Source organism: Streptomyces sp. NPDC053755 (assembly GCF_040677675.1).
GTDB lineage: Bacteria > Actinomycetota > Actinomycetes > Streptomycetales > Streptomycetaceae > Streptomyces.
On the sequence record NZ_JBFASK010000003.1, the window covers coordinates 174,607 to 232,277 of the forward strand.

48 protein-coding genes (1 of these 48 running past the window's edge) are annotated in these 57,671 nt (G+C 71.7%); 31 read left to right on the plus strand and 17 right to left on the minus strand.

All coding sequences use genetic code 11. The annotated features are described in order from the left end of the window. Positions 1-193: 193 nt before the first annotated feature. From AB0K65_RS05415 to AB0K65_RS05440, 6 genes are all read right to left on the minus strand, one after another. Positions 194-1,576: a nitrate/nitrite transporter gene (locus AB0K65_RS05415; protein WP_365714395.1), complete on the minus strand. Its 1,383-nt coding sequence runs from the start codon at positions 1,574-1,576 to the stop codon at positions 194-196. Between the two features lie 127 nt (positions 1,577-1,703). Further along, a complete protein-coding gene (locus AB0K65_RS05420) occupies positions 1,704-3,278 on the minus strand; it encodes an AMP-binding protein (RefSeq protein ID WP_365714396.1) in 1,575 nt (524 codons plus the stop codon). A 61-nt stretch (positions 3,279-3,339) separates the two neighbouring features. Continuing rightward, positions 3,340-3,882 carry an SRPBCC family protein gene (locus AB0K65_RS05425; RefSeq protein WP_365714397.1) on the minus strand — a complete coding sequence of 181 codons (543 nt, stop codon included), beginning with the start codon at positions 3,880-3,882 and terminating at the stop codon, positions 3,340-3,342. 404 nt (positions 3,883-4,286) lie between these two features. Further along, positions 4,287-5,273, minus strand: a complete 987-nt coding sequence (locus AB0K65_RS05430) for an NADPH:quinone reductase (protein ID WP_365714398.1) — start codon at positions 5,271-5,273, stop codon at positions 4,287-4,289. Positions 5,274-5,429: 156 nt separating this feature from the next. Beyond that, positions 5,430-6,707, minus strand: a complete 1,278-nt coding sequence (locus AB0K65_RS05435) for a serine hydrolase domain-containing protein (protein ID WP_365714399.1) — start codon at positions 6,705-6,707, stop codon at positions 5,430-5,432. A gap of 108 nt (positions 6,708-6,815) precedes the next feature. Beyond that, positions 6,816-7,244: a nuclear transport factor 2 family protein gene (locus AB0K65_RS05440; protein WP_365714400.1), complete on the minus strand. Its 429-nt coding sequence runs from the start codon at positions 7,242-7,244 to the stop codon at positions 6,816-6,818. 197 nt (positions 7,245-7,441) lie between these two features. On the opposite strand from AB0K65_RS05440, the gene AB0K65_RS05445 reads away from it, so the two are divergent. Continuing rightward, positions 7,442-7,924 carry a cupin domain-containing protein gene (locus tag AB0K65_RS05445; RefSeq protein WP_365714401.1) on the plus strand — a complete coding sequence of 161 codons (483 nt, stop codon included), beginning with the start codon at positions 7,442-7,444 and terminating at the stop codon, positions 7,922-7,924. Between the two features lie 183 nt (positions 7,925-8,107). On the opposite strand, the gene AB0K65_RS05450 is transcribed toward AB0K65_RS05445, so the two are convergent. Then, complete coding sequence (locus AB0K65_RS05450; RefSeq protein WP_365714402.1) at positions 8,108-9,241, minus strand: threonine synthase; 1,134 nt, start codon at positions 9,239-9,241, stop codon at positions 8,108-8,110. A 202-nt stretch (positions 9,242-9,443) separates the two neighbouring features. Here AB0K65_RS05450 and AB0K65_RS05455 point away from each other — a divergent pair, with 202 nt between their 5' ends. Next, entirely contained in the window at positions 9,444-11,018 is a 1,575-nt protein-coding gene (locus AB0K65_RS05455) for a S8 family peptidase (RefSeq protein WP_365714403.1), read from the plus strand. 249 nt (positions 11,019-11,267) lie between these two features. Beyond that, positions 11,268-12,482 carry a DUF4190 domain-containing protein gene (locus AB0K65_RS05460; RefSeq protein ID WP_365714404.1) on the plus strand — a complete coding sequence of 405 codons (1,215 nt, stop codon included), beginning with the start codon at positions 11,268-11,270 and terminating at the stop codon, positions 12,480-12,482. Positions 12,483-12,560: 78 nt separating this feature from the next. Here AB0K65_RS05460 and AB0K65_RS05465 read toward each other — a convergent pair whose 3' ends face one another. Beyond that, positions 12,561-13,970, minus strand: coding sequence for a glycoside hydrolase family 18 protein (locus tag AB0K65_RS05465; protein WP_365714405.1), 1,410 nt, complete (start codon positions 13,968-13,970; stop codon positions 12,561-12,563). A gap of 223 nt (positions 13,971-14,193) precedes the next feature. Here AB0K65_RS05465 and AB0K65_RS05470 point away from each other — a divergent pair, with 223 nt between their 5' ends. The 5 genes from AB0K65_RS05470 (at position 14,194) to AB0K65_RS05490 (ending at position 19,737) form a co-directional block, all read left to right on the plus strand. Next, positions 14,194-14,946 carry a GntR family transcriptional regulator gene (locus AB0K65_RS05470; protein ID WP_365714406.1) on the plus strand — a complete coding sequence of 251 codons (753 nt, stop codon included), beginning with the start codon at positions 14,194-14,196 and terminating at the stop codon, positions 14,944-14,946. A gap of 728 nt (positions 14,947-15,674) precedes the next feature. Further along, on the plus strand, positions 15,675-15,854 hold the full coding sequence (locus AB0K65_RS05475) for an SPOR domain-containing protein (protein WP_365714407.1): 180 nt from the start codon (positions 15,675-15,677) through the stop codon (positions 15,852-15,854). A 23-nt stretch (positions 15,855-15,877) separates the two neighbouring features. Then, positions 15,878-16,378 (plus strand): (deoxy)nucleoside triphosphate pyrophosphohydrolase, encoded by a 501-nt coding sequence (locus tag AB0K65_RS05480; protein WP_365714408.1) that lies wholly within the window; start codon positions 15,878-15,880, stop codon positions 16,376-16,378. A 224-nt stretch (positions 16,379-16,602) separates the two neighbouring features. Continuing rightward, positions 16,603-17,022, plus strand: coding sequence for an ATP-binding protein (locus tag AB0K65_RS05485; protein ID WP_365714409.1), 420 nt, complete (start codon positions 16,603-16,605; stop codon positions 17,020-17,022). A 147-nt stretch (positions 17,023-17,169) separates the two neighbouring features. After that, on the plus strand, positions 17,170-19,737 hold the full coding sequence (locus AB0K65_RS05490) for a SpoIIE family protein phosphatase (protein ID WP_365714410.1): 2,568 nt from the start codon (positions 17,170-17,172) through the stop codon (positions 19,735-19,737). A 195-nt stretch (positions 19,738-19,932) separates the two neighbouring features. On the opposite strand, the gene AB0K65_RS05495 is transcribed toward AB0K65_RS05490, so the two are convergent. Both AB0K65_RS05495 and AB0K65_RS05500 read right to left on the minus strand, forming a co-directional pair. Further along, entirely contained in the window at positions 19,933-20,640 is a 708-nt protein-coding gene (locus tag AB0K65_RS05495) for a PspA/IM30 family protein (protein ID WP_365714411.1), read from the minus strand. A 32-nt stretch (positions 20,641-20,672) separates the two neighbouring features. Then, positions 20,673-22,835: a TPM domain-containing protein gene (locus AB0K65_RS05500; protein WP_365714412.1), complete on the minus strand. Its 2,163-nt coding sequence runs from the start codon at positions 22,833-22,835 to the stop codon at positions 20,673-20,675. A gap of 135 nt (positions 22,836-22,970) precedes the next feature. On the opposite strand from AB0K65_RS05500, the gene AB0K65_RS05505 reads away from it, so the two are divergent. From AB0K65_RS05505 to AB0K65_RS05570, 14 genes are all read left to right on the plus strand, one after another. Then, positions 22,971-23,990, plus strand: a complete 1,020-nt coding sequence (locus AB0K65_RS05505; RefSeq protein ID WP_365714413.1) for a hypothetical protein — start codon at positions 22,971-22,973, stop codon at positions 23,988-23,990. Positions 23,991-24,147: 157 nt separating this feature from the next. Beyond that, on the plus strand, positions 24,148-26,664 hold the full coding sequence (locus tag AB0K65_RS05510) for an ABC transporter substrate-binding protein (RefSeq protein WP_365714414.1): 2,517 nt from the start codon (positions 24,148-24,150) through the stop codon (positions 26,662-26,664). 358 nt (positions 26,665-27,022) lie between these two features. Further along, a complete protein-coding gene (typA, locus tag AB0K65_RS05515) occupies positions 27,023-28,924 on the plus strand; it encodes a translational GTPase TypA (protein WP_365714415.1) in 1,902 nt (633 codons plus the stop codon). Between the two features lie 435 nt (positions 28,925-29,359). Beyond that, positions 29,360-31,000 carry an ABC transporter substrate-binding protein gene (locus AB0K65_RS05520; protein ID WP_365714416.1) on the plus strand — a complete coding sequence of 547 codons (1,641 nt, stop codon included), beginning with the start codon at positions 29,360-29,362 and terminating at the stop codon, positions 30,998-31,000. A gap of 171 nt (positions 31,001-31,171) precedes the next feature. Further along, the gene (locus tag AB0K65_RS05525; protein ID WP_365714527.1) at positions 31,172-32,104 is read left to right on the plus strand and encodes an ABC transporter permease; all 933 of its coding nucleotides are present in this window, start codon (positions 31,172-31,174) and stop codon (positions 32,102-32,104) included. Beyond that, positions 32,097-33,050, plus strand: a complete 954-nt coding sequence (locus AB0K65_RS05530; RefSeq protein ID WP_365714417.1) for an ABC transporter permease — start codon at positions 32,097-32,099, stop codon at positions 33,048-33,050. The genes AB0K65_RS05525 and AB0K65_RS05530 overlap by 8 nt, the downstream gene beginning before the upstream one ends. Positions 33,051-33,064: 14 nt before the next feature. Continuing rightward, complete coding sequence (locus tag AB0K65_RS05535; protein WP_365714418.1) at positions 33,065-34,123, plus strand: ABC transporter ATP-binding protein; 1,059 nt, start codon at positions 33,065-33,067, stop codon at positions 34,121-34,123. Continuing rightward, positions 34,116-35,261: a dipeptide ABC transporter ATP-binding protein gene (locus tag AB0K65_RS05540; RefSeq protein WP_365714419.1), complete on the plus strand. Its 1,146-nt coding sequence runs from the start codon at positions 34,116-34,118 to the stop codon at positions 35,259-35,261. Before AB0K65_RS05535 ends, AB0K65_RS05540 begins: the two co-directional genes overlap by 8 nt. 159 nt (positions 35,262-35,420) lie before the next feature. After that, positions 35,421-37,046, plus strand: coding sequence for an ABC transporter substrate-binding protein (locus tag AB0K65_RS05545; RefSeq protein ID WP_365714420.1), 1,626 nt, complete (start codon positions 35,421-35,423; stop codon positions 37,044-37,046). Positions 37,047-37,125: 79 nt separating this feature from the next. After that, complete coding sequence (locus AB0K65_RS05550; RefSeq protein WP_365714421.1) at positions 37,126-38,049, plus strand: ABC transporter permease; 924 nt, start codon at positions 37,126-37,128, stop codon at positions 38,047-38,049. Then, positions 38,042-39,058: an ABC transporter permease gene (locus AB0K65_RS05555; protein ID WP_365714422.1), complete on the plus strand. Its 1,017-nt coding sequence runs from the start codon at positions 38,042-38,044 to the stop codon at positions 39,056-39,058. Before AB0K65_RS05550 ends, AB0K65_RS05555 begins: the two co-directional genes overlap by 8 nt. Positions 39,059-39,064: 6 nt before the next feature. Continuing rightward, positions 39,065-40,048: an ABC transporter ATP-binding protein gene (locus AB0K65_RS05560; RefSeq protein WP_365714423.1), complete on the plus strand. Its 984-nt coding sequence runs from the start codon at positions 39,065-39,067 to the stop codon at positions 40,046-40,048. Beyond that, positions 40,041-41,093: a dipeptide ABC transporter ATP-binding protein gene (locus tag AB0K65_RS05565; protein WP_365714424.1), complete on the plus strand. Its 1,053-nt coding sequence runs from the start codon at positions 40,041-40,043 to the stop codon at positions 41,091-41,093. Before AB0K65_RS05560 ends, AB0K65_RS05565 begins: the two co-directional genes overlap by 8 nt. A 389-nt stretch (positions 41,094-41,482) precedes the next feature. Continuing rightward, positions 41,483-42,418: a hypothetical protein gene (locus AB0K65_RS05570; protein ID WP_365714425.1), complete on the plus strand. Its 936-nt coding sequence runs from the start codon at positions 41,483-41,485 to the stop codon at positions 42,416-42,418. A 13-nt stretch (positions 42,419-42,431) separates the two neighbouring features. On the opposite strand, the gene AB0K65_RS05575 is transcribed toward AB0K65_RS05570, so the two are convergent. Then, positions 42,432-44,603 (minus strand): prolyl oligopeptidase family serine peptidase, encoded by a 2,172-nt coding sequence (locus AB0K65_RS05575; RefSeq protein ID WP_365714426.1) that lies wholly within the window; start codon positions 44,601-44,603, stop codon positions 42,432-42,434. A 166-nt stretch (positions 44,604-44,769) separates the two neighbouring features. On the opposite strand from AB0K65_RS05575, the gene AB0K65_RS05580 reads away from it, so the two are divergent. The 4 genes from AB0K65_RS05580 to AB0K65_RS05595 all read left to right on the plus strand — a co-directional run bounded on the left by AB0K65_RS05580 (position 44,770) and on the right by AB0K65_RS05595 (position 48,588). Next, a complete protein-coding gene (locus AB0K65_RS05580) occupies positions 44,770-44,964 on the plus strand; it encodes a hypothetical protein (RefSeq protein WP_137993529.1) in 195 nt (64 codons plus the stop codon). Positions 44,965-45,005: 41 nt separating this feature from the next. Beyond that, on the plus strand, positions 45,006-45,899 hold the full coding sequence (gene mshB / locus AB0K65_RS05585; protein ID WP_365714427.1) for an N-acetyl-1-D-myo-inositol-2-amino-2-deoxy-alpha-D-glucopyranoside deacetylase: 894 nt from the start codon (positions 45,006-45,008) through the stop codon (positions 45,897-45,899). A gap of 8 nt (positions 45,900-45,907) precedes the next feature. Continuing rightward, positions 45,908-46,252 carry a DUF6113 family protein gene (locus tag AB0K65_RS05590; RefSeq protein WP_365714528.1) on the plus strand — a complete coding sequence of 115 codons (345 nt, stop codon included), beginning with the start codon at positions 45,908-45,910 and terminating at the stop codon, positions 46,250-46,252. Positions 46,253-46,344: 92 nt separating this feature from the next. Beyond that, complete coding sequence (locus AB0K65_RS05595; protein ID WP_365714529.1) at positions 46,345-48,588, plus strand: hypothetical protein; 2,244 nt, start codon at positions 46,345-46,347, stop codon at positions 48,586-48,588. Positions 48,589-48,688: 100 nt separating this feature from the next. Here AB0K65_RS05595 and AB0K65_RS05600 read toward each other — a convergent pair whose 3' ends face one another. From AB0K65_RS05600 to AB0K65_RS05610, 3 genes are all read right to left on the minus strand, one after another. Further along, on the minus strand, positions 48,689-48,913 hold the full coding sequence (locus tag AB0K65_RS05600; RefSeq protein ID WP_365714428.1) for a hypothetical protein: 225 nt from the start codon (positions 48,911-48,913) through the stop codon (positions 48,689-48,691). Between the two features lie 195 nt (positions 48,914-49,108). Beyond that, positions 49,109-49,942: a transglutaminase-like domain-containing protein gene (locus tag AB0K65_RS05605; RefSeq protein WP_365714429.1), complete on the minus strand. Its 834-nt coding sequence runs from the start codon at positions 49,940-49,942 to the stop codon at positions 49,109-49,111. Then, a complete protein-coding gene (locus tag AB0K65_RS05610) occupies positions 49,939-50,940 on the minus strand; it encodes a GNAT family N-acetyltransferase (protein WP_365714430.1) in 1,002 nt (333 codons plus the stop codon). Before AB0K65_RS05610 ends, AB0K65_RS05605 begins: the two co-directional genes overlap by 4 nt. A gap of 112 nt (positions 50,941-51,052) precedes the next feature. On the opposite strand from AB0K65_RS05610, the gene fdxA reads away from it, so the two are divergent. Next, a complete protein-coding gene (gene fdxA, locus AB0K65_RS05615; RefSeq protein WP_003985062.1) occupies positions 51,053-51,373 on the plus strand; it encodes a ferredoxin in 321 nt (106 codons plus the stop codon). Positions 51,374-51,457: 84 nt separating this feature from the next. Further along, positions 51,458-52,564 carry a succinyldiaminopimelate transaminase gene (gene dapC, locus AB0K65_RS05620; protein WP_365714431.1) on the plus strand — a complete coding sequence of 369 codons (1,107 nt, stop codon included), beginning with the start codon at positions 51,458-51,460 and terminating at the stop codon, positions 52,562-52,564. Positions 52,565-52,670: 106 nt separating this feature from the next. Here the strand turns inward: dapC and AB0K65_RS05625 are convergent, their stop codons facing one another. After that, positions 52,671-53,108, minus strand: coding sequence for an ATP-binding protein (locus AB0K65_RS05625; RefSeq protein ID WP_365714432.1), 438 nt, complete (start codon positions 53,106-53,108; stop codon positions 52,671-52,673). A 311-nt stretch (positions 53,109-53,419) separates the two neighbouring features. Further along, positions 53,420-54,385, minus strand: coding sequence for a hypothetical protein (locus tag AB0K65_RS05630; protein WP_365714433.1), 966 nt, complete (start codon positions 54,383-54,385; stop codon positions 53,420-53,422). Between the two features lie 38 nt (positions 54,386-54,423). On the opposite strand from AB0K65_RS05630, the gene dapE reads away from it, so the two are divergent. Together dapE and AB0K65_RS05640 are read left to right on the plus strand one after the other, a co-directional pair. After that, entirely contained in the window at positions 54,424-55,515 is a 1,092-nt protein-coding gene (gene dapE / locus AB0K65_RS05635; protein ID WP_365714434.1) for a succinyl-diaminopimelate desuccinylase, read from the plus strand. Between the two features lie 75 nt (positions 55,516-55,590). Then, entirely contained in the window at positions 55,591-56,340 is a 750-nt protein-coding gene (locus AB0K65_RS05640; RefSeq protein ID WP_365714435.1) for a TIGR00730 family Rossman fold protein, read from the plus strand. A 136-nt stretch (positions 56,341-56,476) separates the two neighbouring features. On the opposite strand, the gene folP is transcribed toward AB0K65_RS05640, so the two are convergent. Further along, a complete protein-coding gene (folP, locus tag AB0K65_RS05645) occupies positions 56,477-57,337 on the minus strand; it encodes a dihydropteroate synthase (protein ID WP_365714436.1) in 861 nt (286 codons plus the stop codon). Positions 57,338-57,441: 104 nt separating this feature from the next. Here folP and AB0K65_RS05650 point away from each other — a divergent pair, with 104 nt between their 5' ends. Further along, positions 57,442-57,671: the 5' portion of a hypothetical protein gene (locus AB0K65_RS05650; protein WP_365714437.1), read on the plus strand. It continues 91 nt past the right edge of the window; the window shows 230 of its 321 coding nt (coding positions 1-230); the start codon lies at positions 57,442-57,444; its stop codon lies off the right edge, out of view.

Below are 57,671 nucleotides of genomic sequence, written 5' to 3' on the forward strand. Positions count from 1 at the left end.
GCCGGCCACTCCGGCGCGCGGGCGCGGAGCCGTCCGCCGGGCCGCCGGCCGGCCACGCCGTGGCCTGCGCCGACCGGGGCGGCGGACCGGTTCTCGCGCGGGAACGAGAACGTGCGCCGGGGCGGCGCCCCGCCCCCAGGGCAGGGGGGCGGGTGCCGTCCCGGCGCACGCGCGGCCGCGAGGTGGGGCGTGCTCAGCGCACGTGGGTGGCACGCGGCCGGGCCGTACGGGCCGTGGCTTCCTCGGCGCGCCCCCGCCGTCCGTACACCGTGAGCAGCACGAGCACGCACAGGGCGTAGAAGCCGAGGAAGCAGAGGAACGCGATCTCGGCGTTCCCCGAGGCCCCTTGGTACGACGAGCGGAAGGCGAGGTTGATGGCGACTCCGCCGAGTCCGCCGACGGCGCCCGCGATGCCGATCACCGCGCCCGAGACGCGGCGCGCGCGGGCGAAGGCCGGCTGGGCGTCGGCGCCGGAGGTGATGGCGTCCTCCGCCTCCCGGGCGAACACGGCGGGGATCATCTTGTACGTCGAGCCGTTGCCCATGCCGCTGAGGACGAACAGGGCGGTGAACCCGGCGACGAACAGACCGGCGGACCCGGAGCGGGAGGCGACCAGCAGCACGAGCGTGCCGGCGGCGAGTCCCAGGAAGTTCCAGAGCGTGACGCGGGCGCCTCCCCAGCGGTCGGCCATGCGGCCGCCGAGCGGGCGGGCGAAGGAGCCGAGCAGCGGGCCGAGGAAGGTGACGGAAGCGGCCTGCTGGGGCGTGGTCCCGAACTCGTTCTGGAGGACGAGCCCGAAGGCGAAGCCGTACCCGATGAAGGAACCGAAGGTGCCGACGTACAGCAGGGAGATCCACCAGGTGTGACGGTGTGCCGCGGCCTCCTTCAGGGCGCCGGGTCGGGCGCGGACGGCGTCGACGTTGTCCATCCTCACGGCGGCGAGCAGGGCCACGAGGACGATGAGCGGCAGATAGGTGCCCACCACGTACGACGGGTGGGTGTCGCCGACGGTGACGATGACCAGCAGGCCGAGCAGCTGGACCGCGGCGACGCCGAGGTTGCCGCCGCCCGCGTTGATCCCGAGGGCCCAGCCCTGGTGCCGCTGGGGGTAGAAGATGGTGATGTTGGTCATCGAGGAGGCGAAGTTGGCCCCGCCCACGCCGGCCGTGGCGCCGATGAGCAGGAAGACCCACAGGGGCGTGCCCGGGCGCTGGATGAAGACGAACGCGAGGCCGGCCGGCACCAGCAGCACGGCGGAGGCGAAGACGGTCCAGTTGCGGCCGCCGAACCGGGTCACCGCGTAGCTGTACGGCAGTCGCAGCAGGGCGCCGACGAGGGTGGGCACCACCACGAGGAGGAACTTCTCGCCGGGGGCGAAGTCCATGCCGATGTCGGGCGACATGAAGAGGACGAGGACCGACCACAGGCTCCACACGGAGAAGCCGATGTGCTCGGAGAGGACGGACATCAGCAGGTTGCGGCGGGCGATCTTCTTGCCGGTGCTCTCCCAGAACTCCGTGTTCTCCGGGTCCCAGCCCTCGATCCACCGCCCGGAAACGGACAGTCGGGTCGTCATGTCTGATCGGTCTCCTCGGGGTCGGCGGCGCGGTGAGTCCGCGGGTTCCGGTGCGCCGCCGGGGAAGGGGGGTGCGGCGGCCGACCGGGCGGCGGCGGTCGCCGCCGCTCCGGTGCGGTCCGTCGCCCTACTGCGCGGCGGGTCCCTCGGCGGTGAGGAGACGGGCCAGCTCAAGGCGCTTGATCTTGGTCGTGGCGGTCTGGGGCAGGTCCTCCAGGCGCCACTGCACGGGGTCGCCCATCGGGGGCAGGCCGGCCACGGCCGACTTCCAGGTGACCTGGTCCAGCGGCTTGTTGTCGCGGGTGCACACCACGGGGACAGGAGTGCCGTCCGCGCCGGGGATGATGATGACCTCGACGAGGTCCGGCAGCCGGGTGAAGAGCTTGTCCTCGATCTCGAGGGTGCTCTGCACACCGGGGATCTCGTCGACCTCGCGGTCGAGCAGGTGCAGGCAGCCGTACTTGGTGCGGTAGCCGACGTCGCCCATGCGCCACCAGCCGTTGTTGACCTGCTTCTCCCAGCGGTGGTGCTCGCCGAGGTAGGTGACGATCCGGCCGTCGCTCCTGACCTCGATGAAGCCGGGGTTCTCCTTGGTGGGCTGGTTGCCGTCGCGGCTGACGACCCGCACTCCGGTCATGCCGGGGAAGGGCATGCCCACACAGCGCCCGTTGAAGTCGGCGCCGTCCTTGAGGGAGTACGTACGGGCCGCGATCGGGCCGACCTCGCTCTGCCCGTACGCCTGCGCGAAGCGGCGGCCCGAGCGGCGGGACCCCTGGAGCAGCCGGTTGACGGTCCGGGGGTGGATGGCGTCGAAGGTGCTGGAGAAGTACTTGACGTTGGCGAGCGGTCCGCGCGGGTCGTCGGCGAGGACCTCCCAGCGCAGGAAGGTGTTCGGGTGGGCCTCGATGAAGCCGGGCGGCACCTGCGAGAAGAGATCGCCGACCGTCTCGGGGTCGTCCTCGCGGAGCACGATCAGGGGGTGGCCCTGGAGGATCGAGATCGGCATCGCGGTGAACATCCGCGAGTGCACGAACGAGACGTGGACCGCGACGGGTTCGCTGCGGCGGACGCCGGCGGCGACGATGGTGGCCTGCGGGCGGTAGCGGGCCTGGAAGCTCTTGCCGGTGTGCACGGCCAGCTTCGGGGTGCCGGTGGTGCCCGAGGTGTGCGTGATCAGCGTGGGGTGGTCGGCGGGCATGGAGACCGCCGGCACGCGCGGGACTCCGGCCAGCGAGGCGAACGTCGTGGTGCCGGCGTACTCGCCGGAGGCCAGCAGCACCTGCCGGGAGAGCTCGTGCACCTCGGCCGGCAGGGACGTGTCCAGCTTCTCCTGGTCGGTCACCAGGAAGGGACGGCCCACCCGGCGCAGCAGCTCGGCGACGGTCTCGCCGTCGAGCTTCGGCGACAGCAGGACCGGGATGGCGCCGATCCGCGCCACGGCGCAGGCGAGGAGGGAGATGTCGAAGTTGTCGCTCTTGTGCACGACGACGTGGTCGCCCGGGCGGACCTGCACCGACCACAGCCGGGAGGCGAAGTCGTCGATCAGGCCCGCGATCTCGGTCAGCGAGGCGCGACGGCCGAGGCCGGGCGCGATGTCGAGGTCGTGGTCGAGGATCACGAAGTTCGCCGGGTGCCTGGCGGCCGCACGGTCGAACAGCGTGCCCAGGCGAATTCCCTTGTTTCCTATGCGCTGGAGAAACATCTACCCGCTCTCTCGTCCTGGAGTGGAAGGAGTGGGGGCCGATATTCCGGCCCCGCTTACTTCACTGCTTTTCGATGATGTTCTTGATCAGGCCGAGGGTCACGGCGAGGTCCTGCTCCAGCTTGGCGCCCCACTCGATGATGAACTTCTCGCGCCCGGCTTCGTCGAGATCGGCGACGATCTTGTGAATTCCGGCGGTGGCCTTGCCCATCCGGAAATGGTGGGTGAGCACGGAACCGGCGCCGTCGGCGGCGATGTCGAAGCCCCAGATCGACTCCTGGTCCTCACGGGCGTGCGTGAGCATCATCCAGCGGAAGGTCCGCCCGGGCTCCGCAGCGGTGATCCGGGCCTCCGTGTACCAGGTGCCGCGGATCAGCGGGGCCCAGGCCACGACTTCCTCGGCGCGCAGGTTCTCGCCGCGGAAGATCGCGCCGACCGTGGACGGCTCCCCGGAGACCCACTCGCCGCCCTTGCACTCGGGGCTCCACTCGGCGCTGCGGGGCAGATCGCTGACGACCGCGTACACCTGCTCGGGGGTCGCGGAAATCCCGATGTCGGCGCGCAGCTCGAAGAGGGGGGACTTTTCGATGATGGAATTCGTCATGCCGAATATCCTGACCGGTTGCCGCAGACGTGGTCAACGACGGGAAAATGATCCGTCAAGTCCTGTGGATAGCGGCAATCGATTCTCGCCGACGTGAATGCGGGGCCTGCTTTCGGCGGCTGGATAGCGGAAATTCCCGCCGGAGCTCCTCCGTCGAGGAATTACTCCGGCGGGCCCGTCTCGCGCGCGGACAGCCGCTTCTGCCGGCCGGACGGACGCTTGTGTCCGGGGCCGTTGTCCGAGTCCGGCCGGTGCTGCCGTCCGGGCCGTGGTCCGCACAGGGGCGGCGCGTGGGTGCTTCCGTGAGCCGTGAGCCGTGAGCCGTGAGCCGTCAGCCGTGGGCCGTGAGGCAGTCCGGGGGCGTCACGCCGTCAGGCGGTCACATGGTCAGGGTCGTCACGTGGTCACACCGCCGGGTCCGCGACGCGCAGCACCAGCTTTCCGTGGACCTTGCCCTCCTCGAGCCGGCGGTGGGCCTCGGCGGCGGCCTCCAGGGGCAGGACCTCCACGGCGCGGGGCCGCAGCAGCCCGTCGGCGAGCAGGCGGCCGATGTGGGTGGCCGCCTCGGTGAGTTCACCGGCACGGGCGTGCGAGATGGCGAAGCCGTGGACCGAGCGGTCCATCAGGTACAGGGGCCCCGCGGGCAGGACGGGCCGGGTCCGCAGCCCGGCGAGGACGACGATCCGGCCGCGCGAGGCGAGCAGGTCCACCGCCGTCTCCAGGTCGTTGCGGCCGGAGGTGTCGATGGACAGGTCGACGCCGTGCGGGGCCGCCTCCCGGATCCGGCCGGGCACGTCGGGGTCCCGGTAGTCGATGACGTGCCGTGCCCCGAGGTCGCGGCAGTACTCCGCGTCCCGGGCCGAGGCGACGGCGACGACCCGGGCACCGGCCTGCGCCGCCATCACCACGGCGGCGCTGCCGACGTTCCCGGCGGCGCCCAGCACGAGGACGGTCTCGCCGGCCCGGACCCGGCCGTGGGTGAACACGGCCAGGTAGGCCGTGGAGGCGGGATGGGAGAGGGCCACGGCGTCGACCGGGTCGACGCCGTCGGGCAGGTGGTAGAGCCGGTCCGCCGGGACCACGACCTGCTCGGCGGCGGCGCCCTGGCGCCCGGCGTGGCCGAGACTGCTGCACCAGACCCGGTCGCCGGGCCGGAATCCGGGCGCGCCGGGCCCGGCCGCGGCGACCCTGCCGACGGCGTCGCGGCCCACCACGAACGGGAAGGTCAGGGGCGTACGCCAGGCTCCTGACCGTACGAAGGTGTCCACGTGGTTGACGGCGGTCACCTCGACGTCGACGAGCACGTCACCGGGACCGGGCTGAGGCGGGGGCAGTTCACCGAGCTTGATGAGATCCGGTGAACCGAGCTCTTCGATGTGGGCGGCACGCATGCTCCGGATTCTCGCCGTGCTCCGCCGCCTCGCCCACGGTCCCGCCCTCGCCCGGTCCAGGGTCCGTCACCTCCTCGCCCCGCTTCCGTCAAGTCGCGCGGTGCCGAAGGCCGCGGGGGAGGAGCGACCTGGGGCGCCGGGGGTGAGGGCCGCCGGTCAGCCGGTCGTCATCGGGGTGCCCGGGGCGAGGGCCGCGGCCAGCCGCTGGGCGATGATCTCGGCCTTGTTCCCGTCGGGGGTGGTGGCCGTCTTGGTGACGGACACCGCGATCGCGAGACGCTTCGACGGGAGGTAGGCCTGGATGGCCGCGTAGCCCGAGAAGGAGGGGTTCTGGATGATCCAGCCGTTGATCACCAGGACGCCGAGGCCGAAGTGCGCGGCCGGTGTCTGCGGCAGGCAGACCGTGGCCGGGCAGGTGGGCGTCGTGTGGCCGAGGCCCACCGTGCCCGGGTCGAGCAGCGTGCGGTAGGAGCGGGGAGAGAGGAGCTCGCCGCTGCCGACGGCCTGCGCCGAGCGGGCCAGGTCGCAGATGTGGGTGGTGATGACCGCCCCCGGAGCCGTGGTCCACGACGGGTTCCAGAAGGTGGACTCCTCGTAGAGGCCGCGCTCGGCGGTGAAGGCGTGCAGCGCCGGCCGCGGGATCTCGGGGGTGAAGCTGTTCCGGGTGTCGCGCAGACCGAGCGGGCCGGTGACCCGCTGCTTCATGAGGAGGTCGAAGCGGGTGCCGGTGATCTTCTCGAGCGCGTCGACCAGCAGCACGTAGTTGGCGTGCGAGTAGCTCCAGTTGGTGCCCGGCTCGTACCAGAAGGGATGGCCGAGGGAGTAGCCGACCAGCTCCTTCGGGGTCCACTGGCGGAAGGGGTGCGCCTCCAGCTCGGCCGTGAACGCCGGGTCGGTGACGTAGTCGTGGAGGCCGCTGGTGTTGGTGGCCAGCATCCGCAGGGTGATCCGGTCGGCCTTGGGGAGATCGGGCAGCCAGCGCTCGACCGTGTCGTCGAGACCGACCTTCCCCTCCTCGACCAGCTGGAGCAGGATCGCGCCGACGTACGAGAAGGCGACCGAACCGGCGCGGAAGTGCATGTCGGGCTCCGCCGGCACGCCGGTCATGGACTCGCCGAGCGCGTCGGTGACCACCTCGCGCCCGTCGACGGTGACCCTCAGTTCCACGGCCTTCAGCCGGAACTCGTCCTTGGCCCGGCGGGTGATGTCCAGGATCTCGCGGGCCTCGGGGCCGAGGGGGCCCTTGGTCCGCACGCAGTCACGGCCGCCGCCGCGACCGCCGTCCGTATCGCCGCTTCCGGCGGACGCGGGCGCGGCCGAGGTGGCCTGGAGCGTGACGGCGAGGACCGAGAGGAGAGCGGCGGAGAGCAGCGTCCTGCGGGCGCGCGCGCCCGGCCGCGTGCGCGGGCGTGCTCGGAGGGGGGTGCGTGTCATGCCTCGCACTATGGAGGGAAGAGTGTCGCGAACACGGGCAAAACGCTTCTCCACCCCCCGGCCCCGCCCATGTGGGGCAAGCGGAGGGCCGCTGCCGCGGCGAGGTCGTCAGGTCTCCGGCAGCAGGCCGAGCTGGTCCATGAACTCCATCTGGTCGAAGTAGAGCCGGTAGCTCACGATGCGGCCGTCCTTGACGGTGGCCAGGTCGACGCCGCGCAGGGTGACGTGCTTGTCCGTCGCCGGCAGGGTCTCTCCCGTGGGGAGCGCGATGGGGCCGGTGTTCCGGCCGCTGAAGATGCCCTCGTCGATGGCGGTGTCGCCGGACTCGAAGACGTGCAGGGGCGTGAACGTCGCCTCCGGCATGGCGTCCGTCACCGTGCGCCAGTACGCGACGATGGCCTCGCGTCCCCGCATCTCGCCGCCGTCCGGCGTGTACGCCACGGCGTCCTCGGCGAAGAGGTCGGCGAGGGCGTCCAGGTCCGGCTTGGTGGTGATGGCGTCGGTGAGGCGCTCCATCAGGGTGCGTGCCTCTCCCATGATCCACCTCCCTGGTGGGGATGCTGGTGGTCCGTCCTCCCATTTTCCCACCGAAAGCCGGGTGCCGTGGGGTGGAGGCGGAGGCATTCTGGATCTTGAAGGCGTCGCGGCGGCCCGGTCACGTCCGACACGGCCTCGCGACGGCGTGCCGCACGGCGACGACCCGACCGCGCCGCGACGACGAACGGAGACCACCCATGTCGTACCCCGAGCCCCGCTACCACGGCGAGAAGGGGGAGGTCAGCGCCTCCTTCCGCCCGGCCGGCACCCCGGCCGAACTCACCGTCGCCAACGGCACGGAGACCCGCTATCTGGCCACCACCGCCTCCACCGGAGGGGAGTTCGGCCTCTACCGCGTCGACATGACACCCAAGGCCGGCGGGCCCGGCACCCACTTCCACAAGACGATCTCCGAGAGCTTCTTCATCCTGGACGGGACCGTCCGCCTCTTCGACGGCGACCGGTGGGTGGACGCGCGGAAGGGCGACTTCCTCTATGTGCCGACCGGCGGGCTGCACGCCTTCCGCAACGAGTCCGACGACCCCGCCTCCTTCCTGATCCTCTTCGCGCCGGGCGCGCCCCGCGAGGAGTACTTCGAGAAGGTCGGGACGGTCGCGCACATGACGGACGAGGAGCGGGCGGAGTTCTTCGCCAAGCACGACACCTACTGGACCGACTGAGCCGGCAGGCCGGCCGACCGTCCGGGCCGGTCCAGCAGGGTGCACCCGCCGGACCGTGCGGCCCGTCCGGGCCGGTGCACCCTTCAGGCCGATCGAGCCGGTGCCCCTCCCGGACCGGGTGAGTCGGTGCACCTCCCGGACCGGCTCGGTCGGCGAGCCCGCCGGACCGACGGGGCCGGCCGCCTACCGGACCGGCGGAGGCGGGGCGCCCGCCGCGAGGCCCGTCTTGGCGCCCGCCCCGCACAGCGGCACGACGCTCTCCCCCTCTCGCGGCGCAGCCCGTACGGCCGCCCAGCAGGCGACTCCGGTGGCCTCGACGAAGAGCCCGCGCCGCGCCAGGTCCCGCTGTGCCGAACGGATCTGCTCCTCCGTCACGGTCAGGAAGGTCCCGCCCGACGCGCGTACCGCCCGCAGGACGGCGTGGCCGCGGGGCGGGGCGGTGATGGCGATCCCCTCCGCGACGGTGGGCCGGGCGGGCGCGGGGGCGGCCGGCTCCTCGTCGCCCGCGTGGAAGGCCGCGGCGAGCGGGCGGACCGCCTCGGCCTGGACGGCGACCAGGGCCGGGCGCCGGTCGACGAGACCGTGCCCGTGCAGTTCGTCCACCGCGAGCGCGGCGCCCAGGAGGAGGGTGCCGTTGCCGACCGGGAGGACGAGCGTGTCCGGGAGCCTGCCGCCGAGGTCCTCCCAGAGCTCGTACACGTACGTCTTGGTGCCGTGCAGGAAGTGCGGGTTGTACACGTGCGAGGCGTAGAAGGCGCCGGGCTCGTCCGCCGCCGCGCGGGCGGCCCGCGCCGTGGCCTCGCGGTCTCCGGGCACCAGCGTCAGGCGCGCCCCGTGGGCCCGGATCTGCTCCAGCTTCTTGGGCGACGTGCCCTGCGGCACGAGGACGAGGCAGTCGAGCCCGGCCCGCGCGCAGTACGCGGCGATGGCCGTGCCCGCGTTCCCGCTGCTGTCCGCCACGACGTGGCCGAGACCGCCGCCCCCGGCGAGACGGAGGGCGAGCTCGGCGAGCATGACCGCGCCGCGGTCCTTGAAGGAGAGCGTCGGCATGAGGAAGTCGACCTTGGCCGAAACGCCGTCGGTGATCGGGACGAGGGGGGTGCGGCCCTCGCCGAGGGTGACGGCGGGCGCGTGCGTCGCGAGCGGCAGTGCCTCTTCGTAACGCCACAGTGAATTCACGCGTGACGCCAGGGACGTGAGTGAAACCGGCCCGCTCGTGAACTCGAGGTCCCAGGGGCCGCGGCACCGCGGACAACACCAGGTGAGGGCGTCGGCGGGGGCGTGAACACGGCAGCGGGGGCACACATAGGCCGTCATGGGCGCAGCATGACAGCCGCGTGATCCCTGTGTGACGGGGCGCTCGGAGGCCTTGTGGGATTCCTATGGATCCGTCAATCTTTCGCTCGGCAGCCGGATGTACGACACGGCGAGGACACGTCCCGGTGTCCCCGCATGCCGTGTTGTCATGCACCTGCCGTACCCCCACAGCAGCGCACCACCAATGAGGAGGACCCCTCACATGTCCGTGATGCGTGACTCGCGGCGCAGACTCGCCGCCGCCAGCGCCATAGCCGTCGCCGCTCTGGCCCTCGGCACCGCCTCCGCCCTCCCGGCCTCCGCGGCCGAGGCCGCCCCGGAAGGTGTCATCCAGAACGCCGGAGCTCCCGGCACGGTGACCGGCAGCTACATCGTCACCCTCGACGAGTCCGCGCAGGCGGAGACGGCGAAGGGCCGCGCGGTCGCGGCCGAGTACGGTGCCACGATCAAGAAGACGTACACCTCGGCGCTGAACGGCTACCACGTCGAACTCTCCGAGGCCCAGGCGAAGAAGCTCGCCGCGGACCCGGCGGTGAGGTCCGTCGTCCAGAACCGTGTCTTCACGGTCAGCGGTACGCAGCCGTCCCCGCCGTCCTGGGGTCTGGACCGGGTCGACCAGCGGGCCCTCCCGCTGAACCAGAGCTACACCTACCCGGACACCGCGGGCCAGGGCGTGACGGCGTACATCATCGACACCGGCGTCCGCATCTCGCACAGCGACTTCGGCGGCCGTGCCGCCAACGGCTACGACGCCATCGACAACGACAACGTCGCCCAGGACGGCCACGGCCACGGCACGCACGTCGCCGGCACCGTCGCGGGCAACGCCTACGGCGTGGCCAAGAAGGCGAAGATCGTCGGCGTCCGCGTGCTCGACAACCAGGGCTCCGGCACGACCGCGCAGGTCGTCGCCGGCATCGACTGGGTGACCCGGAACGCCGTGAAGCCGGCCGTCGCCAACATGAGCCTCGGCGGTGGCATCGACTCGGCCCTCGACACGGCCGTGCGCAACTCGATCGCCTCGGGCGTCACGTACGCGGTCGCGGCGGGCAACGACAGCTCCAACGCGTCCAACTACTCCCCGGCGCGTGTCGCGGAGGCGATCACCGTCGGCTCCACGACCAACACCGACGCCCGCTCCAGCTTCTCCAACTACGGCACCGTGCTCGACCTCTTCGCCCCGGGCTCCTCCATCACCTCGGCCTGGAACAGCAGCGACAGCGCCACCAACACCATCTCCGGTACGTCGATGGCGACGCCGCACGTGGCCGGCGCCGCCGCCGTCTACCTGGCGGACAACCCGACGGCGACCCCGGCGCAGGTCTCGACCGCGCTGACCGGCGCCGCCACCCCGAACGTGGTGACCAACCCCGGCACCGGTTCGCCGAACAGGCTGCTCTTCGTCGGAGGCGGCGGCACCACCCCGCCCCCCGGCAAGAGGTTCGAGAACACCGCGGACTACGCCATCGCCGACAACGCGACCGTCGAGTCCCCCGTCACCGTCAGCGGTGTCACCGGCAACGCGCCGGCCGCCCTCCAGGTGCCGGTGAACATCGTCCACACCTACATCGGTGACCTCCAGGTCCAGCTGATCGCCCCCGACGGCACGGCGTACACCCTCAAGGGCTACGGCACCGGCGGCAGCGCGGACAACATCAACACCACCTACACCGTCAACGCCTCCTCCGAGGTCGCCAACGGCACATGGAAGCTGCGGGTCAGCGACAACGCGAACTACGACACCGGGAAGATCGACTCCTGGGCGCTCCAGTTCTGAGCGGCGGCGCGGGACCGTACGACACCGCGTCTGACGCAAGGCGCAGGGCCGTACGACACGGCGTCTGACGTGCGGTGCAGGACGCGACGACACAGCGCGTGACCGAAGAGGCGGTCGCCCACGGGGCGGCCGCCTCCTCGTCATGCCGCCATCCGTCACCCGCCCGTCGGCCCCGAGGCCCGGACCACGTACGATGCGCCCGCCCGTTCGTGTGTTCGTATCGCCCGGTCCAACAGGAGTGCCGTACCCGTGGAGTCCCTTCCGCCGCCCCAGGATTCCCCGCCCCCGCGGCAGGACTGGCCCGCCCCCGGCACAGGTCCGGTCCATCCGGGCCCGTACGGCCCCGGTCCGCACGGCCCCGGTCCGTTCCCGCCCCATCTCCACGGCGCTCCCTTCCCGCCCGGCCCCGGGCCCCACGCCGCGCCGCCCGCGGTCACCAGCGGACTGGCCATCGGCTCCCTGGTCTCCGGCATCCTCTGCTGCCTCCCGCCCCTCGGTCTGATCCTCGGCCTCATCGCCCTTCCGCGGATCAGGAAGAGGAACCAGACGGGCAAGGGCCTCGCGATCGCCGGCATCGCCCTCTCCGTGACCAGCTGCCTGCTCCTGACCCTCGGCCTCGTGACGGGAGGCTTCGGCAAGGCATGGAGGAGCGTCGAGGAGGGCATCGAGGGGGCGTCCCGATCCCCGTCCACGTTCGCCCTGCGCACGGGCGACTGCTTCGACGTCGACGGCGACCTCGAAGCACTCGACGCGGACGTCGAGGTGGTGGACTGCGCGGGTGCGCACGAGGGCGAGGTCACCGGCACCTTCCTGATCACCGGACACACGGCGTGGCCGGGCGACGGTCCGGTCGACGGGATCGCGTGGGACCGCTGCGAGCGGATCGGTCACGCGTACGCCATGGACTCCTGGGCGCTTCCCGAGGACGTCTGGACGTACTACTACGTCCCCACCAGCAGCAGTTGGCGGGCCGGCGACCGGAACGTGACCTGTGCGCTCATCACCGACGGTGCGCCGGTCGAGGGGTCGCTGCGCAACGACGAGACGATGCTCGACGCCGACCAGGTCCACTTCCTCAAGGCCCTCAACGCGGTCGACACCGCCCTGTTCGACGAGCCGGACGCGGACGCGGACGAGGACCTGGCGGCCAACACCGCCTGGGCGGCCGGGGTGCGTACCGCCCTCACCGCCGCGAGCGCCGACCTGAAGGGCCATCACTGGCCGGCGGAGTCGGCCGCATCGGTGGCCGCCCTGGTCGAGGAGCTGGACAAGGCCGCCGCAAAGTGGGGCGAGCTGGCGGCGGCGGGCGACGCCGACGCCTTCGGGGAGCGTTACGACACGGCCTACGACCTGACCATCTGGGGGTCGGAGGTGGAGGCGCGCACGGCCCTCGGGCTGGCCGACGAGGGCGGCTCCGGTGGCGGCGAGGGCGGCTTTGGCCCCGAGCCGGGCGAGTCCGTCTGAGGCACGCCCCGTTCGCGGACGCGCGAGGGGGCCGGGCATCCCCCCGGGAGGCCCGACCCCTGCCGTGCGTCACGCGCCTCAGCGGCGGTTCAGCCCCCGGTCCACGGAGGTGATCAGCTCACCGTCCGGGGTGTCGCCGTCCAGGGACCAGAACATGGCGCCTCCGAGCCCCTTGGCCCGTACGTACGCGGCCTTGGTGCGCAGCACCTGCGGGTCGTCGTACGTCCACAGCGTCGTCCCGTCGAACAGCCACGCATGGCCGTTCCGCACGTCGCGGTGCACCGTGTACGTCCCCGAATCGGCGAGCTTCTTCAGGGCCTTGTAGTCCTCGTAGCCGTTCGCCCAGGTCGCCGGGGCGGGGCCGGTGGCCGGTCGGCCGAGCCCGTTCCCGCCGCCGGTGACGCCCGTCCAGCCCTGGCCGTAGAACGGCATGCCGACGACGAGCTTGCGTGCGGGCGCGCCGCGCCGGAGCCAGTCGCCGACGGTCTGGTCGACGCTGAAGTCGTTCCTGGCGAAGAGGGCCGACTGCTGCGCCGTGGTGGACTCCCAGGAGCCGTGGAAGTCGTACCCCTGGAGGTTGACGAAGTCCAGGTCGCGCATGATCTTGCGGACCTCGAAGCCCGCGTCGATCTTGGCGGGCGCGGTGGGGACGAACGCGGTCAGCTCGTAGTGCTTCCGCTTCGCGCCGCGCCGCTCGGCCTTCGCGTAGGCGTCGAGCTGGGTGCGGAACTCCCTGACGAGCGCGGTGAAGTTCTGCTTGTCCTCCGGGCGGAAGACGGTGTCGACGTCACCGGCCGATCCCGGCCACTCCCAGTCGAGGTCGATGCCGTCGAAGAGACCGGCGGCGGCTCCGGCGCCGCCCCGGGCGCCGTCGACGGGCAGGTCGCCCTTGATGTAGAGGTCGATGCAGGAGGAGACGAACGCCTTGCGCGAGGCGGGGGTGCGGGCGGCGTCCGAGAAGTGCGTGGACCAGCTCCAGCCGCCCAGCGAGATCATGACCTTGAGGCCGGGGTGCCTGGCCTTCAGCTCGCGCAGCTGGTTGAAGTTGCCGGCCAGGGGCTGGTCGGCTGTGTCGGCGACGCCGTCGACCGAGCCGGCCGCGTCGAGCGGGCGTACGTAGTCGGCCCAGGCGTCGGCCTCGCCCGGGACGTTTCCGGTGAAGCACCGGCCCTCGGGACTCACGTTGCCGAAGGCGTAGTTGATGTGGCTCAGTTTGGCCGCCGTGCCACTGGTCTCCAGATCCTTGACCTGGAAGTCGCGTCCGTAGACGCCCCACTGGGTGAAGTATCCGACGCGCTTGTACGAGGTGCCGCCGTGGCCGTGGCGGCGGTCGTCGGCCTGAGCGGCCGGGGACGCCTGGGAGGTGAGGGCTCCGGAGGAGGCGGGGGCCCGGCCGCCCGGGGCGGCCCCCGCGGCGGGCGCGAAGGCGGCCACCAGACCGAGGGAGACAGCGGCGATCGTCAGCCGGGCAAGGGGAGTTCGACGCATGAGGCTCGTTCCTGTGCGTGTGCCGGAAGGGAGCTGTGCTCACAGGAAAGTATTGGTCTGGACCAATGGGGTCAAGGGGTTCGGCGGATCCCGCGGCTATACCTGGGGCGAGAGCGTCCGTAAAGGCAAATCATCACTTCGAGTGAAACTCTGGCCCATGCTTGCGGGTGGACACCGACGGTTGTCACTCTGTAGCTGTCCGTCAACCTGAGGGGAGTGTCCAGTGACGTTCGGTGAGCAGCCCGCCTATCTCCGCGTGGCGAGCGATCTCCGGCAGAAGATCGCCAATGGCTCGCTCCCGCCGCACACCCGACTGCCCTCGCAGGCGCGCATCCGCGAGGAGTACGGCGTCTCGGACACGGTCGCGCTGGAGGCCCGCAAGGTGCTGATGGCCGAGGGTCTGGTGGAGGGCCGCTCCGGGTCGGGGACGTACGTGCGCGAGCGGCCGGTGCCGCGCCGCATCGCCCGGTCCGGATACCGCCCGCCGTCGGGCGCCAGCCCCTTCCGCCAGGAGCAGGCCGCCGAAGGGGCGCGCGGGACCTGGGAGTCCAGCAGCGAGCAGGAGCCGGCGAGCGCGGGCGTGGCCGCCCGGCTCGGCATCGAGCCGGGGGAGCGCGTGATGCGCACGCGGTACGTCTACCGCGACGGGGGGGAGCCGATGATGCTCTCCACCTCCTGGGAGCCGCTCGCGGTCACCGGCCGGACGCCCGTGATGCTTCCCGAAGAGGGTCCGCTGGGCGGCTGCGGGGTCGTCGAGCGCATGGCCGCGATCGACGTGGTCGTCGACAACGTGGTGGAGGAGGTCGGGGCGCGCCCCGGCCTGGCCGAGGAGCTTCTGGCGCTCGGCGGCGTGCCCGGCCATGTGGTGATGGTCGTCGAGCGGACGTACTACGCCTCGGGCCGGGCGGTCGAGACCGCCGACGTGGTCGTCCCGGCCGACCGCTACCGCATCGCCTACCACCTGCCGGTGCGCTGACCCCTCGGGGTCGCCCCCCGCTCCGGGGCTCCCTCGTGGTGGCCGTCTTCTCGCGGGGCGCTGCTTCGTGACGCCGGGTCGCGGGGCGGCTTGCGGGTGCCCCGCTCCTGGCCGCCGCCTGGAGCCGCTCCTCCCGTCGACGCGCCGTTGCGCGGACGCCGGGGCGCGGGGCGGCTCGTGGGTGGGGGGGGGGTGCCCCGCTCTGGGCTGCCGGCCGGGTCCGCTCCCTCCGCCGGGGTGCGGGGTGCTCTCCGCCGACGGACCGCCCGCCCGGTCGCGGACCGCCTGCCCGGTCGCGGACCGCCCGCCCGGTCACGGACCGCCCGCCCGGTCACGGGCTGGCCGCGACGGCGCTCCTCCCTGGGCGCCGTCCCCTCTCCGCGGCCTCGCACCTTTCCGACCCCTCGCATGAAATCCGGACATCGCCGACTGCCCCCTACGGTCCGCGCCGGTCCGTTCGCCGCGCTGCGTCCGGGCGACCGCCGCCCCTCCCTCTCCTCGGGAAAGCCGAGGCCGCGCGGCGTTCCCCTCGCCGGAGCCGCGCGCTCCGCCGCCGCGCCCCCGCGGTGCGCCCCGGCACGCCCTTTCGTCGGTTCCCGGCCGGATTCGTACCTCTTCGTGAAAACCCGTATCCGCTGTGTAAAGGTCAGGCGTAAGCTCAGGCATATGCGGATTGCGGTTTCCTGGAGATCCTTCGAGACATCCGTACCGGCGGAGGGAGAAGCCCGATGACCGACAGTGGCCCTGTCCTTCCCTGGCTGGTCATACGGCAGGACGACAACGGCAACCGCTACCGCGTCGGCCGGTACGCCACCCAGGACGAGGCCCGGAAGATCGCCGACAGCCTCGACGCCAGCGGGCACAAGCAGCTCTACTGGGTGGAGCGCATCGGCCAGCCCGCCCTCTGACCCGCCGGGATACGCTCCCGCCCATGACACAGCACAGCGCGGACCGCGTGATCGTCGTCGCCGGAGCCGTGTACGACCGGGGGCGCCTGCTGGCCGCGCGCCGCAGCGCCCCCGCCGAACTCGCCGGCCGCTGGGAACTGCCCGGCGGCAAGCTGGAGCCGGGGGAGAGCGCCGAGGAGGCCCTCGTCCGTGAGCTGCGGGAAGAACTCGGCGTGGAGACCGAGACCGGCGAGCGCATCCCGGGCGAATGGCCCCTGAAACCCGGCTACGTCCTCCAGGTGTGGACCGCCCGGCTGCTCTCCGGTGAGCCCCGCCCGCTGGAGGACCACGACGAACTGCGCTGGCTCGCACGGCACGAACTCGACTCCGTCGACTGGCTCGACCAGGACCGGCCCGCCGTCGCCGAGGCCGGGCTGCGGCTCCCGGCCGCCCCCGCGGACGGTGTGCGCGGCCAGGGCGTGGGTCGAAAGGAGCGCCGTCCGCCCGAAGCGCGGGGCAGGCGGGACTTTCGACACGCGCCCTAGGGGGCCGGGATGCCGACGGCCCGGGGGCGCACCCGGCTCAGGGGGCGGCTCTCACGGCGGGATCCCGCGCCGCCGCGCGACCTTCCGTACGCCGTTCGTGCCACCATGCGCCCCCGGGTACCATCCCGCGATAGCCCGCCCCGAATATCGGGTATGTGCTGATTAACCCCCTGAAATAGGACGTGGGCCTTCCTGCTGATGCTGGGTTGGGGAAGTGATCGGGCGTGATCGACACCGAAGGCGACTGCGCCGAGTGGAGCTTTCCGGCGGAGGCGAATGCCGTGCGCACCGCCCGCCACGCGGTGCGCGACACGCTCCGGGTCTGGCGGCTCGACCCGGTGATCGGTGACGTCACGGTCCTGCTGGTGAGCGAGCTGGTGACCAATTCCCTGCGCTATGCCTCCGGGCCGATCGGGGTGCGCCTGGTCTTGCTCCACGCCGACGGCGACGGCGCCGCCCACCACTCCGGGCTCCTCGTGGAAGTCTCCGATCCGCTTCCGGATCCGCCCACCGAACGTTCCGCCGGACCTGACGACGAGGGCGGCCGCGGTCTCCAGCTCGTGGCCTGTTCCGCTCGCCGCTGGGGGACCCGCAAGGGCAGGACGGGCAAGACAGTGTGGTTCGAGCTGGCTCTGCCTGGTTAGAAGACGGGTGGGACGACGATCAACGGGGGCTCGGCTCAAAATGAACGAGACCACCCTGTGATCGTGAACGTCGTGCCGTCGGGGGCCGTAGTGCTGAATACTGCGGGCATGGCCGGTCCGGTGCGGTGAGCTGGAGGGGACGGTCGCGTGAGCGAGATACCTGAGTCGGCGAGCGGCGTCGTGTGGCAGAGCAGCCCGCCCGGCTCGATCTATGACTACATCCGGGTCGCCTCCTTCTCGATAGGGCCCGACGGGCTCGTCGACCAGTGGAGCCGACGGGCCGTCGACCTCTTCGGCGTGCCCGCCCAGGAGGCGATGGGCAAGGACCCGGTCGAGGCATTCATGCCCGTCGGTCTGCGGGAACGCGGTCGGCGCCGGGTCGCCGAGGTCCTCGACGGCAAGGAGTGGACGGGCCTCGTCCCGTTCCGCATCCCGGGCCGGCAGCGCTCCGAGGGAATCGCCGAGATGTACGTCATGCCCAGCGAGACGTCCGCCGGTGAGCGGGCCGCGCTGTGCATCGTCGTCGATGTGCGGGCCCTGCGGCGCATCGAGACGGACCTCGCCGCCTCGCAGGCCATTTTCGGCCAATCGCCTTTCGGTTTCCTCCTGTTCGGCACCGACCTCACCGTGCAGCGCGCCAACCAGCGCTTCGCCACCGTCTTCGGGGGTTCGGCCGACGACCACCGGGGCCGTACCGTCCACGACTACCTCTCACGCCCCGAGGCCGAGCGGATGACCGCCGCCCTCCAACGCGTCCTGGAGACCGGCGAGTCCGTCACCGAGCTCCAGATCGTCGGCGCGGCCCCCGGGTCCACCGACCGGCGACACTGGGCCATCAACCTCTACCGCGTCCACAGCGGCACCGGCCGGCCCATCGGCGTCGCCGGGCTCGGCATCGACGTGACCCGTCGGCACAACGCCGCCCGCGAGGCCGCCAACGCCCGCCGCAACCTGGCCCTCCTCAACGAGGCCGGCGCCCGCATCGGCAACTCCCTGGACCTGGAGGCCACGGCCCGAGAGCTCCTCGACGTCGCCGTGCCCGGCTTCTGCGACCTCGCCTCCGTCGACCTCTACCAGGGGCTGCTGACCGGCGACGAGGCCCCGCCCGGACGGTGGGGGAGCTCCCACGACGTGGGCTACGGAGCGGGCAGCGCCGAACTGCGGCGGGTCGCCTTCGCCAGTGCCGTCTCCGACACCCCCACCCGGGCTCCGCTGGGGGCCCCCGGCGGCGGCTGTTGCGGCACCGACACCGTCGAGGTCGGTTCCGTCCACCGCTACCCCTTCAACTCGCCCTGCGCGGGCGCCCTGCGCACCGGACGCCTGCGGACCATGCCCGGCCAGGAGGGCGGCCTCGTCCAGTCCACCCTCGTCGTGCCGATGGTCGCGCACGACACCGTCGTCGGCCTCGTGCAGTTCTCCCGTACCAAGGGCAGCGAACCGTTCGGCGAGCGCGACCGGGCCCTCGCCGTCGAACTGGCCGCGCGCGCCGCGGTGTGCATCGACAACGCCCGCCTCTACCGCCGCGAACACGAGCGCGCCCTGATCCTCCAGCGCAGCCTGCTCCCGCCCGGCGACCCGGAGGCCGCGGGCCTCGACATCGCCTGCCGCTACCTCCCCGGCACCACCGCCACCGAGGTCGGCGGCGACTGGTTCGACGTCATCGAACTCCCCGGTCACCGCACCGCCCTGGTCATCGGCGACGTCATGGGCCGCGGTCTGCGCGCCGCCGTCGCCATGGGGGAACTGCGCACCGCCGTGCGCACTCTCGCCCAGCTCGACCTCGAACCCGCCGAGGTCCTCTCACACCTCGACGAGATCGCCCGCGGCCTGGGCGCCCCGGCCGGCGCCCAGCAGAGCGGCCGCGCCCACAAGGCCCGCGGACCCGAACTCTCCGAGGTCTACCTCGCGACCTGCGTCTACGCCGTCTACGACCCGGTCACCCGGCGCTGCACCTTCGCCAACGCCGGCCACCTGCCCCCGGTCCTCGTCGAGCCCGGCGAGCAGGCGCTCCTGCTGGACGTGCCCCCGGGCATGCCGCTCGGCGTCGGCGGCGAACCCTTCGAGGAGGTGGAGGTCGACATCCCGGAGGGCTCGCTGCTCGCCCTCTACACCGACGGGCTCGTCGAGTCCCGCGACCAGACCCTCGACGAGGGCCTCAAGGCCTTCCGCAGCGCGCTCGCCGACCCGGCGCGCCCGCTCGAAGACGTCTGCGACCACGTCCTGACCACGCTGGACACCTCGCACGGCGAGGACGACATCGCGCTCCTCATGGCGCGGATCCAGGGGCTTCCCACCGAGGCGGTCGGCGACTGGCGGCTGCCGAGGGAGCCCCGCTCGGTCGGCCGGGCCCGTGAACTGGCCCGCGCCCAGCTCACCGCATGGGACCTCGACGCCCTCGTCGACACCGTCGAGCTGCTCGTCAGCGAGCTGGTCACCAACGCCCTGCGGTACGGCGAGGGCGAGATCAGGCTGCGCCTGCTGCGCGACCGCACCCTGGTCTGCGAGGTCTGGGACGCCGGCCTGGTCCAGCCGAGGCGCCGCCGGGCCCGGGACACCGACGAAGGGGGCCGGGGGCTGCAGCTCGTCGGGCTGCTCAGCGCCGCCTGGGGCTCGCGCCGCACCCCCCGGGGCAAGACGGTGTGGTTCGAACTGCCCCTGCCGGACGGCGACAGAGCGGCCGAGCCGACGGTGGAGCAGCTCCTGAGCATGTTCTGACCGCCCCCCCCGGCGCCTCCCCCCCCCGCCGACGACGCGGCCTCGTGGCCCGCCAAGCCGGCGCCTCCGCCGCGGCGGCCGCCGCACCCGGGGACGGGCGCCCCGGCCGTGACCACCCCGCGCCTTCCGCCCGCGGCAGCCGACGAGGCGCTCGCGGCCCCGCGGACCGCGCGGCGCCGCGCGTGCGGGGGCACGTCAGCCCTTGAGCGCCGCGAGCCTGGCCTCGATCTCCGCGCTGTCGCCCAGCGCGTCGAGCTGCTCGAACTGCGCGTCCAGCGAGGAGGCGGCCAGCTCCTGCCTGCCCATCGCCTTCGCCTCCTCGCGGCGCACCTTGTCCTCGAAGCGGCTGAGTTCGCTCGTCGGATCCAGGACGTCGATGCTCTTCACCGCGTCCATCATCCGGTTCCGCGCCTGGGCGGACGTGGCCCGGGCCACCAGCTCGTCCCGCCTGGCCTTCAGCTCGCCGAGCTTGTTTCCCATCTGGTCCAGGCCGGCCTTGAGCTTCTCCACCACCTCGGTCTGCGAGGCGATCGTCGGCTCGGCCGTCCGCGCCTCCTTCTCCGCCTGCAGCTGGCGGCCCAGTGCCACCTTCGCCAGGTTGTCGAACCGGTCCGCGTCCGCCGTCCGCCCGTCGGCCCGCAGTCCGTCCGCCTTGCGGCTCGCGGCCAGCGCCTTCTCGCCCCACTCCTTCGCCGCGTCGACGTCCTCCTGGTGGTCCTGCTCCATCAGCCGCAGATTGCCGATGGTCGCCGCGACGGCCTCCTCCGCCTCCGCGATGTTGCTCGTGTAGTCGCGGATGAGCTGGTCGAGCATCTTCTGCGGGTCCTCGGCCTGGTCGAGGAGCGCGTTGATGTTGGCCTTCGCCAGCTGGGCGACACGGCCGAGGATCGTCTGCTTGGTCATCTTCCTTCTCCTTGCGCGATGAGGTCGACAGGTCAGAAACGGCCGCCGCCGCCCCGCCGGCCCCGGGTCCCCCCGCCGCCGAAGCTGCCGGGCCCGCCCCCGCTGCCCCCGCCGAAGCCCCCGCCCCCGAGCCCTCCGCCGAAACCCCCGCCGAACCCTCCGCCCCCGCGTCCGCCGCCGAACAGCCCGCCGAGGATGATCCCGCCGAGCACCGCGCCGCCGAGCCCGCCGCCGCCCGCCCCTCCCGGACCGGCGACACCGCCGCCCACCGCGCCGCCCAGGCCGTCCGGATTGCCGTACGTACGGACGTCCTGCTCGGCCGCGTCCTGGGCCCGTCGCGCCAGCTCGTCCGCCTGCCGGGCCTCCACCAGCGCGCCCTGCGGATCCTCGGCGGCGGCGAGCGCCTCCGCCTCCGCCAGCCGGCGCTGGGACTCGGCGAGGCGGGTCCGGGCCTCGCTGCCCACCGCCCCGCGGTGCGTCGTGATGTAGTCGGCGGCCGCGCCGATCGCCGAACGGGCCGTCAGCATCGCCTGGTCCAGGAGCGCCCGCGCGCGCCGCGACCCCGACTCCCGCTCCCGCGCGCCCTCCAGTGCCTCGTCGAGCGCTCCGTCGGCCTCCTCGACCCGGCGGAGCGCTTCGATCGGGTCGTAGCGGCCCGCCTCGACCACCCGCCGGACGTCGGCGACCACGGATTCCGCCCGGGCGATACGGCCCCGCAGATCAGCCGTGGAGACGCCCTCGGCCGTGCCCTGGAGCAGGCCCCGGGCGTCGGCGAGGTCGGCCTCCGTCTCGCTCAGCGCCGTGGGCAGCTTCCCGACCGCCTCTGCCAGCTCCCGCGCCCGCCGGTCCACCGCCTCGCTCAGCCGCGCCGCCTGGTCCACGGCGCTCTCCGCGGCCCTGATGTGCACGGCCGCGGGCCCGTTGTCACCCGCCTCGATCGCCTGCCGCGCCCGCTCCAGGTTGGCCGTCGCGAACCCCAGGCGGTCCTTGGCCTGCTCGACGCCGCTCGCGACGGGCGAGGCCGCCGACTCGGCGTACCGCCCGCGCATCGCGGTCAGCGCCGCCTCCGCCGTGACGGCCCGGCCGGTCTGTTCGCGGAACGCGGCCTCGACCGCAGCCAGGGCCTCGGGGGCACGGCGCTCCAGGTCCCGCAGCCGGTCGAAGTCCTCGGACTCCCCGTCGAGGCGGGCGTTCGCCTCGACGCACCGCCGGACGATCTCCTCCAGCAGGGAACGACGGGTCGCGTCGTCCTCCGGGAACGCGTCGTCGAGCTGCTGGCGCAACCGGAACGCCGCCGTCAGCTCCTGCCGTGCGAAGGCCACCGCCTCGGTGAAGGGAGCGACCGCCTCCTCGCCGAACTGGGCGGTCGCGAAGCCCAGTTCCTCCTGGCTCGTGCGCAGGGCGTCGTCGGTGGCGACCAGGGTCCGCCGCGCCTGGCCGTCCAGGTCGTGGAGGGACGGCGTGGCCGGCTCCTTCGCCCCGCCCGTACTCCCCGCCCAGCCCTGACCGTCCCATCCGGCCCCGCTCGCGCCGCGTCCGCCCGCCGGTGCCGTACGGGCCGCGGTGCGCCGTCGGCGCTTGGCGTACGCGTACACCGCGACGGCCCCCGCGCCGCCGACGAGGACGACCGGGAGGATCAGGTCCGCGGTCCAGCCGCTTCCCCCGGCCGCCCCTCCGGCGTCCGCGGCGCCGGGGGTGATCGCGGGCGTGGGCACCGGCTGTCCGGCGAGCACGGCGTCGAAGCCGTCCGCCGCGCCGATCGCCGCCCCCGCCCAGTCGTTCTGCCGCAGCGCGGGCTCGACGGCCGTCCGCGCCACGTCGTCGAGCTGAGCCTGCGTGAGACGGGAGTCCGGGTCGGCCGAGTAGCCGTACAGGCGGTCGTGCGTGGCGACCGCGAGCAGGACGTCGTCGACGCCCAGGCCGTTGCGGACCGCGGTGGCGTCGGCCCAGCTCTGGGCCGGGCGGCCGGAGAAGTCGCGTACGTAGACGACGAAGAGCTGAACGCGCCGGTCGTCGTAGAGCCGGTCGAGGGCCTGGGTCACCGCGCTCCGGCGGTCGCCCAGCGCGCCGACGGTGTCGGTGACCTGCCCCTCGCGGGACAGCACGACGGGGTCGTCGGCACGGGCGCCGGGAACGGCGGGCACGACCAGCCACCACGCCGCCACCAGCACCGCGAGAAGCGTTCGGGTGGCCATTCGCGTCACATGGGGAGGTTATGTCCCGATGTATTCACCCGCGACCGGGCGGAACCCCCTCCCCTGGTCAGGGCGTCACTGTCAGTGGCCGCCTCTACGGTGGTGATCAGAGGACAGCGATCTTGGGGGGCACGGGTGAGCGGACGCCTACGCGGCTGGTGGCGACGTGGACGGTGGGTCGTCCTCGGCCTCGTCCTGCTTCTGGTCCTCCCTCCGGCCGGCAGCGCGCTCGCACTGCGGCTGAACTACGCGGGAGACCTCGAGCCCGGGACGCAGACGCGGGGCAAGGACGCGATCTGGCTGGGACACGCCTGGGTGGACGGCCGGAAGAAGGACGCCGACCTCACGGCGTTCGCCGAGCGGATCAAGGGGACGGGGATACGCGACCTCTACGTCCACGCCGGCCCCCTGGAACACGACGGCACCCTCCCCGCCGACCGCTACCCCCGGGCGAAGTGGCTGATCGAGAACGCGCACCGGACGATGCCGGGCATCCGCGTCCAGGCGTGGCTGGGGGACATCCTCGCCACCGAGGGCCCCGAAGGGCTGCGTCTGGAGGACCCCGCGTCCCGGGCCGCCGTGGTCGGCTCGGCCCGGCAGATCCTGGACGCCGGCTTCGACGGCGTCCACTTCGACCTGGAGCCGCTGCTCTCGGACGACCGGAACTACCTCTCCCTCCTCGACGACCTCGGCGAGCTGACCCGGGCCCGCAAGGCCCCGCTCTCCGTCGCCGCCCACCAGATCGACCCGCTGCCCGCCCTGCACTCGGTGAACGGCGCCGTCAGCGGCAGCGAGAAGTGGTGGTCGCAGGAGTTCTTCGGCGAGGTCGCCCGCCGGGTCGACCAGATCGCCGTCATGTCGTACGACACCTGGATGCCCCTGGAGGGGATGTACGGCGGCTACGTCGCCCAGCAGACCAGCCTCGCCCTGGAGGTCACGCCCGAGACCACCGACCTGCTGATGGGCCTGCCGTTCTTCCACGAGGACGACCTCGGTCACCACGAGTCGGCGGAGACCGTCGAGGCCGCGGTCCGCGGCACCCGGCTGGGCCTGGGGCGCACGGACCGCGACCGCGCACGCTTCGGCGTCGCGCTCTACGTCGACTTCGCGGCCCGGGAGGGGGACTGGGCGGCATACCGCGAGGGCTGGCACTGATCCGCGTCCCGTCCGGGCCGTGATTGGGCCGCACGGGTGGGGTTGCGTCGCCGCGCCGCCGTGTCGCCGACACCGCCCGGGGTCCGTCCTCTTCAGTGGATGGCAATAGGTGTGATCATCGCCCAATGCCATAAAACCGGACGAAGGGGTACAAGTCATGTCCCAGGTCGGCGCCCCTCGCGGGAGGACATGCTCCAGGAGCCCCCGCTCGCGCACGCTCGGTTCCGTCGCCACCCTCACCAGTGCGATGCTCGCCGTCTCCGTGCTGGCGGGATGCAGCTCCGACGACGAGGCCGAGTCCCACCCGGTCGCCGCCCCGGACCACGCGCCCGCCGCCCGCGCCCTGATCGACGACGGCGGGACGCTGCGCTGGGCCGTGGACGCGATGCCGGCCACGCTCAACGCCTTCCAGGCGGACGCGGACGGATCGACCACGCGCATCACCGGAGCCGTCCTCCCCTCCCTCTACACCCTCGACGGGCGAGGCCGGCCGCAGCGCAACCCGGACTATCTGGAGTCGGCGCAGATCGTCGAGACGGAGCCGAAGCAGGTCGTCCTCTACAAACTCAACCAGCAGGCGGTCTGGAGCGACGGCCGCGAGATCGGCGCGCCCGACTTCGTCGCCCAGTGGCGCGCGCTGAGCGGCCGCGACACCGCCTACTGGACCGCCCGCAACGCCGGCTACGAGCGGATCGAGAAGATCGAGCGCGGCAAGAACGACCTGGAGGTACGGGTCACCTACGCCAAGCCGTACGCCGACTGGCAGTCCCTCTTCACCCCTCTCTACCCGAAGGAGGTGATGGGGTCTCCCGACAGCTTCAACGACGGCGCCCGGACCGCCCTGAAGGCGACCGCAGGACCGTTCCTGCTCGGGCCGCTCGACCGGGAGGCCGGCACCGTCACCCTCTCCCGCAACCCCCGCTGGTGGGGGCAGCCGGCCAAGCTCGACAAGCTGGTCCTGCGGGCGGTACCCCGCGCCGACCGGGTCACGGCGATGGCCGCGGGCAACCTCGACCTGGCCGAGATCGACCGGTCCGCCGCCGACCGCATCGCCCTGGCCCGCAAGGACGCCCGGGCCGGCCGCGGCGGCAGCCAGCCGCTCCTGCACGGGCCCGGCGCCGCTGTCACCCCGTCGGCGGCCCTGAAGTCCTGGGCGCTCGCGCACGGCTCCGACGAGGAGCAGGCGGCGACGGTCCAGGCGGCCCGGGAGAAGAACCAGCGGGCCATCGCCCGGTACGCGACGGAGCAGGGGGCCCTGAGCGCGTTCGAGGTGCGCAAGTCCCTGGAGCCCGTCTACACCCAGCTCTCGCTGAACGGAGAGTCGGGTCCGCTCGCCGACGAGCGGGTGCGGCGTGCGGTGGCCCGCGCGATCGACCGCCAGGAGCTGGCCGAATTCGTGCTCAAGCCGTTCGGGCTGCCGGCCCAGCCCCCCGGCAGCCATCTCGCCCTCGCCGGACAGGCGGCCTACAAGGACAGCAGCGACGCCCTGGGTGACCAGGACACCGCCGAGGCGCGGGCGCTCCTCGCCGACGCGGGCTGGGTGCCGGGCGGTGCGAGCAAGAAGCCCGCCGGGACCAAGGCCGGCAGCGAGGCGGAGAAGAAGGGGACGGCCCCCGCGAAGGCGGACACCGGGACGAAGCCGGCGGCCCCGAAGCCGGAGGAGAAGAACCCGGAGAGGAAGCGGGAGGAGGCGGCGGTCCCGGTCGAGGGCGCGCGTCCCGCGGCGGGCACGTCCGGGGCCGCGAAGCCCGGTGCCGACGTCGCCTCCGACGACGGCCTCTACATCGTCGGAGACGACAAGCCCGGCGGTACGGCGGCGACCCACGCGGACGGCAAGGCGGGTGCGCCCGCGCTCGCCGCCACGGGCCCCGGCAACGGCGTCGACGTCCTGGCCCCCGCCCCCGGCGCCGCCCTGCAGAACATGGCCCTGCTCCGCCAGGCCGCCTCCCTCGGCTCCCCCCGGCGCGACACCGGCGCCGGCCTCCCGCCCGAGGCCAGGGCCGGACAGTCCGACCGGGCCGCGACCACCGACAAGGGCGTCGCCGGCGCCTACGCCCCGCGCGGCACCGCGGCCCCGGCCGTGCCCGCGGCCGCCGTCCAGCCGCTCGGCAAGGACGGGAAGGCGCTCAGCCTCCGCTTCGTCCTCCCGTCCGGGCCGGGCTCGGAGACGCTCCGCGCGGTCGGCGACAAGATCGTCCAGATGCTCGACGTCGTGGGCATCCGCACCACGGTCACCAAGGTCTCCGACGACAGCTTCTTCAAGGACCACGTCGCCTCCGGCGAGTACGACCTGGCGCTCTACTCCTGGCCGGCGACGGCCTTCCCGGCCACCGACGCCCGGCCCATCTTCGCCAAGCCCGAGCCGGCCTCGGACGGCTCGCTCCTGGTCGAGCAGAACTACTCCCGCGTCGGCACCGACCGCATCGACCAGCTGTTCGACCAGGCGGTGGCCACGCTGAACGAGAAGGAGGCCAGGGAGCTGGTCCGCCAGGCGGACGCCCGGATCTGGGCCGCTGCCGGATCGATTCCTCTCTACCAGCGCCCCCAGCTCGTCGCGGCCAGGAACAACGTCGTGAACGCGGGCGCCTGGGGCTTCGCCACACCGCGCTACCAGGACATCGGGTTCAAGAAGCGCGAAACGACCAACGGCGCGGAGCGCACGACCGAGAAATAGAGGAAAGAGCAGGTCACAACCTCAGATGCAGCTCAAGTTCCTTGCCCGCCGGCGACCCCGGCGGGCAGGATCACCTGCGGCCCCTTGACCCGGCTGGATTGATCCGCACCTCCGCACCCCCAGTGCACCCACACCACCAGCGCCTCGGCACCACCGAGCCACGCATGGGCACCACCGAGCAGTGCAGAACGGCACCACCGAGGCAACCCGAAACCTCCAGTAGAACCTCTCGAATCCGGTCGGGGAAGCCCCTTGCGCGGCAGCCCCGTACCATAGGACGTAGCCGTGGCGCGTCCGCCCGGCGGGCGTAAGAGGAACTGACGCCGCATCCCACGATCCGAGAGAAGCGCAAGCACCCATGCCCACGCGCCACGACATCCGTAACGTCGCCATCGTCGCCCACGTCGACCATGGCAAGACGACCATCGTCGACGCCATGCTCAAGCAGGCCGGTGCCTTCGCCGCCCACCAGCACCTCGACGACCGCATGATGGACTCGAACGACCTGGAGCGTGAGAAGGGCATCACGATCCTCGCCAAGAACACGGCGGTGAAGTATCACCCCAAGGACGGCGGGGCCCCGATCACGATCAACATCATCGACACCCCCGGCCACGCCGACTTCGGTGGCGAGGTCGAGCGCGGCCTGTCGATGGTCGACGCGGTCGTCCTCCTCGTGGACGCCTCCGAGGGTCCGCTGCCGCAGACCCGCTTCGTGCTCCGCAAGGCCCTTCAGGCCCGGATGCCCGTCATCCTCTGCATCAACAAGACGGACCGCCCGGACTCCCGGATCGACGAGGTCGTCAACGAGACCTACGACCTGTTCCTCGACCTGGACGCGGACGAGGACCAGATCGAGTTCCCGATCGTCTACGCCTGCGGCCGTGACGGCATCGCGTCGCTGACCAAGCCGGAGGACGGCACGGTCCCGGCCGACTCCACCAACCTGGAGCCGTTCTTCTCCACCATCCTCGAGCACGTCCCGGCCCCGGTGTACGACGAGGAGGCGCCGCTCCAGGCGCACGTCACCAACCTGGACGCCGACAACTTCCTCGGCCGCATCGCGCTGCTCCGCGTCGAGCAGGGCGAGCTGCGCAAGGGCCAGACGGTCGCGTGGATCAAGCGGGACGGCACGATCTCCAGCGTCCGCATCACCGAGCTGATGATGACCGAGGCGCTCACCCGCAAGCCGGCCGAGGTCGCCGGCCCCGGTGACATCTGCGCCGTCGCCGGCATCCCCGACATCATGATCGGCGAGACCCTGGCCGACCCGGAGAACCCGATCGCGCTGCCGCTGATCACGGTCGACCAGCCGGCGATCTCCATGACCATCGGTACGAACACCTCGCCGCTCGTCGGCCGCGGTGGCACCGGCAAGGGCGCGGACGCCAAGTCCGCGGTGAAGGACCGCAAGGTCACCGCCCGCCAGGTGAAGGACCGTCTGGACCGTGAGCTGATCGGCAACGTCTCGCTCCGCGTCCTCGACACCGAGCGTCCGGACGCCTGGGAGGTCCAGGGCCGTGGTGAGCTGGCGCTCGCCATCCTGGTCGAGCAGATGCGCCGTGAGGGCTTCGAGCTGACCATCGGCAAGCCGCAGGTCGTCACCAAGCTCGTCGACGGCAAGGTCCACGAGCCGGTCGAGCGTCTGACGGTCGACGTCCCCGAGGAGCACATGGGCGCGGTCACGCAGCTCATGGGCGTCCGCAAGGGCCGCATGGACAACATGTCGAACCACGGCTCCGGCTGGGTACGCATGGAGTTCGTGGTCCCGTCCCGCGGCCTCATCGGCTTCCGTACGGAGTTCCTGACCAACACCCGCGGTACGGGTATCGCGCACTCGATCCACGAGGGCCACGAGCCGTGGTTCGGCACCCTGACGACCCGTAACAACGGCTCGCTCGTCGCCGACCGCGCGGGCGCCGTCACGGGCTTCGCGATGACCAACCTGCAGGAGCGCGGCGTGCTGTTCGTCGACCCCGGCACCGAGGTGTACGAGGGCATGATCGTCGGCGAGAACTCCCGCGCCGACGACATGGACGTCAACATCACCAAGGAGAAGAAGCTCACCAACATGCGCTCCTCCTCGGCGGACTCCTTCGAGGCCATCGTCCCGCCGCGCAAGCTGTCCCTGGAGCAGTCCCTGGAGTTCTGCCGCGACGACGAGTGCGTCGAGGTGACCCCGGAGGCCGTGCGCATCCGCAAGGTCGTCCTGGACCAGAAGGAGCGCGGCCGCAGCGCGTCGCGCGCCAAGCACAACTGAGACAGAAGCGCGTCTTCCGCTTATAACATGCCGGATGACGCCGTCTCACCAGAGGCCCGGGCCCCCGCAGACACTGTGGGGGCCCGGGCCTTTCGTCAACTCTTTTTCATGGGCGCCCTGTCCGGATATCGGCCGTCGCTCTCCGGAACGTGTGTTAACGGTCCGTTTCGCGGGTGTCTGTCTGTGATCGCTTTGTCCGGATTTCGGTCTCATGGCCCGTGGTGATGTTGCCAAAACGAGACCGCTTAAGTGTGGTTTACAGCCCTGACGTACTTAATAGTTGGCTCCATTGAGCTCGGGTCAATGGGTCACGCACTGTGGGGAGTGCCGACTCACGAGCACACTCGGGGCACTTGAGTGCACAGCCGTCAGGGGTGTCGGCGAACTCGAAGTGCCCTTCTTGTAGTGACTAAGTGGACTCATGAGGAGGAACCCATGCGCGGTGCCAAGAGCGCCAAGTGGGTAGTGGGCGCGATCGTCGTCGCCCTGGCAGCAACCGCCTGTGGCGGGGGTAAGAGCGACGGTGGCAGCGACGCCAAGGGCGCTGTTGACCCGAACGGGATCTTCTCGATCGAGCTCGGTGAGCCGGAGAAGCCCCTCTACACCGGCGACACGATGGAGTCCAACGGCTCCGCGGTCATGGCCGGCCTGTTCTCGACCCTGGTCGACTACAAGGCCGACGGCTCGCTGGAGATGATCAACGCCGAGTCCGTCACCACGACCGACTCGAAGACGTGGACCGTCAAGCTCAAGCCGGGCTGGACGTTCCACGACGGCACCCCGGTGACCTCGAAGTCCTACGTGGACGCGTGGAACTGGAACGCCAACATCAACAACGCGCAGGGCCTGTCGTCCTGGTTCGCGGACATCAAGGGCTTCGAGAAGCTCCACCCGGAGGCGGAGGGCGCCAAGCCGTCCTCCGACAAGCTCGACGGTCTGAAGATCGTCGACGACAACACCTTCACGATCGAGCTCACGGGCGCGGTCCCGGCCTTCGGCCACAAGCTCGCCTACATCGTCTTCGCGCCGCTGCCGGAGTCCTTCTACAAGGACTCCAAGGCCGCGGGCCAGAAGCCGGTCGGCAACGGTCCCTACAAGTTCGAGTCCTGGGACCACAAGAAGCAGATCAAGATCGTCCGCTACGACGCCTACAAGGGTCCGAACAAGGCGAAGAACGGTGGTGTGATCTTCAAGAACTACACCACCCTCGAGGCCGCGTACGAGGACCTGAAGTCCGGCAACGTCGACGTCCTGCGCCAGATCGGCCCGAAGGACCTCCCGGTCTACCGTCAGGACCTCGGCGAGCGCGCCGTGGACCAGGCGTACTCCGCCATCCAGTCCATCGCGGTCGCCTTCTACTCCGACCAGTGGAAGAAGCCGAAGCCGGTCGACCCGAAGGTCATCCAGGGTCTGTCCATGGCGATCGACCGTGCCACCATCACCAAGACGGTGCTGCAGGGTACGCGTGAGCCGGCGACCGGCTGGGTCGCCAAGGGCGTCCTGGGCTTCCAGGAGAACGCCGCGGGCGACATCACCAAGTTCGACCCCGCCAAGGCCAAGGAGCTCATCAAGGCCGGCGGTGGCGTCCCGAACAACAAGATCTCCATCCAGTTCAACGCGGACGGCGGTCACAAGGAGTGGGTCGACGCGGTCTGCAACAGCATCACGCAGGCCACCGGCGTCCAGTGCGTCGGCGACGGCAAGCCGGACTTCCAGGCCGACCTGACCGCTCGTAAGAGCAAGCAGGTCAAGTCCCTGTACCGCTCCGGCTGGGTGCTCGACTACCCGGTGAACTCCAACTTCATCTCCGACCTGTTCCGCACGGGTGCGGCGGGCAACCAGGGTGACTTCTCCAACAAGGAGCTGGACGCCCGGATCAAGGCCGCCGACGGCGCCGCGACGCTGGACGAGTCGGTGAAGCTGCACCAGGCCATCGAGAAGGACCTGGTCAACTACATGCCGTCGATCCCGCTCTGGTACTACAAGGTCAACGCGGGCTACTCGGAGAAGGTCTCCGGCGTGGCGTACGGCCAGGACGGCGACCCGATCCTGACCGGCGTCGAGGTCAAGAAGTAATCACCCGAGCGTAGTCCGCACGCCGATGCGGGGCCGACCGTCCGTCGGCCCCGTACCGGTGCCTTACGCAGTGGCTGGGGGGCCCTTCCATGACATCCGCGTGCCCACTGGGGCGCGGGTGCCGCGGGAGGGCCCGTCCGGCTGCGGCTGTCACATCTCAACGGAGGCATGATGGGGCGCTATGTCGCACGACGACTGCTCCAGATGATCCCGGTCTTCTTCGGGACAACCCTGCTGATCTTCCTGATGGTCTACAGCCTGCCCGGCGACCCCGTGGCGGGTCTGTTCGGTGACAAGGGCGTGGATCCGGCGACCCTTGCCAAGATCAGACACGATCTGGGCCTTGATCAGCCCATTCTGGTCCAGTACGGCAACTACATGTGGGACATCATCTGGAACCAGGACTTCGGTACCCAGATCCGCAACGGACGACCGGTCACGGAAGTTCTCGGCGACGCGTTCCCCGTCACCCTGCAACTGGCGGCTCTGGCCTTCGCCTTCGAGCTGACCTTCGGCATCGCGCTCGGCGTCATCGCCGGCCTGAAGGCCGGCCGTCTGGCCGACAACGCGGTCCTGATCCTCACCCTGCTGATCATCTCGATCCCGGTCTTCGTCCTCGGCTTCATCATCAAGATGGTGTTCGCGTTCGAGCTGGGCTGGATGGAGCCGAACGTCAGCAACGACCAGAAGTGGTCCGAGCTGATCGCACCCGCCATCGTGCTCGGCGGTCTCTCCCTCGCCTACGTCGCCCGGCTCACCCGGACCTCCATGGCGGAGAACCTGCGCGCCGACTACATGCGTACGGCCGTCGCCAAGGGCCTGCCGAAGCGCCGGGTCATCGGTGTCCACCTCATGCGCAACTCGATGATCCCCGTCGTCACCTTCCTGGGCACCGACATCGGCGCCCTCATGGGCGGCGCGGTCGTCACCGAGGGCATCTTCAACGTCAAGGGCGTCGGCGGTCTCATCTACGAGTCGATCACTCGGCGCGAGGGCTCCACCCTGGTGGGCCTCGTCACCATCCTGGTGATCGTCTACCTCGCCACCAGCCTCCTCATCGACCTGCTGTACGCGGTCCTGGACCCGAGGATCCGTTATGCCTGACGTGACCAAGACCGTCGCCGCCGTCGAGGACGCCATCGCGCCCCCCTCCGCGGCGGAGCCGGCCCCGAAGCCGAAGGCGGACAAGGCGCGCTCCCTCTGGGGCGACGCCTGGGCGGACCTGCGCCGCAACCCGTACTTCATCGTGTCGTCGGTGCTGATCTTCTTCCTGTTGCTGATCGCCGGATTCCCGACCCTGTTCACCGGCGCCTCGCCCACCGCGGGCGACCTCGTGAACCACTACGTCGGCAAGCCGGAGCTGAGCAAGATCGGCTCCGAGGGCTGGTTCGGCTACGACATCCAGGGCCGCTCCGTCTACGCCCGCCTGATCTACGGCACCCGCGCCTCGGTCATCGTCGGCATAGCCGTCACGCTGATCGTCACCATCATCGGCAGCGTCACGGGCATGATCGCCGGATACTTCGGCGGCATCACGGACGCGATCCTGTCCCGGGTCACCGACATCTTCTTCGGCATCCCGTTCCTGCTCGGCGCCATGGTCGTCCTGCAGTCCTTCACCGAGCGCACGATCTGGGTGGTCGTCTTCGCCCTGGCGTTCCTCGGCTGGACCCAGATCACCCGCGTCATGCGCGGCGCCGTGATCACGGTCAAGCAGGCGGACTACGTCCACGCAGCCAAGGCGCTCGGCGCCGGCACCGGCCGCATCCTGTTCCGGCACATCCTGCCGAACGCGATGGCCCCGGTGATCGTCGTCGCGACCATCGCGCTCGGCGGCTACATCTCTGCCGAGGCGACCCTGTCGTACCTCGGTCTCGGACTGTCCTCGCCCATCGTTTCGTGGGGTGTCGACATCTCCGCCGGTGTCCAGCAGATCCGTACGGCGCAGCACATCCTGCTGTGGCCCTCGATCATGCTGAGCATCACCGTTCTGGCGTTCATCATGCTCGGCGAAGCCGTCCGCAACGCCCTCGACCCCAAGCTGCGCTGAGGAGGGCGTAAAACGTGACGACCATCGACAAGACGGCGACCGTTCCGGCGCCGCGAGACGGCGACGACCACAACGGGCCCCTGCTCGAAGTCCGCGACCTGCACGTGGAGTTCCACACCCGAGACGGTGTGGCCAAGGCGGTCAACGGTGTCAACTACTCCGTGGACGCGGGCGAGACGCTCGCCGTGCTCGGCGAGTCCGGCTCCGGCAAGTCCGTCACCGCGCAGGCCATCATGGGCATCCTCGACATGCCGCCCGGCAAGATCCCGCAGGGCGAGATCCTGTTCCGCGGCGAGGACATGCTGAAGATGTCCTACGAGGAGCGCCGGCGGATCCGCGGCCGGAAGATCGCCATGATCTTCCAGGACGCGCTGTCCTCCCTCAACCCGGTCCTCAACGTCGGCTACCAGCTCGGCGAGATGTTCCGGGTGCACCACGGGCTCTCCAAGAAGGAGGCCAAGGCCAAGGCCGTCGAGCTGATGGACCGGGTCAAGATCCCCGCCGCCGCGGCGCGGGTGAACGACTACCCCCACCAGTTCTCCGGCGGTATGCGCCAGCGCATCATGATCGCGATGGCGCTCGCCCTGGAGCCCGACCTGATCATCGCGGACGAGCCCACCACGGCGCTCGACGTGACCGTCCAGGCCCAGGTCATGGACCTCCTCGCGGAGCTCCAGCGGGAATACAACATGGGCCTGATCCTGATCACCCACGACCTCGGCGTCGTCGCCGACGTCGCGGACAAGATCGCGGTCATGTACGCGGGCCGGATCGTCGAGACCGCCCCGGTCCACGAGCTGTACAAGCGCCCCGCCCACCCGTACACCCGGGGCCTGCTCGACTCGATCCCGCGCCTGGACCAGAAGGGCCAGGAGCTCTACGCGATCAAGGGCCTGCCGCCCAACCTGCTCCGCGTGCCCACCGGCTGCGCCTTCAACCCGCGCTGCCCCAAGGCCGACGACATCTGCCGCACCGAGATCCCGGCCCTCGCGCCGGTCTCCGAGCGGGACGGCACGGAGCTGCCCGGCCGCGGCAGCGCCTGCCACTTCTGGAAGGAGACGATCCATGGCTGAGCTCGGCAGGAAGGACGAAGCCGTGGACGCGACCCCGAACGTCACGGACGTGGAGACGGTCGACGCGACCACCGAGGCGGAGGCCGTAGCCGCCATCGAGGCACCGGTCGAGCGCGGGGAGCCGATCCTCCAGGTGCGCAACCTGGTCAAGCACTTCCCGCTGACCCAGGGCATCCTCTTCAAGAAGCAGGTCGGCGCGGTCAAGGCCGTGGACGGGGTCTCCTTCGACCTCTACCAGGGCGAGACCCTCGGCATCGTCGGCGAGTCCGGCTGTGGCAAGTCCACCGTCGCCAAGCTGCTGATGAACCTCGAGCGGGCCACCGCGGGCGAGGTCTTCTACAAGGGCCAGGACATCACCCGGCTGTCCGGCCGCGCGCTGAAGGCCGTGCGCCGGAACATCCAGATGGTGTTCCAGGACCCGTACACCTCGCTCAACCCGCGTATGACCGTGGGTGACATCATCGGCGAGCCCTTCGACATCCACCCCGAGGTGGCCCCGAAGGGCGACCGGCGCCGCAAGGTGCAGGAGCTGCTCGATGTGGTCGGTCTGAACCCCGAGTACATCAACCGCTACCCGCACCAGTTCTCCGGCGGCCAGCGCCAGCGCATCGGCATCGCCCGCGGCCTCGCGCTCAACCCGGAGATCATCATCTGCGACGAGCCGGTCTCGGCCCTGGACGTCTCCGTCCAGGCGCAGGTCATCAACCTGATGGAGAAGCTGCAGGACGAGTTCAACCTGTCCTACGTCTTCATCGCGCACGACCTGTCGATCGTCCGGCACATCTCCGACCGGGTCGGCGTGATGTACCTCGGCAAGATGGCCGAGATCGGTACCGACACGCAGATCTACGACCACCCGACGCACCCCTACACCCAGGCGCTGCTGTCGGCGGTCCCCGTGCCGGACCCGGAGGCCCGCGCCCACCGCGAGCGGATCATCCTCACCGGTGACGTCCCCTCGCCGGCCAACCCGCCGTCGGGCTGCCGCTTCCGCACCCGCTGCTGGAAGGCGGAGGAGAAGTGCTCCGTCGAGGTGCCGCTCCTCGCGGTCCCCGAGCGCTTCCAGGGCCAGGACACCCCGGCGGCGCACGAGTCCGCGTGCCACTTCGCCGAGGAGAAGGCCATCCTGGTCAGCTGACCAGGGCGGCCTGAGCCGATCAGGTGACAGCGAGCCCCCGGTGCCCTCCACGGCGCCGGGGGCTCGCCGTGTTCGTACGGACGCGATAGACGTGCATAGGGGCGTGAATGGGGTGATATTGGGGCCTACGTGAGACCCAGGACACTCAGGAGGCACCTCATGCGCGGAGCCACGCACGCCAAGTGGGCCGCACTGGCCGCGGCCGTCGCCCTCGCGGCGACGGCCTGCGGCGGCGGAAGCGACAGCGGCGGCAGTGGCGCCGACGGGACCGTGAGCTCCTCGTGGGGAGACCCGCAGAACCCGCTCGAACCCGCCAACACCAACGAGGTGCAGGGCGGCAAGGTCCTCAACATGATCTTCCGCGGGCTCAAGAAGTACGACCCGAAGACCGGCGAGGCCCAGGACATGCTCGCCCAGAAGATCGAGACGACCGACTCCACCAACTTCACCATCACGGTCAAGGACGGCTGGACCTTCTCCAACGGCGAGAAGGTCACCGCCAAGTCCTTCGTCGACGCCTGGAACTACGGCGCCCACCTGAAGAACAACCAGAAGAACGCCTACTTCTTCGGCTACATCGAGGGCTACGGGCAGGTCCACCCCGAGAAGGGGCAGCCGACCGCCGAGACCATGTCCGGCCTGAAGGTCGTGAACGGCCAGACGTTCACGGTGAAGCTCACCCAGAAGTTCTCCACCTTCCCCGAGACCCTCGGCTACGCCGCCTTCGCCCCGCTGCCCCAGGCGTTCTACACCGACCACGACGCCTGGCTCGCCAAGCCCGTCGGCAACGGCCCGTACACCGTCGACTCCTACGCCAAGGGCTCGCAGATGGCCCTCAAGCGGTGGGACGCCTACCCCGGCCCCGACAAGGCGCAGAACGGCGGCGTGACCCTCAAGGTCTACACCGACAACAACACCGCCTACACCGACCTGACGGCCGGGAACCTCGACCTCGTCGACGACGTGCCCGCCTCCCAGCTCAAGAACGTCCAGGCCGACCTGGGCGACCGCTACATCAACGTCCCCGCCGGCATCATCCAGACCCTGTCCATCCCGTTCTACGACCCCGCCTGGAACAAGCCCGGCCAGGAGAAGCTCCGCCAGGGCATCTCCCGGGCCATCAACCGGCAGCAGATCACCGACACCATCTTCCAGAAGACCCGCACCCCGGCCGTCGACTGGACCTCCCCGGTCCTCGGCGAGGACGGCGGCTTCAAGAACATCTGCGGCGAGTACTGCCTCTACGACGCGGCCGCCGCCAAGCAGCTCGTCACCGAGGGCGGCGGCATCCCCGGCGGCACGATGAAGATCTCGTACAACGCCGACACCGGCTCCCACAAGGAGTGGGTGGACGCCGTCTGCAACTCCATCAACAACGCGCTGGGCAACAACAGGGCCTGCGTCGGCAACCCCGTCGGCACCTTCGCCGACTACCGCAACCAGGTCACCACCCAGAAGCTCAAGGGCCCCTTCCGCGCGGGCTGGCAGATGGACTACCCGCTCATCCAGAACTTCCTTCAGCCGATGTACTACACCAACGCCTCCTCCAACGACGGCAAGTACACGAGCCCGGAGTTCGACAAGCTCGTCGACCAGGCCAACGCCGAGACCGACACCGCGAAGGCCGTCCAGCTGTTCCAGCAGGCCGAGGAGGTCCTCCGCGACGACATGGGCGCGATCCCGCTCTGGTACCAGAACGGCAGCGCCGGCTACTCGGAGCGGATCTCCAACGTCGCGCTCGACCCGTTCAGCGTGCCCGTCTACAACGAGATCAAGGTCAACTGACGCAAGGGCAGCGGCATACGGCCCGGCGTCTCACCCCCCGCCGGGCCGTACGCCTTCCCCCCACCCCCCGGAGCCCCCCATGGGTCGTTATGTGATCCGGCGTCTGCTGCAGATGATCCCGGTCTTCTTCGGCGCCACCCTGCTGATCTTCCTGATGGTCAACGTGATGGGCGACCCCATCGCCGGCCTCTGCGGCGACCGCGCCTGCGACCCGGCCACCGCCGCCCAGCTGCGGGCGGAGTTCGGCCTCGACAAGCCGGTCGTCCAGCAATACCTGACCTACATGGGCAACGTCTTCACCGGCGACTTCGGCACCGCCTTCAACGGCCAGCCGGTCACCGAGCTGATGGCCAACGCCTTCCCGATCACCATCCGCCTCACCCTCGTCGCCATCGTCTTCGAGATCCTCATCGGCATCACCCTCGGAGTCCTCACTGGCCTGCGCCGCGGCCGCCCCGTCGACACCGGCGTGCTGCTGCTGACCCTCGTCGTCATCTCCGTGCCGACCTTCGTCACCGGCCTCCTCCTCCAGCTCCTCCTCGGCGTCAAATGGGGCTGGATCAAGCCGGCCGTCTCCCCCGAGGCCCCCCTCGGCGAACTCATCGTCCCCGGCCTCGTCCTCGCCTCCGTCTCGCTCGCCTACGTCACCCGGCTCACCCGGACCTCCATCGCCGAGAACAAGCGCGCCGACTACGTCCGCACCGCCGTCGCCAAGGGCCTGCCACGCCGCCGGGTCGTCACCCGCCACCTGCTGCGCAACTCGCTCATCCCCGTGGTCACCTTCATCGGCACCGACATCGGCGCCCTCATGGGCGGAGCCATCGTCACCGAACGGATCTTCAACATCCACGGCGTCGGCTACCAGCTCTACCAGGGCATCGTCCGCCAGAACACCCAGACCGTCGTCGGCTTCGTGACCGTCCTCGTCCTCGTGTTCCTGCTGGCCAACCTGCTCGTCGACCTCCTGTACGCCGTCCTTGACCCGAGGATCCGCTATGCCTGAGTCATCCGAGCAACCCGAGCCGAACGAGCCGTACGACCACGGCCGCGCGATCGCCCACACCGGCGCCGGCGGCGGGACGGACCTCGCCATGGACGAGGGCGAGACCCTGGAACGCGGCCCCTCGGCCGCCACCGAGGGGCGGGCACCGAAAGACCCCCAGGGCAGACCGCGCTCCCTGTGGTCCGACGCCTGGCTCGACCTGCGCCGCAACCCCGTCTTCATCGTCTCCGCCCTGGTGATCCTCTTCCTCGTCGTCATCTCCATCTGGCCGTCCCTCATCACCTCGGGCGACCCCCTCGACTGCGATCTGGCCAAAGCCCAGGAAGGCTCGCAGCCCGGACACCCCTTCGGCTTCAACGGCCAGGGCTGCGACGTCTACACCCGCACCGTCTACGGAGCCCGGACCTCCGTCAGCGTCGGCGTCCTCGCCACCCTCGGCGTCGCCCTGCTCGGCTCCGTCCTCGGCGGCCTGGCCGGCTTCTTCGGCGGATTCTGGGACGGGATCCTCTCCCGGCTCACCGACGTCTTCTTCGCCATCCCCGTCGTCCTCGGCGGCCTCGTCCTGCTGTCCGTCGTCACCAGCAACACCGTCTGGCCCGTCATCGGCTTCATGATCCTCCTCGGCTGGCCCCAGCTCTCCCGGATCGCCCGGGGCTCCGTGATCACCTCCAAGCAGAACGACTACGTGCACGCGGCCCGCGCCCTCGGCGCCTCCAACTCCCGCATGCTGCTCCGCCACATCGCGCCCAACGCCCTCGCGCCCGTCATCGTCGTCGCGACCATCGCGCTGGGCACGTACATCTCCCTGGAGGCGACCCTGTCCTTCCTCGGCGTCGGCCTCAAACCGCCGACCGTCTCCTGGGGCATCGACATCTCCTCCGCCTCCCAGTACATCCGCAACGCCCCGCACATGCTGCTCTGGCCGGCGGGGGCGCTGGCCATCACCGTGCTGGCGTTCATCATGCTCGGCGACGCGGTGCGCGACGCCCTCGACCCCAAGCTGAGGTAGGCGCCCATGCTGCTCGAAGTCCGCGACCTGCACGTGGAGTTCCACACCCGGGACGGGGTGGCCAAGGCGGTCAACGGCGTCGACTACTCCGTGGACGCGGGCGAGACGCTCGCCGTGCTCGGCGAGTCGGGCTCCGGCAAATCCGTCACCGCGCAGGCCGTCATGGGAATCCTCGACGTCCCGCCGGGAAAGATCACCAGCGGCGAGATCCTCTTCCAGGGCCAGGACCTGCTCACGCTCAAGGAGGAGGAGCGGCGCAAGGTCCGCGGAGCCAAGATGGCCATGATCTTCCAGGACGCGCTCTCCTCCCTCAACCCCGTGATCAGCGTCGGCGACCAGCTGGGGGAGATGTTCCAGGTCCACCGGGGCATGTCGCGAAAGGACTCCCGCGCCAAGGCCGTCGAACTGATGGACCGGGTCCGCATCCCGGCCGCGAAGGAGCGGGTCGGCCAGTACCCGCACCAGTTCTCCGGCGGCATGCGCCAGCGCATCATGATCGCGATGGCGCTCGCCCTCGAACCCGAACTCATCATCGCCGACGAGCCCACCACCGCCCTCGACGTCACCGTCCAGGCCCAGGTCATGGACCTCCTCGCCGAGCTTCAGCGCGAACTCCACATGGGCCTCATCCTCATCACCCACGACCTCGGGGTCGTCGCCGACGTCGCCGACAAGATCGCCGTCATGTACGCCGGCCGGATCGTCGAGCACGCCCCCGTCCACGAGATCTACAAGGCACCCGCCCACCCCTACACCAAAGGGCTGCTCGAATCGATTCCACGCCTGGACCAGAAGGGCTCGGAACTCTTCGCCATCAAGGGCCTGCCGCCCAACCTCCTCGCCATCCCGCCCGGCTGCGCCTTCAACCCGCGCTGCCCCCTGGCCCGCGACCGGTGCCGCACCGACGTGCCACCGCTCTACGCCGTGACCGAGTCCCCGGTACCGCGCACGAGCGCCTGCCACTACTGGAAGGAATGCCTCCATGGCTGAGGTGCGGGACGAGGCGATCCTCCAGGTCCGGGACCTGCACAAGCACTACCCGCTGACCCGGGGCATCGTCATCAAGAAGCAGGTCGGCGCCGTCAAGGCCGTCGACGGGGTCTCCTTCGACCTCAAGGCGGGCGAGACCCTCGGCATCGTCGGCGAGTCCGGCTGCGGCAAGTCCACCGTGGCCAAGATGCTCGTCAACCTCGAACGCCCGACGTCCGGATCCATCGCCTACAAGGGCGAGGACATCACCACCATGTCCGCCAAGGCCCTGCGCGCCGTCCGCCGCAACATCCAGATGGTCTTCCAGGACCCGTACACCTCGCTCAACCCCCGCATGACCGTCGGCGACATCATCGGGGAGCCGTACGAGATCCACCCCGAGGTCGCCCCCAAGGGCTCGCGGCGCAAGAAGGTCCAGGACCTCCTCGACGTCGTGGGCCTCAACCCGGAGTACATCAACCGCTATCCCCACCAGTTCTCCGGCGGCCAGCGTCAGCGCATCGGCATCGCCCGCGGCCTCGCGCTCCAGCCCGAGATCATCGTCGCCGACGAGCCCGTCTCGGCCCTCGACGTCTCCGTCCAGGCCCAGGTCGTCAACCTCCTGGACCGGCTCCAGGCCGAGTTCTCCCTGTCCTACGTCTTCATCGCCCACGACCTGTCCATCGTGCGCCACATCTCCGACCGCGTCGGCGTCATGTACCTCGGCCGGATCGTCGAGATCGGCACCGACACCGAGATCTACGACCACCCCACCCACCCCTACACCCAGGCGCTCCTCTCCGCCGTCCCCGTCCCCGACCCCGAGGCCCGCGCCCACCGCGAACGCATCATCCTCACCGGCGACGTACCCTCCCCGGCCAACATCCCGTCCGGCTGCCGCTTCCGCACCCGCTGCTGGAAGGCACAGGAACGCTGCGCCCTCGAAGTCCCGGCGCTGGCGGTACCGGCGGTCTTCCGCCTGACCGACTCCCCGGCCGCGCACGACTCGGCCTGCCACTTCGCGGAGGAGAAGCACGTGGTGCCGACGGAGGACGACCGGGAGTAGACGAGACGACGTCAGCATCCTTAACACGGCGGCAACTTCAGCGACCCCGCTCCGATATACGGACACGGCACCCTCGACAGCGTACGGCCGTGCGGGTGCCGTAGGCCGCCCCGGACGCACACGCGCCCGGGGCGGCCTTCTCCTTCTTTGTCGGGCTCGGTTCGCCTCCGGGCGCCTCATGCGCGTGTCGACAGTCGATCGTGCTCGGCCGCTCGTTCCTCGCGGCCTGTGCGCGTTCTCCCTTTCGACACCCGCGCGCCCTTCGGCTCACTCGCCCGTCGTGCGGGTCTGGCCGGTATCTGCGCTCTTCGGCTCACCCGTCCGAGCTGCCCGTCCGGCATATGCGAAACCGCTTGTCTCGGCGCGTCGCCACTGTGAGTATCGGCTTCGTGACAGTGACTCGCGCAGCACGTCTCACCGGAGCCGCACTCTCCGTCGCACTCGCGCTCACGGCCGTCGGCTGGATCCTCAGGGACCTCGCCGTCCTCACCGGCCCGCCCGCCGACCTCCTCCGGTACTGGGCCGGCGACCACCGCCTGCCGCGGGAACGGCTTGCCACCTCCGGGCTCGATCCGGTGCTGGCCGTCGTCTACGCCGTCACCGCCCTCACCGCCGTGCGCTCCCCGGGTGCGGCCGGCGCCTTCGCGGTCACCGGAGGGGTCACCGTCGCCGTGCGGATGCCCGGCCTGTGGGCCACCGGCTCCGGTAACGGCGCCCTGATCACCACCCTCGTCGCCCTCGGGCTCGCCGCCGCCCTCCTCGTCACCGCCGCCGTCGGCCGCCGGCCCGCCGACACCCCCTCGGAGCCGCTCCCCGCACGCCCCCGCCCCGGCCCCGCCGCCGCCTCGGGCGTCCTGCTGCTGCTCGCCGGCCTGTTCGGGGCCGCCTGGGAGGTCCACCTGGCCGTCGACCTGCCCGCCGAGCTCACCTTCGACCGGTTCACCGGCGGCCGCTCCGCCCTCGCACCCCTGCTCGCGCCCCCACCGGGCTGGCTCGCCACCGTCCTCGCCCTGCTCGCGCTCATCGCGGCGGGCGGCGCCCTCGCCAGGTCGGCCGCCTCCCGCCCGCTGGGACTCGCCGCGGCCGCCCTGCTCTGCGGGACGGCCCTCATGGGCCTCGCCCCGGCGCTCCGAGCCGACTTCCACCGCCAGGTGTCCGCCCTCGCCCCGGCCGAGCGACTCACGCACGTCACCTCGCTGTTCGACCTCCTCGCCGGGGCCGCCGTCCTCGTCCTCCTGGCCTCCCGGGGCGAAGCCGCCGCCACTCCACCACCCCTGCCGGCACTTCCCCCCGCCCCGCCGTCCCCCCGTCCGCCGGGCTGGTGACGCCCGGTCGCCGTCACGCGTCCCGCGCGTCCTCGCGGAGGTTCAGCGACCGCTTCAGGAAGTCGACCTGGAGCAACAGCAGGTTCTCCGCCACCTGCTCCTGCGGCGTCATGTGGGTCACGCCCGTCAGCGGCAGCACCTCATGGGGCCGCCCCGCCGCGAGCAGCGCCGAGGACAGCCGCAAACTGTGGGCCACCACCACGTTGTCGTCCGCGAGACCGTGGACGATCATCAGGGGCCGGGCCGGGCTCTCCGGCACCGACAGACCGTCGTCGGTGAGCAGCGAGTTCGCCGCGTACACCTCAGGAGCGTCCTGCGGCAGCCCCAGGTACCGCTCCGTGTAGTGGGTGTCGTACAGCCGCCAGTCCGTCACCGGGGCCCCCGCGATCCCCGCGTGGAACACGTCCGGCCGGCGCAGCACCCCCATCGCGGCGAGGTAGCCGCCGTACGACCAGCCCCGGATCGCCACCCGCCCGAGATCCAGCGGCTCCTCCTCCGCGAGGGCCCGCAGCGCCTCGACCTGGTCGTCCAAGGTCGCCGTCAGGTCGTTCCTGATCGCCTTCTCCCAGGCGGGGGAGCGGCCCGGCGTCCCGCGCCCGTCGGCCACGACCACCGCGAACCCCTGGTCGGCGAACCACTGCGACGTCAGGTGCGGTTGGTGCGCGGCCACCGCGCGCTGGGCGTGAGGCCCGCCGTACGGATCCATGAGCACGGGGAGTAGTCCGTCACCTTCCCGGTAGTGCTCGGGGAGCAGGACGGCGCACGGAATCCGCCGTGCGCCCCCCGTCGTGAGGCGGACCCGGGCGGAGAGCACGGGCGTCTCGGCGTACGAGGCGACCACCGCCACCTGTTCACCGTCCCGCAGCACCCGCGTCACGATCCCGGGGGCGTCCGGCCGGGCCGACGCCAGCACCGTCACCGCCCCGCAGCGCACCGCCGAATGCACCCCCGCGCCCCGCGAGACCCGCTCCGCACCCCGCTCGCCCACCCGGTACACGTGGATCTCGCCGATCTCCGGAGCCGCCGTCTCCCCGGCCGACGCGGACACCAGGACGTCGTCGTCGCCGACGTCCAGGACCGCCCTGACGTGCAGGTCCGCGCCGGTCAGGACCCGGTCGCCGACGACGAGCACCCGCGCCCCGTCCGGGCCCGCCCGGTCCTCCACGCGGACGAGCCGCCCGTCCGGCGACCAGGCCGGCACTCCCGGCAGCAGCTCCAGCCAGTCCGGGTCCTCGTCCACCCGCACCGTCCGCGTCGCCCCGGTCTCCGGGTCCACCGCCAGATGGGCCTGGGTGCGCTGGTCACGCGCCTGGACGAGCAGCAGCGGCGGGCCGTCCGCCGACCAGTGCACCCGGGCCAGGTACGGGAACCGCTCGCGGTCCCACCCCACCTCCGTCCGCTCTCCGCCGAGGTCCACCACGTACAGCCGGACCTCCGCGTTCGGCGTGCCCGCCGCCGGATACCCCACCGCCTGCGGCTCCCGGTCCGGATGGGCCGGGTCCGCGATCCACCACCGCCGCACCTCCCGGTCGTCCACGCGCGCCACCAGCAGCCGGTCCGAGTCCGGTGACCACCAGAACCCGCGGCCGCGTCCCATCTCCTCCGCCGCGATGAACTCGGCCAGACCGTACGTCTCGTGCGCGCCCTCCGGCTCGGCGAGCGCCCGGTCCCCCTGCCCGTCCGCGCCCGTCACCCGCAGCGCGCCCCGCGCCACGTACGCGACGAGCCGCCCGTCCGGTGAGGGACGGGGATCGAGCACAGGCCCGGGCACCGGCAGCTCGCGGGCCGTCCCCGCCCGCAGCTCCGCCGCGAACAGCCGCCCCGACAGGGGGAAGGCGGCCAACTCCACGGCCGCGTCCACCGCGTACGAGACGATCCCGCCCGAACCCTCGCGGCTGCGCTCCCGCCGCGCCCGCTCCTCGGCCGGCAACTCCTCGGACCGGCCCGCCAGAAGCGTCTGCGGGTCGGCCGCGATCCGCTCCCGCGGCCCGCCCGCCGTCCCGTCGAGATCCAGGACCCACAGCGCGTGCGCGCGGTCGGTGCCACTCGCGGAGCGCACGAACACCACCCGTTCACCGTCCGGGGAGACCGTGAAGGCACGCGGAACACCCAGGGAGAACCGCTGAGTCCGGGCGTACTGACGAGGAAACGAGAGCGGGTACGACTGCTGCCGCGGCGAGGTCATGCGACCGAACCTAGCGCTGTGCGCCCCCCTGTGCCTCCGTACACCATGGATACGAAGCCACACATAGTTATGATCCGTAGCGCTAGGTGGGTAAGGGATACCTGGCACATGCTCGCTGACCTGACCGTCCGAATATCCGACCGAAGAAGTGTGGAGGTGAACCGCCGTGGCACTCTCGATTTCGGCGGTGGTGCTGCTGGCGATCGTCGTCTTCCTGCTGATCCGGAAATCCGGGCTCAAGGCTGGACATGCGGCGGTCTGCGCGCTCCTCGGGTTCTACCTGGCGAGCTCCTCCATCGCCCCGTCCATCAGCACCCTCACCACGAACGTCGCCGGCATGATCGGCGGCCTCAAGTTCTGAGCCTCGTGCTGGTCACCGGCCCCGCCTCGTAGGGTGGGGCCATGACGGATCTCCCAGCCCGTCGTCTGCTCCTGGTGCACGCGCACCCCGACGACGAGTCGATCAACAACGGCGCCACCATGGCCAGGTACGCGGCGGAGGGCGCCCTGGTCACGCTGGTGACCTGCACCCTCGGCGAGGAGGGCGAGGTCATCCCGCCCGGCCTCGCCCATCTCGCACCCGACCGGGAGGACCGGCTCGGCGACCACCGCGTCGGCGAACTGGCCGCCGCGATGAAGGAGCTGGGCGTCACCGACCACCGGTTCCTCGGCGGCCCGGGTCGCTTCCGCGACTCCGGAATGATGGGCGTGGAGCAGAACCGGCGCGAAGGCGCCTTCTGGAACACGGCCGTCGACGACGCCGCCCCGTACCTCGTCGAGGTGATCCGCGAGACCCGCCCGCAGGTGCTCGTCACCTACGACCCCGACGGCGGATACGGCCACCCCGACCACATCCAGGCCCACCGCGTCGCCATGCGCGCCGCCGAACTGGCCGCCGACGGCGACTACCGCCCCGACCTCGGCCCCGGACACGCCATCGCGAAGATCTACTGGAACCGGGTCCCGCGGCCGGAGGCCGAAGCCGGTTTCGCCCGGCTGCGCGCCGAGGGCGCGGCTGCCTTCCCGGGCATCGCGGACATCGACGACGTCCCGGGCGTGGTCGACCCGTCGCTGATCACCGCCCGGATCGACGGCGAGCCGGTCTGGGCCGCCCGCAAGACCGCCGCGATGCGTGCCCATGCCACGCAAATCGCCGTGGACGGACCCTTCTTCGCCCTGTCCAACGACCTCGGGCAGCCGATCCTCACCTCGGAGTACTACCAGTTGGCCGTCGGCACCCCGGGCGCACCCGAAGGCGCGCACGAGGACGACCTGTTCGCGGGAGTGAGCGCGTGAGCGGACGCATGAACGCCCGGGTGGTCTGGTACGTACTCCTCTTCGCCCTCGGCATGGCGGTCGCCGCCGCGGGCGCGCTCGTCCAAAACGCCTGGTTTCCGGGCGGTTTGATCGCCGGGCTCCTCGGTGTCGCCGGCCTGTTCTACGGCGGGCTGCGCGCCACCGACACCCAGCTCGGGGTGGTCGCCCCGGCGGCGGGCTGGCTCGTCGCCATCGTGCTGCTCGGGCTGGGACGGCCGGAAGGAGACGGGGTCTTCGGCGGAGGGTTCGCGGAGATGCTCTACCTGTTGGGAGGCATGGCCATCGCTGTGATGTGCGCCACGGTGGGACGGCTGCCGCGACCGGCCCCGTGAACAGGCCGACTTGAGTGAAGGCTGCCCGGACTTCGGCCGGAATGACCGTAGCTCGGCCCACGGCCGTCCGCTATGTGTCGGCGGCGGACAGTATGGTGGTGCGCGCCGCCGAACCGCCCGGGTATACGAGCATCAGCAAGAGCGGGCGGCGGAGCCAACCGGGAGATCCTGCTTTGAGTCGTGAAACTGGTCGAGAGACTGACAGTTCCTCCTCCGGCGCCCAGGGGCGCGGTGGAGCCGCGTACCCCTCGGGTACACCGCCGTACGGATCCCGTCAGTATCCGTCGCTCCACCCCACGCAGGACGCGGTGGAGGAGAGCGCCGCTGCCGGGCCGCCGCGCTCGCAGCCGCAGCCGGAGGAACCCAAGACGGAGACGACGCTGACGACCCGGATCCGGATCAACATTCCGGGTTCCCGGCCGATCCCGCCCGTCGTCGTCCGCAAGACCGTCGCCGACACGGGCGCGGACCCGGCGGCCCCGGACACGTCCGGGGACGGCGGGAAGGCCGCACCGGCCCCCGCTCCGGCCCCCGCCCCGGCAGCCCGGCCGGAGCCGGCCGCTCCGGCGCCGGCACCGGAGACGGCCGCGAAGGCCGAGGAGAAGCCGACCAGCGACTGGTTCGCCCCGCGCAAGCCGGCGGCCCCGTCGGCACCCTCCGCCCCCGCGACACCGCCGGCGCCTTCCGGCTCCGCCGACCCCGCGGGTCCCTCCCGGTCCCCGGGCCCCACGGGCCCCGCGGGGATGGGTGCCGGTGCCGCCGTGTCGGGCGCTGCCGGCGCACCGGGTGGTCCTCGGACGTCCGCGCCCGGGCAGCCGGGAAAGCCCGCGGGCGGTCCGCGCGGATCCGGCTTCGCCGGGCCGGCGACGGGAGGCATCCCGACGGTCGGCGGCGCCTCGATCTCGGCCACCCCGGCGGGCGGGACGCCGATGTTCCTGTCCACGCCGCCCCTCGACGACGGGACCGGGTACGGCGCGGAGGCCCCGCTGCCCCCGAGCGGCCCGACCACCGGCCCCATGACCGGTCCGATGACGGGCCCCGTGCCCGGCGACGGAGCCGCGGGTGCCGACCCCTACGCCGGGAACCCCTTCGCGAGCGGCCCGCACGGCGCCCCCGCGTTCGCCGAGCCGCCGCGGCTGTCGGACGACACCGCGATCCTCACGCCGCAGGGCCCCGCTCCGGGCGCCCCGCACGGCCCCGGGGCCCCCGTCGACGGCGGCCACGTCTCGGGGGACACCCTCTCGAGCGGCATTCCGGTCGTCCCCTCGGGACCGGACCCGGCCCGCCGGAGTCCGGAAGGGTTCTCCGCCCCCGAGGTCGCCTCCTCCGGCAGGCCGGCACCCGCCCGCCCCTCCTCCGCCACCCCGCCGCCCTCGGCCCCCGCGAAGAAGGGCCGCTCCAAGCTCCCCCTCGTCGCCTTCGGCGTGGTCGGCCTCGCCGGCCTCGCCTACGGCGCCGGTCTGCTCCTCAACCACTCCGACGTCCCCAAGGGCACCACCGTTCTCGGCGTGGACATCGGCGGCGGTACGAAGGAGGAGGCCGTCAACAAGCTGGAGGCTGCCCTCGGCAAGCGCGCCGCGACGCCTCTGCGGCTCAGCGTCGACGGCAAGAAGGTCGAGCTGGCGCCGGACAAGGCGGGTCTCTCCCTGGACAGCCAGGAGACCGTCCGGGGCGCCGCGGGCAGCGACTACAACCCCGTCTCCGTCATCAGCACCCTCTTCGGGGGCAAGCGCGTCGCCCAGCCGGTGCTGCCGGTCGACGAGGAGAAGCTGAGCGTCGCCCTCAAGGACGTGGCCGGCGCCTCCGGCTCGGCGACCGAGGGCACGATCACGTTCTCCCCCGGCAAGGCCACCGCCGTGGAGGGCAAGCCGGGCAAGGGCCTGGACATCGCGCGTTCCATGATCTCGGTGAAGGACGCGTACCGCGCCCAGGTCCAGACGGGCACGCCGAACACCGTCGAGCTGCCCGTCGTGACCCGTCAGCCCACGATCACCAAGGCCGAGCTGGACCGGGCGATGAACGACTTCGCCAAGCCCGCCATGTCCGGCCTGATCACGATCAAGGCGGGTTCGAAGGAGATCCAGTTCGGCCCGGCGAAGTCCCTGCCGAAGATCCTCTCCATGAAGCCGGTCGACGGCCGCCTGGTGGAGGTCTACGACAAGAACGCGATCGACGAGCTCCTCGACGGCGTCTTCGACGGCATCATGATCACCAAGGGCGACGGCAAGAAGCACCAGGTCTCCGCCGACGACGTCGCCTTCGCGATGCGCGAGGCCCTGCTGGGCAAGACCCAGGCGGAACGCACGAAGGTCATCGACCTGGACGGGCAGGGCTGACGCGGCCGACGCCCCTGCGCTGGGGCCCCCGTCCGGGAGACACCGGACGGGGGCCCTCGTCGTGCGGCGGACCGGCACCGGCCCCGGCCGTCCGGATCCGTCACCACACGCCCCCGTACTTCCGTCTCCGCGCCCGGAGCCACTCCTGGATCTCCCGGGTCTCCCCGGACGAGGCGGGACGCAGGTCGTCGGCGCGGACCGTCGCGACGAAGTGCACGAACCGCACGCGACGGTGCGCGCCGTCCACGCCGATGACCTTTCCCGGGCCGTAGACGTCGGTGCCCGTATGAGCGACGAACGCGCCCGGGCCGTAAGGGGTGTGCAATGGCAGCCTTCCGCTCTGCGTGTCGTACCGGTTCACACAGTGGCGTGGCTCACATTACGCTCCGTGAGCGCGTTCGCGGGGCAACCCGGCCGGAAGGCGGGGGGAGTTCGCCCCGGCACAGCGGGGTAATCCGGCCCCGGGCACACCCCGGTGACGGGCGCCGGGCCCGCTGCCGGATCCCACCAGAAACACGCCCTAGTTCAGCAGGGCCCTCGCCGCCTGGGCCCGGTGGCGGATCGAGGCCGCCGCGCTGGGCTCGACCGCGTCCACGACCGTCGCGTACGCCTCCATCTCCGCCGCGCCCGCCTGGAACTCGCCGCGCTGCACCAGCAGCTCCGCGTGCTCGTAGCGCAGCCGCGCCGGGTGGGAGGGGAGCAGCAGGGAGAGCTCCACCGCCCAGAGGGCGACCGCCGAGCGCTCCGGGCGGGGAGCGGCCCAGGCGCGGATGTTGTTCAGGATCCGCAGCACGATGTCCAGCGCGTCCGCGGGGCGCATCATGGACGGTTCGAGCGGCCCGCCCGTCGCGCCCGCCACCAGCAGCTCCGCGTCCACACCCGTCATCGCCCGGCCCCCGGCGAACGGATCCGCGAAGACCTGGTCCGCCGGGTCGCCGAAGCCCACCACGAAGTGGCCCGGCAGGCCGAGGCCGTACACCGGCGCTCCCGCCCGCCGGGCGACCTCCATCCACACCACGGACAGGAGGATCGGCAGGCCCCGCCGTCGGCGCAGGACCTCGTGCAGCAGCGAGGAGTCCAGTCGCTGGTAGTCGGAGGGGACGCCCTGGAAGCCGCAGCGGCGGCCCAGCAGCTCGCCCAGTGCCGCGACCCAGGCGTCCGCGCCCGCCCCGCGCGTCGCGTACGGTACGAGCCCCGCCAGCCGGTCCAGCTCGATCTCGGCGGCGTCCAGGTCGTGGCGCGTCACCGTCGGGTCCGCCTCCGCGCCGATCAGCAGGCAGAGCCGCGCCAGGTCCGGTCGCCGCGCCCGGGCCTCCTGCGCGAACTCCCGCCGCCAGTCGGTCACGTCGCTCACGCCTCCGCCGCTCGATAGTGGTGGTAGTGGTGGTGGACCGCGAAGCCCATGCCCTCGTACAGGGCGCGCCCGGCGTCGTTGTCCGCCTCCACCTGGAGCCAGGCCGCCGAAGCGCCCTCGTCCAGCGCCTTCCGGGCGAGCGCCGTCATGACGGCCGTGGCGAGCCCCTGGCGGCGCCGTGCGGGGTCGACCTCCACCGCCATGAAGCCGGCCCAGCGGCCGTCCACCACACACCGCCCGATCGCCGCCGGTATGTCTCCCGTGCCCGGTACGGACGCGAACCACACACTCGGGCCGCTTTCCAGGACTCTGAGCACATGGGGGCCGGGCACACCGAACCGCTGGTAGCGGTGGAGCCAGGACGGGTCCAGGGAGCGGGACAGCCGGACCGGGGACACGTCGGCGTCCAGGTCGCCGACCGGCGCCAGTCCTCCGATCCGGACCTCGGCCGAGACCTCCCGGCGCCAGCCGTGGTGCTCCAGATCCGCGCAGAGCATCTCCTGCGCCCCCTCGGCCCCCGTCGCCGCCTGGACGTACGCCGGCAGCTCCCGGGCCGCGTACCACTCCCGTACGCGCGCCAGGGCCGCGTCCAGGGGCAGCCCCGGCTCGCCGAGCGGCAGCACCGAGTTCGCGCGCCGGGTGAACCCGGACGCGGCCCGCAGCGTCCAGTCGCCGAGGCGCTCGCTCTCCACCGGCTCCCAGGCGCGCGCCGTGACCCGCGCCAGCTCCTCGAAGGAGGCCGCGGGACCACGCCTGCGGGCCGGTGCGGCGGGCACCACCTTCCCCGCGACCAGGGCGGATTCCGCGATCCGGACGCTCTCACCGGTCCGCCGTGTGATCAGCACCACACCGGCGTCCCATGATGTGAGCACGCCGACCGCGTCCGTGAACGTCGCACCGGGCGCGCCTGCGTCCGTCACGTACCGAACTGAGACACGTTTCCCCACGTCAGCACGGGTGACACGCACCTCAAGGCGCCCTCCAGCGGTGAATTCCACGGCTTCTCCGCCCCTCCTGTTCGGATCGTCCCCAAGAACGGAGATACTAGGTGCGGGCATCGACGACGCCGCGCTCCCGCGCAGACCAGCCCTACCGAGGAGGAACGACAGCGTGACCTACGTCATCGCGCAGCCTTGTGTCGACGTCAAGGACAAGGCATGCATCGAGGAGTGCCCCGTCGACTGCATCTACGAGGGCTCCCGGTCCTTGTACATCCACCCGGACGAATGCGTCGACTGTGGTGCTTGTGAGCCGGTCTGCCCGGTCGAGGCCATCTTCTACGAGGACGACACCCCGGAGGAGTGGAAGGACTACTACAAGGCGAACGTCGAGTTCTTCGACGAGCTCGGTTCGCCCGGTGGTGCCTCCAAGCTCGGCCTGATCGAGCGGGACCACCCCTTCATCGCCGCTCTGCCGCCGCAGAACGGCTGATCGAGCCGCCTTCGGTCCCGTACGGCCTCGCCCGCTGTACGGGACCGACGCGTTTTCCGTACGTACGAGGAAGTGAGCCATCTCGTGAGCGCAGTCTCGGGCGCGGTCTCTTCGCGCCTGCCCGTCTTCCCCTGGGACAAGCTGGAGCCGTACAAGAAGACGGCGGCGGCCCATCCGGACGGCATCGTGGACCTGTCCGTGGGCACCCCGGTGGACCCGGTGCCGGAGCCGATCCGGCGGGCGCTGACCGCGGCGGCCGACTCGCCGGGCTACCCCACGGTGTGGGGGACCACCGAGCTGCGTGACGCGCTGACCGGCTGGTGCGAGCGGCGCCTGGGCGCGGTCGGCTTCGGCCACCGCAACGTCCTGCCGGTCGTCGGGTCCAAGGAGCTGGTGGCCTGGCTGCCGACGCAGCTCGGTCTCGGCGCGGGAGACCGGGTCGCCTACCCGCGTCTGGCCTACCCGACGTACGAGGTCGGCGCGCGGCTCTGCGGGGCCGAGCCGGTCGTGTACGACGACCCGACGGAGCTGGACCCGTCCGGCCTGCGGCTGCTGTGGCTCAACTCGCCCTCCAACCCCACGGGCAAGGTCCTCGGCAAGGACGAGCTGACCCGGATCGTGGCCTGGGCGCGCGAACACGGCATCCTCGTCTTCTCCGACGAGTGCTACCTGGAGCTGGGCTGGGAGGCCGAGCCGGTCTCCGTCCTGCACCCGGACGTCTGCGGCGGTACGTACGAGGGCATCGTCGCCGTCCACTCGCTCTCCAAGCGGTCGAACCTGGCCGGCTACCGGGCCGCCTTCGTCGCGGGCGACGCCGACGTCCTGGCCGAGCTGCTGCTGATCCGCAAGCACGGCGGCATGATGACGCCCGCCCCGGTGCAGGCCGCCACGGTCGCCGCGCTGGGAGACGACACGCACGTGGCCGAGCAGCGGGAGCGCTACGCGGCCCGGCGCGCGGCGCTGCGTGCCGCCCTGGAGGCGCACGGCTTCCGGATCGAGCACAGCGAGGCGAGCCTCTACCTGTGGGCGACCCGCGACGAGCCGTGCTGGGAGACGGTGGCCTACCTGGCCGAGAAGGGCGTCCTGGTGGCGCCCGGCGACTTCTACGGGACGGCGGGGGACCGGTTCGTCCGGGTGGCCTTCACCGCCACCGACGAACGCGTCGAGGCGGCGGTCAAGCGCCTGGGCTGACGGCGCGGCGCGCGTACGGCCGACGGGTGTCGGCGAAGGGCCCGGGGAGCGTCGCGCTCCCCGGGCCCTTCGTGTGGGTGCGGTGACCGAAGGCGGCCGGCCGCCGTCAGCCGCCGAGAGGCAGGCCGCCCAGGGACGGCACGCCCTCGCCGAGGGCGCCCGTGGCCGGGGCGCTGTCGGTGGCGGTGCCGGCGGTCTCGCCGAGGACCTCGCCCGCGCTGCCCGCGGTGTCGCCCGCGACCTTCTGGGCGGCCGGGGTGGCGGTCTTGCCGGCGGTGCCGACGGTCTTGCCGGCGGCCGGGACGGCCTTGCCGACGGCCTTGCTGCCGGTGTCGCCGGCGACACCGGTGGCGGTCTGCGAGGCGCCGTCGACGGCGGTGCCGACTCCGGCGCCGTCGAGCGAGCTGATGCCGGAGAGGGCGCCGGTCGGCGCCAGGCTGTGGTCCAGGGCGCTTGCGGAGCCGGCCGCACCGACCACGGGGGCTGCTCCGGCCGCGACAAGGAGGGCGGCGCGGGCGATCCGACGGGTCAGGGGGAGGGACATGGTGCTCCTTCGACGGAGAGGACATTTGCGGGTGTCCGGCGTTCGGACGCAGTGACAACCGGCCGGGGGGAGGGAGAGGTTGCGGCGACCGAAGGTAAAGAATTGGTAATGCGTCGTATTGTCGGGTGGGGAGGAAAACGGGCGAACGCGTCATTGCGTCAACGCCTGCCGAACCGTCACTTCCCTTGCCCCACAAGGAAATTGCTCTGACATGACACGCGATTTCGCGTGGACCCGGAAAACGTCCGGATCCGCTGGTGCGCGTTTCCGGCACCGGCCACGGGCGAGTGAATCGCCGTACGAATGCCCGGCTACTGTGCGAGTCGAATTCGGACGCTGCCGGATCCGGAGAAGGCGCCCGGAACCCCGTCGGAGGCCGCGGCCGCCGCCTTCGCCCACCCGCCGGAGGCGTCGCTCGCGCGCCAGACCCTCCCCGCGTACGCCACCTCCGCGACACGCAGCGAGTCCGCTCGCGCCACCGCCCAGTGGGCCAGCTCCCAGCCGCGCCGCTCCTGCGAACCGGCCGCCGCCCGCACGGGCACCGCCAGCTCCGCCGGCCCGCCGCCCGCCCGCGCACCCGCGCTCCCCGAACCGCCCACGCCCGCCTTCGGCAGCACCTTCTCGCCGAAGGCCCGCACCAGCTCCTCGCGGACCTTCGCCGGGTCGCCCGCCTGCCCCTCGCGCGCCGGACCCGACGTACAGCGGAGCGCCGCGGCCGAGCGGCCCGTCAGCGCCGCCGAGAGCAGCGCCGCGTCCGGCTCGTGCTTCGCGTAAGCCTGCGGAAAACCGCTGCGCTGCACCTTCTGCGCCGCCACCGTCAGCGGAAGCCGCGAATAGCCCCGGACCTTGGCCAGGCCCTCGTAGAACTTCCCCGAGGAGTACACCGGGTCCATGATCTGCTCAGGAGTGCCCCAGCCCTGCGAGGGGCGCTGCTGGAAGAGGCCGAGCGAATCGCGGTCGCCGTGGGAGATGTTGCGCAGCGCCGACTCCTGCAACGCCGTCGCGAGGGCGATCGTGACCGCCCGCTCCGGCATCCCGCGGGTCGTGCCGACGGCCGAGATCGTGGCGGCGCTCGACGCCTGCTCCGGCGTGAACTCGTAGGTGTTCTCGCCACTGCCCACGAAGCACCGCGGAGCGCCCCCGCCACCCGTGAGCTGGTGCACGGCCACATAGGCGACCACGCCGAGCAGCGCGGCGAAGGCGGCCGTGTATCTGGCGGCACGGCCACGACGGCGGGAGGTGCGGTTTCGGCCGGGGAAGGAGGCGGACTCGGACACGGGGCCAACCGTACTGGAGGCCGGGTTAGGGTCGGCACATGGCTGACAACGCTCCCCTCGACCTCACGCTGGACGGGCCGGCGCTCACCGCCGCACTCGTCGACTTCCCCTCGGTCAGCGGGACCGAGAAGCCGCTCGCCGACGCGATCGAGCAGGCCCTGCGCGGGCTGCCCCACCTCACCGTGGACCGGCACGGCAACAACGTCGTGGCGCGCACCCATCTGGGCCGCGCCGAGCGCGTCGTCCTCGCCGGCCACATCGACACCGTCCCGATCGCCGAGAACGTGCCCTCCCGGCTCGACGACGACGGCGTCCTGTGGGGCTGTGGCACCTCCGACATGAAGTCCGGCGTCGCCGTCCAGCTCCGCGTCGCCGCCACCGTCCCCGCGCCCAACCGCGACCTCACCTTCGTCTTCTACGACAACGAAGAGGTCGCCGCCCACCTCAACGGGCTGGGGAAGGTCGCCGAGGCCCACCCGGACTGGCTGGAGGGCGACTTCGCCGTCCTGCTCGAACCCTCCGACGGGCAGGTCGAGGGCGGCTGCCAGGGCACGCTGCGGGTCCACCTGCGCACGGAGGGCGAGCGCGCCCACTCCGCGCGCTCCTGGATGGGGTCCAACGCCATCCACGCCGCCGCCCCGATTCTCGCCCGGCTGGCCGCCTACGAGCCGCGCAAGCCGGTCATCGACGGCCTGGAGTACCACGAGGGACTCAACGCCGTGGGCATCGAGGGCGGCGTCGCCACCAACGTCATCCCCGACGCCTGCACGGTCGTCGTCAACTACCGCTACGCCCCCGACCGCTCCCCGGCCGAGGCCCTGCGCCACGTCCAGGAGGTCTTCGCCGACTGCGGCGTCGCCGAGATCGTGGTCGACGACGAGAGCGGCGGCGCCCTGCCCGGCCTCTCCCACCCGGCCGCGGCGGCCTTCATGGCGGCCGTCGGCGGCACCGCCCAGCCCAAGTTCGGCTGGACGGACGTCTCCCGCTTCAGCGCCCTCGGCGTCCCCGCGGTCAACTACGGCCCCGGTAACCCTCTGTACGCGCACAAGCGCGACGAGCACGTGATCGTCGACAGGATCCGGCACTGCGAGGCACGGCTCCGCGACTGGCTCACTGACGGACAGGCGTAATTTCGCTTTTTGTCACGTCTGGGGACCTACCCTGACCGAACCAGAAGATCAGTGGATCGGTGGAGGGAGCAGGCCATGGGTATCCCCGAGGGAGCGTGGAAGCCGGAGGAGCAGCGGCTGGGGCCGGTGCTGCGGCGCCGGGACCAGGTCCAGTCCGGCACCACGGACCAGCGTCTGCTGGACACCGAGGGCGACTCGGAGTGGGTGCACACCGACCCCTGGCGGGTCATGCGCATCCAGTCCGAATTCGTCGAGGGCTTCGGCGCGCTCGCCGAACTGCCCAGCGCGATCAGCGTCTTCGGCTCGGCCAGGACCCGCCCCGACTCGCCCGAGTACGACGCGGGCGTACGCCTCGGCCGCGCCCTGGTCGAGGCCGGCTTCGCGGTGATCACCGGCGGCGGCCCGGGCGCCATGGAGGCGGCGAACAAGGGAGCGCGCGAGGCCAAGGGCATCTCGGTCGGCCTCGGCATCGAGCTGCCCTTCGAACAGGGGCTCAACCCGCACGTCGACATCGGCGTGAACTTCCGGTACTTCTTCGTCCGCAAGACGATGTTCGTGAAGTACGCGCAGGGGTTCGTGGTGCTGCCGGGCGGACTGGGCACCCTGGACGAGCTGTTCGAGGCGCTGACCCTCGTCCAGACGCGGAAGGTCACCCGATTCCCCATCGTGCTCTTCGGCACGGACTACTGGAGCGGCCTCGTCGACTGGCTCCGCGACACCGTCGTGGCGGGCGGCAAGGCGTCGGAACGGGACCTGCTGCTCTTCCACGTGACCGACGACGTCAAGGAGGCCGTGGAGCTGGTGTCCAAGGAGACCGGGCGCTGACCGCGCCCCCCTGAGGGGGTTACGGGACGGGCCGGGCGCCCCTCGCGGGACCCGGCCCCTGTTCCCCGGGGCCGCCGTTCGCGCGGATCCCCTGTTCCCGCGGGTCCCTGAGGTCCCCCGTTCCCGGGGGACCGCGTCAGGCCAGCCCGCGGCGCGCCACCGCCGGGGGCCGGTGACCCGCGATCGACGCCACCATGTCGAGCACCTGCCGGGTCTCGGCCACCTCGTGCACCCGGTAGACCCGGGCGCCGAGCCACGCCGAGACCGCCGTCGTCGCCAGCGTCCCCACCACCCGCTCCTTGACCGGCCGGTCCAGGGTCTCCCCGACGAAGTCCTTGTTGGACAGGGAGACCAGCACCGGCCACCCCGTCTCCGTCATCTCGCCGAGCCGCCGGGTCGCCTCCAGGCTGTGCCGGGTGTTCTTCCCGAAGTCGTGCCCCGGGTCGATCATGATCCCGTCGCGGCGCACCCCCAGGGAGACCGCCCGCTCGGCCAGACCCACGGTCACCCGCAGGATGTCCGCCATCACGTCCTCATACACGGTCCGGTGCGGCCGGGTGCGCGGCTCCGCGCCCCCCGCGTGGGTGCAGACCAGCCCGGCGCCGTACCGGGCGGCCACCTCCGCGAGAGCCGGGTCCACCCCGCCCCACGCGTCGTTCAGGAGGTCCGCGCCGGCCTCGCACACCGCCTCGCCGACGTCGGCGCGCCAGGTGTCGACGCTGATGACCACGTCCGGATGCCGCCGCCGCACCTCCGCCACGAAGCCGACCGTGCGGCGGGCCTCCTCCTCGGCCGACACCTCCTCGCCGGGGCCGGCCTTGACCCCGCCGATGTCGATGATGGCGGCGCCCTCGGACACCGCCTGCTCGACGCGGGCGAGAGCGGGCTCGTCGCGGAAGGTGGCGCCCTGGTCGTAGAAGGAGTCGGGCGTCCGGTTGACGATCGCCATGATCACCGGCTCGTGCGGCCCGAATTCACGCCGTCCCAAGCGCAGCATCCCTTTTGTCCTCCCTCGCATCCGTTCGCCTGCGACCCTAACCGCCGGTGGCGCATGGCACGATCGGCACGGGACGATTTCCACTTCCGGAGAGGCGCGCGCTGGTGTTCTGGTTTTTGCTGATCGCGATGGTCGTGGTCGTCGCCGCGGTCACTCTGGCGGTGGTCGGCGGCGGCGACACCGAGGTGCTGCCCGAGGTGGCGCCGGAGCAGCTGGTGGACCCCCTGCCGGCGACCCGGCCCGTCGGCCGCGCCGACGTCGAGGCGCTCCGCCTCCCGGTCACGGCCCGCGGCTACCGCATGGCGGACGTGGACGACGTCCTCGGGCGCCTGGG

What these genes read in the sequence shown, in the direction of transcription:
- AB0K65_RS05415 (WP_365714395.1), bottom strand. Translation starts at nt 1,576, where the DNA reads ATGACGACCCGACTGTCCGTTTCCGGGCGGTGGATCGAGGGCTGGGAC.
- AB0K65_RS05420 (WP_365714396.1), bottom strand. Translation starts at nt 3,278, where the DNA reads ATGTTTCTCCAGCGCATAGGAAACAAGGGAATTCGCCTGGGCACGCTG.
- AB0K65_RS05425 (WP_365714397.1), bottom strand. Translation starts at nt 3,882, where the DNA reads ATGACGAATTCCATCATCGAAAAGTCCCCCCTCTTCGAGCTGCGCGCC.
- AB0K65_RS05430 (WP_365714398.1), bottom strand. Translation starts at nt 5,273, where the DNA reads ATGCGTGCCGCCCACATCGAAGAGCTCGGTTCACCGGATCTCATCAAG.
- AB0K65_RS05435 (WP_365714399.1), bottom strand. Translation starts at nt 6,707, where the DNA reads ATGACACGCACCCCCCTCCGAGCACGCCCGCGCACGCGGCCGGGCGCG.
- AB0K65_RS05440 (WP_365714400.1), bottom strand. Translation starts at nt 7,244, where the DNA reads ATGGGAGAGGCACGCACCCTGATGGAGCGCCTCACCGACGCCATCACC.
- AB0K65_RS05445 (WP_365714401.1), top strand. Translation starts at nt 7,442, where the DNA reads ATGTCGTACCCCGAGCCCCGCTACCACGGCGAGAAGGGGGAGGTCAGC.
- AB0K65_RS05450 (WP_365714402.1), bottom strand. Translation starts at nt 9,241, where the DNA reads ATGACGGCCTATGTGTGCCCCCGCTGCCGTGTTCACGCCCCCGCCGAC.
- AB0K65_RS05455 (WP_365714403.1), top strand. Translation starts at nt 9,444, where the DNA reads ATGTCCGTGATGCGTGACTCGCGGCGCAGACTCGCCGCCGCCAGCGCC.
- AB0K65_RS05465 (WP_365714405.1), bottom strand. Translation starts at nt 13,970, where the DNA reads ATGCGTCGAACTCCCCTTGCCCGGCTGACGATCGCCGCTGTCTCCCTC.
- AB0K65_RS05475 (WP_365714407.1), top strand. Translation starts at nt 15,675, where the DNA reads ATGACCGACAGTGGCCCTGTCCTTCCCTGGCTGGTCATACGGCAGGAC.
- AB0K65_RS05480 (WP_365714408.1), top strand. Translation starts at nt 15,878, where the DNA reads ATGACACAGCACAGCGCGGACCGCGTGATCGTCGTCGCCGGAGCCGTG.
- AB0K65_RS05495 (WP_365714411.1), bottom strand. Translation starts at nt 20,640, where the DNA reads ATGACCAAGCAGACGATCCTCGGCCGTGTCGCCCAGCTGGCGAAGGCC.
- AB0K65_RS05500 (WP_365714412.1), bottom strand. Translation starts at nt 22,835, where the DNA reads ATGGCCACCCGAACGCTTCTCGCGGTGCTGGTGGCGGCGTGGTGGCTG.
- AB0K65_RS05510 (WP_365714414.1), top strand. Translation starts at nt 24,148, where the DNA reads ATGTCCCAGGTCGGCGCCCCTCGCGGGAGGACATGCTCCAGGAGCCCC.
- typA (WP_365714415.1), top strand. Translation starts at nt 27,023, where the DNA reads ATGCCCACGCGCCACGACATCCGTAACGTCGCCATCGTCGCCCACGTC.
- AB0K65_RS05520 (WP_365714416.1), top strand. Translation starts at nt 29,360, where the DNA reads ATGCGCGGTGCCAAGAGCGCCAAGTGGGTAGTGGGCGCGATCGTCGTC.
- AB0K65_RS05525 (WP_365714527.1), top strand. Translation starts at nt 31,172, where the DNA reads ATGGGGCGCTATGTCGCACGACGACTGCTCCAGATGATCCCGGTCTTC.
- AB0K65_RS05530 (WP_365714417.1), top strand. Translation starts at nt 32,097, where the DNA reads ATGCCTGACGTGACCAAGACCGTCGCCGCCGTCGAGGACGCCATCGCG.
- AB0K65_RS05540 (WP_365714419.1), top strand. Translation starts at nt 34,116, where the DNA reads ATGGCTGAGCTCGGCAGGAAGGACGAAGCCGTGGACGCGACCCCGAAC.
- AB0K65_RS05545 (WP_365714420.1), top strand. Translation starts at nt 35,421, where the DNA reads ATGCGCGGAGCCACGCACGCCAAGTGGGCCGCACTGGCCGCGGCCGTC.
- AB0K65_RS05550 (WP_365714421.1), top strand. Translation starts at nt 37,126, where the DNA reads ATGGGTCGTTATGTGATCCGGCGTCTGCTGCAGATGATCCCGGTCTTC.
- AB0K65_RS05555 (WP_365714422.1), top strand. Translation starts at nt 38,042, where the DNA reads ATGCCTGAGTCATCCGAGCAACCCGAGCCGAACGAGCCGTACGACCAC.
- AB0K65_RS05560 (WP_365714423.1), top strand. Translation starts at nt 39,065, where the DNA reads ATGCTGCTCGAAGTCCGCGACCTGCACGTGGAGTTCCACACCCGGGAC.
- AB0K65_RS05565 (WP_365714424.1), top strand. Translation starts at nt 40,041, where the DNA reads ATGGCTGAGGTGCGGGACGAGGCGATCCTCCAGGTCCGGGACCTGCAC.
- AB0K65_RS05575 (WP_365714426.1), bottom strand. Translation starts at nt 44,603, where the DNA reads ATGACCTCGCCGCGGCAGCAGTCGTACCCGCTCTCGTTTCCTCGTCAG.
- mshB (WP_365714427.1), top strand. Translation starts at nt 45,006, where the DNA reads ATGACGGATCTCCCAGCCCGTCGTCTGCTCCTGGTGCACGCGCACCCC.
- AB0K65_RS05590 (WP_365714528.1), top strand. Translation starts at nt 45,908, where the DNA reads ATGAACGCCCGGGTGGTCTGGTACGTACTCCTCTTCGCCCTCGGCATG.
- AB0K65_RS05595 (WP_365714529.1), top strand. Translation starts at nt 46,345, where the DNA reads ATGGTGGTGCGCGCCGCCGAACCGCCCGGGTATACGAGCATCAGCAAG.
- AB0K65_RS05625 (WP_365714432.1), bottom strand. Translation starts at nt 53,108, where the DNA reads ATGTCCCTCCCCCTGACCCGTCGGATCGCCCGCGCCGCCCTCCTTGTC.
- dapE (WP_365714434.1), top strand. Translation starts at nt 54,424, where the DNA reads ATGGCTGACAACGCTCCCCTCGACCTCACGCTGGACGGGCCGGCGCTC.
- AB0K65_RS05640 (WP_365714435.1), top strand. Translation starts at nt 55,591, where the DNA reads ATGGGTATCCCCGAGGGAGCGTGGAAGCCGGAGGAGCAGCGGCTGGGG.
- folP (WP_365714436.1), bottom strand. Translation starts at nt 57,337, where the DNA reads ATGCTGCGCTTGGGACGGCGTGAATTCGGGCCGCACGAGCCGGTGATC.